The following is a 57,671-nucleotide window of genomic DNA, read 5'->3' on the forward strand; positions in this document are numbered from 1 at the left end:
GGGCGGGAATGCCCGTTTTTTTATTAAATAGTAGTGTAACAAAAAATCTGTTATCAGTAATAGATAAAATCTATTACCAACAACAGATATTGTAGAACCCCTTTTTCTTCGGAAAATTTACCTTAGAGACCACTTCTAACGTTTTCATAATTTTTCTCATCACATTCTAACTAAATATGAACACTTTCTGAATAGTTCAATCTAGCCCTGCTAGGCAAAGTCGGCTATAATAGGACAGTATGATTTTTGAAAGCTATTGGAGGATGAGTTAGGTGTCAGTCAGTTACTACATCATATTAAATGAGTATGCCGGCGGTGGCAGCGTCAAAAATCTTTGGCCTGAAATTAAAGCAGCTCTAGATGAACGACAAATTGATTATAAAATTGTTCGTTCCACTTATTCTGGTCACACTCAGCTCCTAGCGAATCAGTTCGCTAAGGCTCATGCCGACGATGCGGTGACTGACCAACACCAGAATGTTGTGTTAGCAATTGGCGGTGATGGCACTTTGCATCAAGCTATTTCTGGCTTAATTGAGGCCAAATTAGAACACCCAATTCCCGTGGCATACTTACCGGTAGGATCCGGCAATGATTTTGCCCGTGGCATCAAGATGGCGACCAACTGGCATAAAGCTCTCAACCAAATTTTAAACTGTACCGCTGAAAATTGGCTCACAGTGGGTTCTTTCTTTGACACCAATAAACAGACCAGCGGTGTCTTTACAAACAATTTAGGCATTGGTTTTGACGCTGCAGTGGTGACTTCAGCCAACGGGACACAAACTAAAAGCCTGCTTAATCGATTCCATATTGGCGCATTGAGCTATTTGGCGGCCTTGGTAGGCGTCTTTTACAATCAGGAAGCTTTTCCACTGACTGTCCATATCGGACAACACAGAGATATCTATTCGCGGGCTTACTTGGTGACTGTCACTAATCACCCTTACTTTGGTGGTGGCTTTAAAATCGTACCACCGGCTTCTGCCAAAGACCCCAACCTTGATTTAGTTGTTATTGAGCGAGCTAATATTTTTAAGCTGCTCTTTATACTATTAATGATATCAATGGGGAAACACTTAAAGTTAAAATCTGTGCATCATTACCATGAAAACAAAATTCATCTGATTGTTCCTTCCATTGAATATGGCCAAATAGATGGTGAAGAGATGGGCGGTCGATATTGGGACACCTACTTTGAAACAAAACAATATCCCTTTTGGATTGATCCAACTATCTAATAGGTATCACACAAAAAAGCTGAGCTAACAGTAAGTTACTGTTAACTCAGCTTTTGCTCTTGTTTCTTTAGTGTCACATTTAGGGAGACTAAAAGGCAATCCTAGTCTTCAGATGCAGCCATAGCTTCCAAAATCATATTTAAATAATCACACTTGGCTGAAAGTTCTTGCATTTGCCGACCGTACTTTGGCTCAATCGTAATCGTCTCATGATGACACGGTTCAACCTGTCGAGCTTCAGTTACCTTCAATTCAGTCAATTGTTCATTTGCTTTCCGATATTCGGTGAGGATCTCTGAACGATTACTCATCAGTTATACGCCTTCTTAATTGCAGAATAAATGTTTAAGTAATTTTTAAACAAGAATGACTATAACACCAAAACCCAACTTTGTGAACCAGATTTTGTAAGAAATTTTAAAATAACGGCAAAATAAAAAGACCCGAAAACAAAGACGTCCGGATCTAATAAAATACAATTTTATTGACTAGAAACTACTTAACCGTCCCAGCGAAACTTGGCTTAAAGTAGGCGCTCATAGATTGAATCTGAACGTTTTCGCCAGGTTCTGGTGCAGCAACGTACTGGTTATTACCAATGTAAATTGCAACATGATAACTAGCTCCTTTAGGTCCCCAGAATAAGAGATCACCAGGAACCGCTTGACTGACAGCATGCATCGAAACATGTGCTTCTTGAGCAACCGTGTTATGTGGCAAAGCTGTCCCAACTGTGTGCGCATATACGTAACTGGTGAAGCCTGAACAATCCATTCCTCTTAATGAAGACCCACCCCAAACGTATGGGATCTTTTGAGAGGCTAACTTAACAGCATAGCTCGTTACAGACGTTACAGGAGCGCCAGCAGCATCTGCTTTGACTGTCTTCTTAGCCTTAGGCGTCTTAACAGCCGACTGTTTAGTCGAGGTTGATGTAGTAGCCTTAGCAGCAGACGTTGTGGTAGCTGCTGTTCGTTTGGCCGTTGTTGTCTTTTTCACGGTGCTAGTAACCGGCGAGGTTGCTTTTACCTTAGAAGCTGTCCCTTTTACAGTTAACTTTTGGCCAGTAAAAATCGTGTCACCCTTTAAATGGTTTAACGATTGCAGCTGACTAACAGTAATCCCATATTTGGCACTAATCTTACTCAGCGTGTCCCCCGACTTAACTTTGTATGTAGAGGCTGTGGCTGTTGTCTTGGTTGAAGACGATTGACTTGAAACAGCAGTTTTCTTAGTTGTTACTTGTGTGTTTGAACTAGCCTTTACCTGCTTGGCTGAAGCATTAGCCTTCACAGTATGATTGGTTGCAGAAGAACCTAACACAATCTTTTGACCAGCAAAAATCGTATCCTTACTTAAGTGGTTCGCCTTTTCAATTGAACCAACTGATACCCCATACTTGTTAGCGAGCTTCCAAACAGTGTCCCCAGACTTAACAGTAATCGTTTTAGCACTAGCCTGCAACGAACCGGCAAACATAAAACCGGCCGCTCCAATAAAACTAGCGGTGATAACTTTGGTCGTTGTATGTTGTTTTCCCAAATCAGATCACCCCTCCTGATTAATCTTTAATGAATACGCTTTACAGAAATTACATGTTCATAGTAACACACTTTCTAAATAATCAGCAAAAAAGTTTAAGATTTTCTTGCGATAGCCAATTAACGAAATTCAATTGAGTTGGAGATATCCGCGTCACAGCACGTTGCAGAAGACTTTGTAGCATACAAAAAAACTAGTTGCCATTCTCATCGATTATGGCAACTAGTTAATATTTTAATCATTATTCGATTACTTTTTGCTTAAAAGGCTTCGCATAATTAGAACAAATTGTTAAAGAAAGCGACAATTGACTGCCAAATTCTGCTCAAAGCACCCATAATTCCGCTAGTATCAGCATTGCTGGCAAAATCCTTTAACTGCGCCATTTTGTTACCTACCGAATTACCAATGTTACTAGCAACTTGTTTAGCATTGTTGACGTAACTGGAAGTGCCAGAAACGGGCGCTTTTTGAACGTTGCTCAAAGCGATGACAATGTTATTAATAACGGTAGTTGAAGTTTGAGATTGAATCCCTTGTTTTGCTAAAGCGTCATTTAACATTTGTCGAATGTCATCTTTGGTTGCGTATTGATTATCTTGCTGTCGTTGCTTGGCCAACTGAGATGAAACGTTCCCAACAGCAGCCATCAATTTCCCTGGGTATTTTTTATCACTTTTATTCTGATTGATTGCCGGCTGAGTGGCATCCATAACACCATTAGCGGCTTGCGTATTTTGCTGATTCAGGGTTAGTCCGTCCGCTGCTAAGGCTTTGTAAACCCCAGTTAGAGCTGACTCGCCGGAAACCGTCTTATCAGCTGTTACCGTAATGATAACATCCTTCACTCCAGCCATGGTGGCAACCATAGCGTATTGCTGAGAAGTGACCTGAGTAATATTATTCTGCCCGTTGTAATCAGCAATATTGACCTTAACACCCGTTCCTGGATCAGCGGGGGCTAGTGAGACTGAACTGATCATACTAGCATCACTGGTTCCTGCAGAATTAATATACGTCCCATAATCAGTTCCAGTCACTGTCAAGCTTTGATAATTAGATTGCACGCCCAAAGCCTTTGAAACAGCATCCTTATCTTCAGAAGCTAAACCGGAACCATAAACGACGTAAGGCTTCGACAAGGCTTTTGTCTGGACTGCTTGACCAGAGGAGGTATTAGTTGAATCCGAACTTGAGGTCACGTCACTGCCAGTATCTGCCAACGCGTGAACCGAGCCAGTTGCACCTAACATTAATAACAATGCAGCGCTAATTAAACTGATTCGAACTGCTTTTTTCATCATGAAATCCTCATTTCATATAGGTTAATCCCAGTGTATCACGACAATTAAAAGGGCTGAATACTTGTTCAGCCCTTTTAATAAATTCATAAGGAGGTATAAACCAACCTGCCAATTTTAGCCAGGACAGAAATGGCAGCTAACCTGTCAGCAGAGTTCCAAGTCAACACAGCTACGTCGATGTCATGTTGATGCTTTGAAAAACGAGCAACATCATGGTCAATCAACGGGCCCTCACCAGTCTTATTGTAAATTTTCACATCGGTAGCAGTTTCATCCATCGCTAAAGGCAATTTACCACGAAACTGTTGATTTAAAAACCACTTTTGCGGTAATAAATACCGGTTCATCAACTCTCTAAATAGGCGTACCGCCTCAAAGGCTGACGTTAAATTTTCCTGACCGTGGTCACGTGCATTAGTATCCATTAGGCGACGTTGAAGTGACGTTTCTTTATAACCATTTTGCTCCAACCACAAGTTAACTGAAGCCATCGTTAAATGATCAATCATCACGTTGGCTGCATAATTGTCGGAATCAGCAATCATCAGTCCAAGTAAATCACTCATCGACCATTCGCTCTGATTCAATAGCTTAAGCACACCTGCACCATCAACTTGAGGTGTCTGAGAAATTTGAATCACTTGGTTCAAATCCTCATCACGATTCAGCTGGGTCGCTAGAATGGCCAATTTGATTAAGGATGCAGCTGGTACCTGAGTATGCTCCTGATGACTGTAAATAAGCTTATTTGTATCATACATGCAAATTGCAATTTGCCCATTGTAAGATGCAATCAGCTCGTCAATGTCTGTTTTCAAGCTCATTGCCAGTACCTTCTTGCAGCAACAAATTCAGGTGCGTAACGCATCTCGGTCAACTTGGCTATGTCCACTTGCTTACCTGGTGTTCGTGATTGAATCATCTGGCCATCACCAATATACATCCCAACATGATGGACAAAACCTTTGCCATGTTCGTAGGCAAAGAATAGGAGATCGCCAGGCTGCATGTTTTCTGGTTCAACTGATTTGCCACCCTTTCTCTGGTCATCAGCGTCTCGTGGAATCTGGATTCCCATCACGCGATGCAAAGTGTACATTAACCCAGAACAATCAAAACCATAAGGAGAAATTCCTGCCCATAAGTATCTTAAACCCAAGAATTGACGAGCTAGCGCAATCATTTGTCGGCCTAAAGTCGTCCCGGTCACGCTAACAACTGTACTGTCAGTTGCAATATATCCCTCGCCTAATGGTGTATCAACCTGCATTAACTGCCCTTCAACACCTAATTTAGATAGTTCCGTTCCCATCACAAGTGTAAACAGTGGTTGGTGTTGCCGATCATACAAGGTTGTAAAGGGAACAACTACATGAACTATATCAGCCTTTTGATCGTACGTAACGGACTCACTGGAGAGCAATTTGGTTGGCAGCCAACCACTATATCCCCGCTGATCGGCATCATCTGGTTGACTCACTAAATAGACCTTCGCCCAGTCATCCTGGATTGTTTCAATGATCACTTCATCATTAAAAACGGCTTGCGTTTCCAAACGCTTAGAGTCACACAAATCAATAGTTTCAGCGGTAGTCATGTTGGCTACCCATTGTTTTGTATCGCCGTCCAAAGCGAGTTGATCGCTTTCTCGTGGCGCTTTGGGACTAGTCCATAGTGTTGCAACCGGAACGCTAATTCGTCTTTTTTCCATTCACTCACCCCCACTTAATTTGCTTTAAAATCGACTCCTAGGCCAATCCCATCCGGAATCGTAATTACTGGTCCTGCATGGGTGATCCCACCAGTTGATGGCTGTGTCTTGAACATCATGGCAGCGTCTAGATCATAGTATTGGATATTGGCTTTTGCAGCAGCCATTTCGGCTGCTGCTGTAACGGATACTTGAGATTCAATCATACTGCCTACCATGCATGGCACGCCAAAGGCTTCCGCAATTGAATTGATCTGTAAGGCATTATCAATTCCGCCTGCCTTCATTAGTTTGAGATTAATAATATCACAACCGTCTAGTTTTAGTAGTCTTAACGCATCCTTCACTGAAAAAATGCTCTCATCTGCCATAATTGGTGTTTCGGTGTTGGCCGTTACATAAGCCATGCCCTCAAAATCATCTGCTGGAACGGGTTGCTCCACTAGTTCAATTTCGAGCCCTTCCTCGGCCATTTGATTAATCATTTTAGCCGCCTGCTTTTTATGCCAGCCTTGATTAGCATCCAATCGAATCTTGATATCTGTCCCAACAGCACTTCGGATGGCTCGAACTTGCTTCAGATCTTCAAATGGCGACTGACTCCCAACTTTAACCTTAAGGGTGTCAAATCCTTCACTCACCAGTTGTTTAGCGTGACTGACCATTTCTGTAGCCGTTCCCACACTAACGGTATAATCCGTTGAAACGGTTTGCTGATAGCCGCCCAGAAACTCAGATAGGGAAATACCATAGTGCTTGGCCAACAAATCATTTACAGCAATGTTGACCGCCGCCTTTGGACTATGATTGCCAACTAGGGCCGTGTCAATGATCTTTTTAATTCGTTCAGGCTGATTTAAAGATTGTCCAATTAATTTCGGGGCAATGATTTGTTCCACAGCATACTGAATACTTGCTGACGTGTCACCCGTGATTGGAGCGGTAGGTGCGGCTTCTCCAAGCCCAGTAACACCATCCGAATCAGTCAGCCGAACAATCAAACTACTAGCAGTGGTCACCGTCCTTAGCGCCGTTTTAAATGGTGATTTTAACGGGACAGCAATCGGAAACGTTTCAATTTTTTTAATGGTTAATGGCATTGTAAACCCCAGCTTTCAGTAATTAATCTTCTTATTGATACTCGATTCAAAGTTTGTACTTATCCGGTTAGCCCACTGGGATCAAACCGGAATCTTTTTTTATTATAGATTAACTTACCTGCAACCTCTAATTTCGTGACAACTTGCCCGGCGGTTTCACGAGTGGTCCCACTCAGTCGCGCTAATTCAATCAAAGTAATGGGGTAAGGAATTAACACATCACCATCGGGAGTCTTCTCACCCATATCGGAACCAAAAATACTGAGCGCTTGAATCACCCTATTAGTTGCACTTGAAGTGACCAACTTCTGCAATCGATTTTCCATTCGGTCAAGCAAGTGACTCATCTGACTGATCACTTGTCGGGTAACCAGCGGGTTAAGCGAAACAATTGCCTCAAAAGTCGTCATTGGTACCGAAGCAATCGTAATATCCGTGAGCGCAGTTGCCGTATAGGGGTAATCCGCGTCGGTATATAACCCACGATAAGGGAAACCCTTGATTGCTTTCACGTAGTTAATGAACGTGAAATTTCCTGTTTCATCGTGCCGTTCCAGACGGACAACCCCTTTTATGACGTAATAAAAACGTTGTCGCAGATCGCCATGGTCGAACAAGATCTGCCCTTTAGGATAAGTCTTTACACTTAAATCATGGGTTAATTTTGAAAACTCAGCCTCAGTAAAATCACAGAACTCAGGTAGTTGACGTAAATAATGTCGATATGTATCGTCCGATTGCAGCATGAAACAAGCTCCCTTCTTATCTGGCTATTATTATACGCCAATTGATTTCAAATTTAAGTTTGATCTGTGTGCGAAACGAGAAAACACTACCCCGACTAGAAAAGTCAAAGTAGTGCTTTCTCATTACATTCTGGAATCAACCGAGCATTGTCACAGTCACACTAGACTTGACATCATCTAAACGTTCGCATCCGCACTCACCATTGAAACCACCGTTCCCGAACCCGATTCAATAAACTGCCCCAGATTACTTAACGATGTAATCACCGCCTGGCCCTCTGGTCGGTGCGTCACAAATTCAATGGCTGCTTCAACCTTGGGCAGCATACTACCGGCCGCAAATTGGCCATCAGCAATATGCTGTCGCAATTCGTTGACAGAAACTGTCGTCAGTTGCCGCTGTTGAGGCTGATTAAAGTTCACGTAGACGTGATCCACGGCCGTCAAAATAATCAACTGATCGGCACCAACCCGTTCTGCCAATTTTTCTGAAGCAAAATCTTTGTCGATGACCGCTTCACGGCCAATCAGTTGATTCCCCTGTCGAACTACCGGAATACCGCCACCGCCAGCAGCAATTGGTATCACACCCGCTTTGGCCAGCTGATTGACTGCTCCAGCTTCAACCACGTCGACTGGTCGTGGAGATGCCACTACCCGCCGATAACCGCGACCGGCATCTTCAACGAAGTGAAAACCAGGATTGGCTGATTTTAGCACACTCACCGCTTCACGAGAGTAAAACGGACCAATTGGTTTGGTCGGTGTGTCAAAGGCTGGATCATGTTCATCGACAACCACCTGTGTCACCACCGTTGCAACGTCCATTTCAAGCCCTAACGCTGCCAGTTCGGCCGCCATTGCGTTTTGCAACCAGTAGCCGATACTCCCCTGAGTCATAGCGACCGCGGTATCCAATGGCATTTCAGGGTTATCAGGTGTACTCCCTGCAGCTTGCTGTAACAAAATATTGCCAACTTGTGGGCCATTTCCATGAGAAATGATCAACGAATCACCTTGCTGAATAAATTTAACGAGGTATTTAGCAGTTTCTCTTAAAGCGCGTTGTTGCGCTGCCGCACTAGCATCATTAGCTAAAATAGCATTGCCACCAAGTGCGACCACAATTTTGCGTGCTGTCATAGGAATCATCCTTTCCGCTGAGTGCCATCAACAAACAAAAAGGGTGCTCAGCAAAACACCTAGTGGTGTTTTGCCTAAGCCCCCTAAATACGCTGTAGTGATTTACTAAACAGTTGGAATAAATAAGTTACCCAACGTTGCAGCCATCATTGCTTTGATAGAGTGCATCCGGTTTTCAGCTTCTTCAAACTGACGGGCGTACTTGCTACGGAAGACCTCATCAGTAATTTCCATTTCAGTCAAACCGTACTTTTCTTCAATCTCTTTACCGTAATCAGTGGTCGTATCATGGAACGCTGGCAGACAGTGCATCACGATTAATTGATCATCAGGTGTGCCCGTCTTCTTCAAAGCCGCCATGTTCACTTGATAAGGCTTCAACAGATTGATTCGTTCTTGCCAGTTATTCTCACCCATTGATACCCAAACGTCAGTGTAAACAATATTTGAGCCCTTCAAACCTTTATCAAGGTCATCAGTGATCAATAACTTAGCACCTGAATCCTTGGCAAAGCCATTAGCAATGTCTTGAATCTCCTGCTCTGGATGTAATTCATTCGGTGCCACGATGTGAACATTTACTCCGAGGATCGCTCCGGTAACGAGTAAGGAATTAGCCATGTTGTTACGGCCGTCACCCATATAAGTCAACGTTAAGCCCTTCAGATGGCCAAAGTTTTCCTTTACCGTCATGAAGTCAGCCAGCATCTGAGTTGGGTGCCATTCATCGGTTAAACCGTTCCAAACGGGAACCCCAGAAAATTCAGCTAACTGTTCAACAACGTGTTGGCTGAAACCACGGAATTCGATCCCGTCAAACATGCTACCAAGCACCTTAGCTGTGTCCTCAACCGATTCTTTTTTACCTAACTGGATGTCGTTGGCCCCTAAAAATTCTGGGTGGGCACCAAGATCGATTGCTGCGGTAGTAAAAGCTGAACGAGTCCGGGTCGAATTCTTTTCAAATAGTAAAGCAATGTTCTTACCTTCTAGGTAATGATGCGGAATGCCCGCTTTTTTAAGGGCTTTCAAATGCAGTCCAAAATCAACTAAATAATTTAATTCAGCGGCACTAAAATCTTTTTCGGCCAGCACTGACCGTCCTTGAAAAACGCTATTTTTAAAGTCTGTCATAGTAATAGCTCCTTTTGTTAGGTTATAGATCTTCTCGTACCAGCGGCATACTCATGCATCTTGGACCGCCACGTCCCCGTGAAAGTTCGCTGGAGAGAACTTCTAGAACTTTGAGTCCATGGTCACGAAGTACCTGATTTGATACGTAGTTTCTATTATAGGTGACTACAACGCCTGGTGCAATTGCCAGTGTGTTAGAACCATCATTCCACTGTTCACGGTCAGCAATCAACGGATCACCGCCACCAGTAGGAATGAGATCAATATCATCAAGAGAAAGCACATCTTTTAATACCTGTTTTAAGTCTAAATGATGATCCACATGCAGTTCGCCGTCATTATCTTCAGTAATGGTCCAGGTATCAATTTGACCGCCCTCACCCAGGATCCCTGGATGAACTGTAAACTGATCGTGATTGATCATTGTGAAAACCGTGTCCAAATGCATCATCGCGTGGTTATGTGGAATCCGAATCGCCAGCACCTTTTCAAAGCCGCTCTTGTGTTCAAACAATCTGCGGGCAATATCTTCAATCGCGTGAGCTGACGTCCGTTCCGATACCCCAATGGCAATTACAGTATCGCTAAGCACCAACTCATCGCCACCTTCGATTCGGCCTGGCTGATCACGATCACGCCAAACGTGCAGACCCTGGTTAGCAAATCTTGGATGATAGTTGATAATCGTTTCCATAAAGAACGATTCACGTTGCCTAGCTGGGAAAGTCATGTTGTTAATACTCAGACCATCGCCTAACGAAGCAGCTGGATCTCGGGTAAAATACAAGTTAGGCATCGGATCCATGAAGAATGGGTAATCCTTTTCTTCAGCAGCGCTCACTAAATCTCGCGGCACGAAGTCTAACTCATTTTTCCGCACACCAGCCATGATTTTAACCACCATTTCAGTAGTTGTCATGCTAGTTAAATAATCCTCTAATACGTGATGAATCATACCGGCTGCATAACCGGACTCAACTAACATTTTGTCTAGGAAAGCGGCCTTTACATCTGATCCGCCAGCATCTAAAGCTTCTACAACTAACTTTTCAAGATATAGCACCTCTACGCCGTTATCCCTGAGTGTATCAGCAAAATTATCGTGTTCTTTTTGAGCAATGGGTAGGTAAGGAATGTCATCAAATAAAAGTCTTGGCATCATTTCTGGCGTGAAGTTTTCAACTTCGGCTCCTGGTCTCTTTAACATGACAACGTCAAGCTTACCAATTTCTGATGTCACATGAATGGGTTTGATCATAATAGTTACCTCCTATCTCTTTTGGACACTTTAATCATAAGATTTATGGCAATCGCTTTCATCGGCTATTTCACAGTTCGAATGCCAAGAATTTCGCATTTTTAAGTGGACTTGAAAATTTACAAAAAAATATACAAAAAAGACGCCATTTAAGTCTCTATGACTTAAATATACATCTATTTTTGCATATTATTAGATTATTAAAATTAGATTAAATATTTTAAATTGTTTAAATCACTGTTTTGTAGATGATATTCGCAATATCATCATCATTAATTCATATTTGTTTCACATTTTTATTGTATATATTACTGAATTAATTTGACACTATCCCGGATGATCAATTCTAACGGCAATTGCTTATCTTGATGTGCCAATCGCGGATTATTCAGCCGTTCGATCAGCAGTTCCGTGGCCACTTGTCCCATTTCAAACGCCGGTTGGTGAATTGACGTCAGCTTAGGGGTGACAAAATTGGCGAGGTCAATATCATCATATCCCATAATTGATAGGTCATTAGGGATGCTTAATCCTCGCTCTTGGACACCACGATACAACCCGATTGCAGTTTCATCATTGATACAGAAAACTGCTGATGGCTTTTTTGCCAACAAAGCTGCGGTAGCTTGATAACCACCCAACTTAGTCATTGGTGTCTGTACCACCATGTCATCCGGTAAAGTAGCACGGTACTTGGCCATTCCAGCACGAAAACCACTGATTCGTTGCTGCATATTATGGGTGATCTCCTCACCCGCTAACAATGCAATTCGTCTGTGTCCTTGCGACAGTAAGTAATTCGCTGCCATCTGCCCCCCCTTATAATCATCCACCCAGACCCGGTCACCAACTTGGGCATCGTTTTGATCGAACAGCAAATAAGGAATCCCATTGCGGGTTAAAATTCGGTCAATATCATTAGCATTCAACGTCGCACTAGCAATGATCAGGCCATTAGCAGCGCGTTTGATCAATTCCTCCAAATACATTGTTTGCAATTTTTGATTTTGATTGGCATCAAAAATAATTGGGATGAAGTGGCGTAATTGCGCAGTTTGTTGAATGCCCTTAATAAACATGCTAAAAAAGGGATTCGCTAAGTTCGGAACCAGCACACCGATTGTCTGGGTGGACCCCATGATTAAATTACGAGCGTTATAGTCAGGCACATATCCGAGCTTTTTTTGTAACTTTAAGACCCGGTCTCTTGTATCACTACTAAATCGTTCGCCCTTACCGTTTAAGACTTGTGAAACCGTTGTTACTGATACCCCAGCTGCTTCGGCTAAGTCCCTAATTGTCACTTTCTGTGCCACGATGCCCTCCTTTCTGCAACCTGGTTAAATTAAAGCAGTTGCTCAGCTTACTCAGGTTGTCCAAAAACGCTATGTACTAAATCCCCCATTCCAAGCAGACTTGAAATGGGGGTCGAACTATTTAATTAACCTTTGATGATTGAATCAATTTTTTCTAGTTCATCAGCTGAGAAGCGAATGTTTTGAACGGCCTTCAAATTATCTTCCAAGTGTGACGCCTTCGAAGCACCGGTAACAACGCTCACAACTACTGGATCCTTTAGTAGCCAGGCCAGTGACATTTGTGCCATGGTTTGGCCACGGTTCATTGCAATGTCATTAAGTTGATTAAGCTTTTCCGTTAGTTTTGCACGACCCTGATCCATCACGTCCGTGCTGCTCCAATGAATCTGGAAATCTTCAGGAATACCACCTAAGTAACGGTTGGTCAATAATCCTTCAGCTAAGGGACCGTACGCAATCATCCCGAGATTATTGGCTTTGAGCGTGTCTAAAACGCCGTCATTCTCGACTTCTCGATTCAACATATTGTAGGACAGTTGGTTAACAACAAACGGGGTGTGTAAGTCCTTAAAGATTTTGATAATGGCCTTTGTTTGGGCGTTGTTGTAATTTGAGATACCAACGTACAATGCTTTTCCTGACCGGACAATATCATCCAGCGCAACAGCGGTTTCTTCTAAATCTGTATTCGGATCAAAACGATGGCTATAGAAAATGTCAACGTAGTTTAAACCCATTCGCTTTAAGCTGCCATCCAGCGCATTAATCAGCGTCTTTCGAGAACTCATTTCACCGTATGGTCCCGGCCACATGTGAAAACCAGCCTTCGTTGTAATCACCAATTCATCACGGTAGGCCTTCAAGTTGGCCTGATAGATCTGGCCAAATAACCGTTCTGCCGCACCGGAACCAGGGCCATAGTTATAGGCAAGATCAAAACTAAAAATACCGCTATCAAACGCTTTTAAAATAATTTTTTCACTGTCAGCATAGTTGGCTTCATTTCCAAAACTGTGCCACAAGCCAAAGGATACTCCAGGTAACTGCAGACCCTTGTTGCCTGCACGACGAACGGGCATCCGGCCGTCGTAACGATTTTCATCCGCTGCATACATATTTAGTGATTCTCCTTCTCTTATGATTGGTACATATCAATTTTAAGAGGAGAATGACACCCGGTCAAGGGGAAAACCATGTGAATGTTGCAACAGTTCTAAACTGAGCGAGCTGAGGACTTCAAACTTAATTTGACAGCATCACTCACATGACCACCCGCTTGCTTCAATAATGCTTTTGCTTCAGCAATAGTTCCCTTAGTTTCAATCAATAGAATTGCCAGTGGCACATTATTATCAGCACGTTCCAGGGCTCTCTCAGCAGCCAGCGTTGATGTCTGTGTAGCTGCCGCAATAATCCTTTTTGCCCGCCGATTCGTCTTTTCATTAGTCGGCACAACGTTGATCATCAGATTTTGATAAACCTTTCCGGAGCGAATCATGATGCCACTAGAAACCATGTTAAGGACCATCTTTTGAGAAGTCCCAGCCTTCATCAAGGTAGCGCCAGTAATCACTTCCGGGCCCACAATTGGACAGATCGCCACATCAGCGTTCTTTTCTAGTGGACTGTCGGTGACACAAGCTACGGCAATGGCGAGCGCCCCAACTTGTTTAGCATAGTGTAAAGCCGCTACTGTATATGGAGTGGCACCACTGGCAGCAATCCCAATCACGATATCTTTATCATTTAAATTCACTTTTTTGAGGTCATTCTCTGCCAATTCAGCTGAATCTTCCACTCCTTCTAGGGTATGAAACATGGCTTCAGGCCCGCCTGCAATGATGCCAAAGGTTTGTGATTCCTCTAGCCCATACGTCGGCCTTAACTCGGTGGCATCTAGGACGCCTAGCCGACCAGAAGTTCCGGCACCGATATAAATCAGCCGACCACCAGCATCAAAACGCTTAGTGGCCAAGTTAATGGCTTGCGAAACTTGTGGCAACTGCTTTTGAACCGATCGTGCAACCCGTTGGTCTTCACGATTGATAATTTCAACCATATCTGCTGTGCCAACTTGGTCGATACGAGTGGAATGCCGGTTTCGTTGCTCGGTTAATAGATCCTCGAAGTTCATGTTAAATCCTCCATTTTCACAAAATGTTCTCAGAATGCAAACAGAACACTTTAATTTGTTATCGCTTTCATTACCTACTCTTCAGGTATATCATGTTTCAATGAAAATTTCAAACTAATTCAACATAAACACGGCGTTTTTCATGTTTTTTTGAAAATCATATATTTTATAAGTAAACTCAATTGAAATCCATAACATTTTCATTAGGTTTTGAAATCAATTTGAAATCCAGTTAAAAAAACTTCCTGATTAGCCTTATTCGACTAACCAGGAAGCTTTCGATCCAGTAAATGATTATTTGGTGATATAGATATTCTTTAAACCTCGACTCATACCAGCTGGATTCCAGACGTAGCCATGGACGCTTGGCCGCCAAAGTTCGGTGGTTGACGGCTGGTACAGTGGAATAATCCCTTGATCCTTCATCAATACCTTTTCAGCATTAACCAAGTCCTCATAACGGCGCTGTTGATTATTAGCATCCGTCGTTTGGGAAGCCTTAATCAGCTTATCATAGTCGCTATTCGACCATTTGCCATTGTTAGTTGGGTTGTTCGATTCTTGCAGGCTTAAGAAGTTGATTGGGTCGGCAAAATCAGCACCCCACATCGACACAACCAAATCAAAATTTCCGTTGGATGAACGTGCCAGACGGTTCTTGTACGGCACGTTATCAATATTAACTTTCAGCCCAGGTAATTTCTGGAATTGATCCTGCAAATATTGTGTAGTGGTCTTAGCTTGGTCAGTATCATCACTCAGCAAGGTCAACGTGAGCTTCTTCTGGCCAACTTGTTTCATGCCTTCAGCCCAAAGCTTCTTGGCATTGGCAGAATCGTATGTCACACCAGACTTAACGTAGGCATCTGTTGCGAAATCAGCCTTAGTCTTGGGATTACGGCTAAGATTGGTTGAAACGAACCCCTTAGGCGCGGTTGAACCATCTCGTAACACCTTGGTGGCTAAGGTCTGCTTATTCACAATTTGGGCAAGAGCTTGACGAACTTTAACGTTTTTCAACGCTTTGTTCCGCTTTTGGTTCATTTGTAGATACATCATTGAACCACCTTCAAACTTCTTGAAGCCCTTATTACTTTGATAATTAGCCACTTGAGTTCCCGATAATGGTGTCACGTCAAGCTTATTTTGGTTATACAGATTCAAGCCGGTACTTGGACTCTTAACGACTTGATAATTGATTTGGCTCAAGTGGACGTGCTTCTTATCCCAATAATTTGGGTTTTTCTTCAAAGTCCAAGTGTTATTCGTCCCGTTCCAATCAGCGACTTTAAACGGTCCGTTATTAGTCACATTCTGTGCGTTGTTACCATACTGTTTACCGTACTTTGTGACGGCTGACTGTTCTTCGGGGAAGAAAGTTGGAAATGCGAGTAAGAGTTTGAAATAAGGCACTGGCTGACTCAATGTTACAACCAATTTATCCTTGCTGGGTGCGGCAACGCCCAATTGATCAGGACTAAGCTTACCCTTTTGGATAGCGCTAAAGTTCTTAATACCATCGAACAAGTAGGCATAGTTAGCAGCCGTTTTAGGATTGGCGGTTCTTCGCCATGAATAAACAAAATCCTGAGCCGTTACTGGTTTACCATCACTCCACTTATCATCTTGACGAATATTAAACGTGTAAGTGAGTCCATCTTTTGAAACTTGAGTTTTAGTTGCCAGGGCATTTTCAATCTTTGAGTGCTCACCTAACCGGTACAAGCCTTCGTTGGTTGCATACAGAGCTGTCAGACTCACAGATTCAGAAGCTGCTGAATTATCCAACGTCGAAATTGTATCAGTTGTGCTGAGATTAAGTACTTGCTTAGTAGCCATCTGCTGACCACTGCTACTGGACTTGGATGAACCGCAAGCTGTCAGCGTTAAGACTAAAGCAATGCTGCCAATTCCAAGCAAGATTTTTTTGAAAGTCATGATGTATTCTCCGTCCTCATTTAAAATTTGCTAAACAACAAAAAATCTATCTGAATAATCATTATTTAAGTCTCAGATAGATTAACTTAATCGCCGTTTTCTTATTTTACTACGTTGTTATTGGATAAATAATTGTCCGACACTCTGTTCGGAATAGATTCGCCGAATTGCCTGCCCGATTAAATGGCCAACTGAAATAATTTCCAGTTTATCAAACTGTTTTGAATCAGGCATTTGAATGGAATCGGTGACGATCACTTTTTTCAATGGTGAATTTGTCATTTGTGAGACTGCGTTTTTACTAAATACCGGGTGAGTTGCAACGGCATAGATATCGTTTGCCCCGGCATTTTTTAAAGTTTGAGCTGAAATTGAGATTCGTACGGCAGTATCAATAATATCATCCACTAAAATTGCGTTCATACCCTTCACAGACCCAATCACGGCATCCGCAGAAGTCGTTGATTTATCAGGATCACGATTATCAATAATGGCGAGTGGTGCTTGCAGCAGGTCCGCCATCCGCCGAGCCTTAGAAACGCCAGCATGATCGGGCGATACCACAACTAAATTATCGGTTAATCCGTGGTCAATGAAATACCCTGCCAACAGCGGTGTTGCTTCTAGGTGATCCATTGGAATATCAAAGAATCCTTGAAGTTGAGCCGCATGTAAATCAAGGGTCACCACCCGGTTCACACCATCATCTTCAAGCAACGAGGCAATTAATTTGGCCGTAATGGGTTCACGAGAACGTGCTTTCCGGTCTGCACGGGAATAACCATAATAAGGGATCACCACGGTAATCGAATGTGCACTGGCCCGACGAACTGCATCCACCATGATCATTAACTCCATCAGGTTAGTATTCACGGGATCCGAAACAGATTGGATCAAGAAAATATCATCACCACGAATACTTTCATCCACTGTGATTGAAATTTCACCATCACTAAAATGCTTAATTGTTGCCTTCCCCAGTTCAACACCAGCTGCGGCAGCAATTTTGTCTGCCAATGGCCGATTTGAATTTAACGCAAACATCTTCAACGGATGCTTAGTTTCACTCTGATTTGGCATGTTTTTCCTCCAGGATTGATATTATCGATTAAACTACTTACACCAAATATTACACTATCACTATTTGTTAGTAAACGATTTAGGCGTGACTTTTCCCATTCCAATCATCGGATCAATTTGACCGCCACTCACTAACGACATGGTTAAAATACCATTATTTAAAATAACCGGTTGTGCTTCAGATTGTTGCTTGCTTGCATCATCAGTTAATGGTTGTTTTACGGACTGTGGCTCAGCCGGATTTTCACCTGATTTTTCGGCTTCCTGCTGTTCGACAAGGGACTCTTGAGTCTCACTGATCGTAGCAGTTAATCGATCAACTAACGCTGTATGACGGTTCACAGACTGGCGCTTAACGCTTTGTTCAAAGGCCGCTTGTTCGCCCAGTAAAATTAGGGTCGACTTGGCCCTGGTAATCGCCGTATACAGTAGATTTCGCTGCAACATCCGCGAGTACTGCATCACCATGGGTAAAATGACCATCTTAAACTGACTCCCTTGCGCCTTATGGATCGTCGTGCAATAGGCAAGTGTCAATTTGTCCCATTCATTTCTCGGGTAAGTCACTTCGGTTTGGTCAAAAGCCACCGTGAGTTTGTCCACCTTATCCGAATTACCACGGGCCTTCGCAAATGTAATCCCCACGATTGAGCCAATGTCGCCATTAAAGACGTTATTTTCCGGACTATTGACTAAGTGAAGTACTTTGTCACCAATCCGAAATTTTTCACCCCGAAATTCGACTTCTTTTTTTCGGGTTTCACTCAGTGGGTTCATAATATCTTGAATGAGTGTGTTCAGCCGAGTAACGCCAGCCGGCCCACGGTACATTGGCGCCAGGACTTGAAAATCATCAGCAGAAAACCCACGTTCTTTGGCCTTACCAACAATTTGTTCAATCACGGAGGGCATCTGATAGGCGTTACAACGAATGAACGATTTGTCAGACTTATTTTGCGTAAAATCTGCTGGCAGCCGCCCCATCTTGACGTCATGCGCCAATGGAATGATGGATGAATCATCATCTTGACGATAAATTGTGTTGAGCTCCATTGCCTTAATTCGGTGACTACTTAATAGGTCAAAGAAAACTTGCCCAGGTCCAACGGATGGCAGCTGGTCCTTATCACCCACTAAAACGACCTGCATCGAGTCTGGAATTGCACGAAGCAACGTCCGGAACAAGTAAATATCAACCATCGACATTTCATCCACGATCAATAAGGAACCTTCCAAGTCTTTGGCTGTAACGTCATCGTTGTTTTCTCGACCCGTAAGGCCTAACAACCGGTGAATCGTACTAGCAGGAAGACCCGTTGTTTCACTCATCCGTTTGGCAGCTCGTCCAGTTGGCGCTGCTAACAATATCGGAAAGGGTTTATCCTTATACTGGTTAATATCCAGGGATAATTCATGTAATTTAGCATATAAGTTAACAATTCCGTTGATAATCGTTGTTTTCCCTGTACCTGGACCGCCAGTTAACAGGAATACATGCGACTGAATGGCCGATAAAATGGCCGATTCTTGTGAGTCATCGTAAGTGATTCCTAAGTTTCGCTCAACGACGCGTATTTGCTTTTCAAGCTTATCGTCATCAAAGTCTTTTAGATCAGAAGCCTGCAAAATTCGGTTAAGATGTTCAGCAGCTTGCCATTCGGCATCATAGAGGCTCTTCAGAAAGATTCGGTTATCTTCACCCACAACTTTTTGTTGCTTGCCCAACTCCACTAGTTGATCCGCAATCAGTTGGGGATCAACCGATTCGTTGCGACTTTCCTGAAGTAACCGAATAGTGCCGTTAAGTAACGGCTCAGCACTAGTAAAGGTGTTGCCATCTGACATTGCAAGTTCACCTAAGGTTTGCAAAAGGCCGGCTTGAATTCGCTGTGGTGATTGGGTACCGATGCCCAACTGTTCAGCAATCTGATCGGCCCTTTTGAAACTGACACCGTTAATATCTTCGACGAGTTGATAAGGATTCTCCTGAATCACTTGTAACGTCTTTTCCTTATAGCGTTCAAAAATAGCACTAGCTAACCGGCTACCAAAACCGTAGCCGTTCAACCCAATGATGATTTGTTCAACGCCATTATTACTGGTTAAATTATCGACCAACGTCTGCTTAACTTCAGTTTTCAAATTAAGCGGATCCAGAACTGAAGGGTCCTGATTAATTTGATCAATGGCGGTCAATCCCAGCAAAGCAACGATTTTTTCGGCCGTCTTCTTACCTAACCCCGGAAAATCATCCCCAGAAAGATACTGAACGATGCCTTCTTTAGTCGTTGGCACCTCGTTTTGATAATTATCAGCCTGAAATTGCTGACCATATTTAGGATGGTCAACCAGTTTGCCAAAGAAACGGTATGGCATATCCTCAGCGACATCCGCAAAGTTACCGGTAACAACGATCTCGTCACCGTGCCAATTAAGGTTGGTAGCAGAAACTTTCACCAGTAATACCTTGTAGAAACTATCGGGGCTTTCAAAAAAAGTTGCCGCCACCGTACCAACAATGTAGGACTGCTGAGGCTGTTGTTCCTCACCAAATAAATTTATATTTTCACTGGCCATTCAGTCCATCCCACTTTCAGCTTAAGCCTTTGATTGATTATCTTTCTTCTGAGTCAGTGCGGCTTGAATATCCGCCAAGCGTTTCTGACCGTTTTCATAATACTTTGAGTCTAACCGTTTGGCTTGCTCGAAATATTCACTGGCGTCTTCTTCCAACACAACGGCAGCAATTCCGCGGTCAAACTGTGCCCGACCGTTCTTCGGGTCACTAGCCAAAGTCTTGTCGTAATACTTCGCCGCGTCCTTAAAACTACCAACCGCCAGTAGATTATCAGCAATCAACTGATTGACTTGTGGATCTTGTTGATGATTTTCCGCCGCAGTCAACGCAAAAGCCAAAGCCGTTTTGTGGTCATTATTCCCCATATAGCTTTGAGCCAGCATCATGTACGCATCACTTTTCAGCTTGGTGTCTTTAACTTGATTAAACTGTTCAATTGCCTTTTGATACTCACCAGCTTCGTAGTAGACGTTGCCCAAGCCGTAAGTTAACGTGTCCTTAGCTGTACGAGATTTATCAGCAAATAGCCCAAGTGCTTTCACCATCAACTCTTCAGCTTGCGTGTAGCTCTTAAGGTTGACCAATAGCGCGCCAAGATCATAGTAGGTATGATAATTATCAGGGTCGTCATCAATTTCTTGAATCAGCCGGTGCATCAGCTGTTCTGATTCTCGCTGTTTTGCCTCTCGTTCAGCCTTTTTCTTGGCAGTTTCTTCTGGGTTATCTGACTTATTCATGTTGTCGCCTCTCTAAATGGTATCTGTTGCATCAAGTTTACGTTTTAAATAATCGGTTTTATTCCATGCGACGAGGTCATAGTGCGCACCTCTATCAAGGGTCTCTAATATTGTGGTAGACGTGTTACTCAACCCGCCTCGATCCCGTAAATGAGCCAACGGTGTGCCTAGCAACGCGTTAATTTCGGCGTTCAAAGCTGCACCATGGCTGACGATGAGGATGTTTTGATCAGCCTCCGGATAGTTATTGACGATCATTGAAATCGCGGGTGTCATTCGATTGATCAGTTCCTGGAAACTTTCCCCACCGATCTCCACCGGTCGATAGTCGGCTGGTGCATTACGGAAAGCGTCAAATTCTTCTGGAAAACGAGTCTGAGCCTCTTTGAACAACATGCCCTCCATTTTACCCAGATGGAATTCTTCCAAACGACTTAATAGACTAAGTTTCGGTCGACCAGGTAAATATTGACGGACTGTCCTAGCGGTATCGCGGGCTCGCTTAATTGGACTAGCATAGATATGGTCAAATTTGAATTGCTTCAAATAAGCCCCCGCCTGTTTAATTTCATCATAACTTTCCGGCAAGAGCGGTGAATCGCCACCAGCTCCCTGGTAGCGTGATTCAAGGTTCCATTCGGTTTTACCGTGCCGCAAAAAAAATAATCTCACTGTACTTCCCTCTTCACTACCAATGGTTTTAAAAAAATAAATCAGTACTATTATGACAGGTTAACATCAAAAAACCAACCCAAGTTCACGAGGAACCTGAGTTGGCTTTTGTCAAAATTTAAACGTATTGAAGCTGACGTTCCTTACTATAAGCAGCGTCAATAATGGCACTCCCTAAGCACTCCTGACCATCGTAGAAAACAACGGCCTGACCCGGCGTAATTGCACGGACAGGATCATCAAATTCTACCGTTACTTTTTGGCCGTCATCTGAAAGATGAACGGTAACGCCAGTGTCAACTTGACGATAACGGAACTTGGCAGTTGCCCGGAAGTCCTGACCGCGGTCAATGTTATTGACCCAGTGAATATCTGAGGCATCTAAATGAGTTGCGTAAAGATGTGGGTTATGATAACCCTTACCAACATAAAGAACGTTCTTCTTTAAATCCTTGCCAATAACGAACCAAGGCTCGTTATCCTCACCGTCACCACCGATACCAAGACCGCGCCGTTGGCCAATTGTATAGTACATTAGGCCAGCGTGTTCGCCCTTAACTTCACCGTCAATCGTCATCATCTTACCGGGTTTAGCTGGTAAGTACTGACCAAGGAAACCCTTGAAGTTCTTCTCACCAATAAAACAGATCCCAACGGAATCCTTCTTGTGAGCAGTTGCCAAGCCAGCTTCTTCAGCGATTCGACGAACTTCTGGCTTAGTGATGTCGCCAATTGGAAACATGACCCGATCCAGCTGTTCCGTGGAAAGCTGACTAAGGAAGTACGTCTGATCCTTGTTTGTATCAACCGAACGCATTAGGTGCATATGACCATCTGCATCGCGGTTTAACTGGGCGTAATGACCAGTTGCAATATAGTCGGCGCCAAGATCCAACGCGTAGTCTAAAAACGCCTTAAACTTGATTTCCTTATTACAGATCACATCAGGATTAGGGGTCCGGCCCTTCTTGTACTCATCTAAGAAATAAGTAAAGACCCGGTCCCAGTACTCCTTTTCGAAATTAACTGAGTAATACGGAATTCCAATTTTAGCAGCAACTTTAGCCACGTCTTTGTAGTCTTCAGTAGCTGTGCAGACGCCGTTTTCATCAGTGTCGTCCCAATTCTTCATGAACACACCGACAACGTCATAGCCCTGCTGCTTTAGGCGCAGTGCAACAACCGACGAGTCAACCCCGCCGCTCATGCCGACAACCACACGTGTTTGGCTGTTGTCTTGCATAAAATCACCATCACTTCATAACAGATTCTGGAGAATCCACGAGTTGAAGGTCGCAAAAATCCAGTATAAATGATAATACACGCCAATGCCTGCTATTGCAAGCGTTTAGTGCTCTGCAGGCACAATGATTTCCCGTTCTGCTAGGTTTTCCATAATGTAATGGAATTGTTCGAGAAAGGCATCCGTCCGTTCCATTTTAAAAATGTTGACTTCACGTAACCCGTTACCAGCCACTGCGGCCATCTTAAAACCGCTTAAGTCTGGGTTGACGGTGACCTTCAGCTCCACGCTGGCGCTGTACGGCGAAGTTGGATCCAGTGAACGTTTCAGTGTAAAGCTGCCGTTTTTACTTTCAGTAAAGCCGACATCTCTGAGTGAAAATTTTTTGATTCCCTTACTGATTGTATAATCTTGGTCATCACCCTGTAGTTTAGCTGTTTGATTAAATGCCATCTTACTTCACCTCACTGCGTGTCTTCACACGAGACACAATTTTTGAAATATTGGTTACCAAAGCCGCGATGTCGTTTTCAGTTGTGTATCGACCGAAACTGATTCGAATCGATTCTGAAATTCGTGGACTATCTTCACCAAACATTGCCGTTAACACGTGCGAAGGTTCGATTGAACCCGCCGTGCAAGCAGAACCACCAGATACCGCGATCCCAGCCAAATCAAGATTAGTCTGCATGACGTATGTTGAAATGCCCTTGACCCAAATATTTAAAACGTGCTGCAAGTTGTCTTTATCCAATGAGCCGTTAACGTCAAAATCAACACCGGCATCGGTTAACCCTTGAACAATTTCTTGCTTAAATTGATAATACTTCGCTTGCCGATGGGCCTTTTCCTCGGTAGTGATCGTCTTTACAGCTGCTGCCATTCCAGCGATTCCTGGCACGTTTTCCGTTCCAGCACGCCGTTTTTCTTCCTGGTCGCCACCCTTAATAAAACTGGGAAAGTTAATTCCGGTCTTACGGTATAGGAAGCCCACCATTTTAGGACCATTGATCTTATGGGCTGACGTCGACAACATATCGATATGGTCGCGTTTAACGTCAATATCAAGCAACCCATATGCTTGAACAGCATCCGTATGGAACCAAGCCTGATGATCCTTCAACAACTCACCAATTTCGTGAATTGGCATGTGGGTACCAACTTCATTATTGCCCATCATAATCGTCACTAGGATGGTATCGTCTCGTAACGCCTGTTTAAAATCTGTCATACTGATTTGACCATTTTCATCAACGGGCAGATACGTTACTTCAAACCCCTGCTCTTCCAGAAAATGCAATGGCTTTAAAACAGCCTCATGCTCAACCGCCGTGGTAATGATGTGTTTTCCTAGTGACTGCCGAGCATAAGCCGTCTGCATAATAGCTGTATTATCGCTTTCGGTCCCGCCACTAGTAAAAATAATATCATCTTCATCCGCATTGATACTCCGGGCAATAATCTGGCGACTGTTTTCCAGCACCGTATGTGCCTGACGACCTAAACCATACAGCGTCGACGCGTTACCATAGACGTTTTGCAGCTTATCCGTCATTTCAGTGAGAACTTCTTCTGAAATGGGGGTTGTCGCTGCGTTATCTAAATAAATTTCTTTCACTTTAAAAACTCCTTTTACACGTTAAGCAGCAAACAACGCTAATAACATTTGAGCTGAACGTTTCCCAGCCTCAATAATAAAGTCATCAAAGCTGACGCCAGCATTCTCATCACCCACGTCAGACATAGCGCGAACCACCACGTATGGCGTGTTGAATTGGTGGGCAACTTGACCAACTGCAGCACCTTCCATTTCGCTGGATAACGCATCCGGGAAATGCTTTAGAATCTCTTCAACTGCTTCGTGACTCGCAATAAACTGATCACCAGAGACGATCAATCCCGTTTTAACGTTCAGACCAGTTGCTTCAGCAGCCTTTTCCAACTTGGCAACCCAAGTGCTGTCAGCATCGAACCGTGCTGGCTGGCCTGGTAGTTGTCCGTAAACGTAATCAAAAGCGCGAGCATCCGCATCATGGTAGGCCGTTTGAGTCGATAACACAACGTCACCAACGTGTAATCCTTCACCGATACCACCTGCAGAACCAGAATTAATCACCACGTCCACGTGGAACTGAGTAATCAGCAATGCCGTCGTCAAACCAGCTTGAACTTTACCAATACCAGAACGGACCAATACCACATCCTGATCACTAATGGTGCCTTCGTAAAACGAAACGCCAGAAATATCGACCACCTTTTCATTCTTCAATGCATTTTTCAGCGTCTCAATTTCTTCATCCATGGCACATAAAATACCATATTTCATATTATTGTCCTCACTTTATTAGGTTAAAATTCAACAAAAAATAGGATCAAAAAGACCGCGATAATTCCCAGAACCAGCCAGAGAATTGCCCAATCCAATCGGTGCTTAAGCCGATTAACTTTGTCCGTGGCTACCGCTTGTTCCTGTTGCTGACCATATTCTGGGTCACTATGCTCTTTAGCGTAACGCTTTTCCGCTTTCAACCGTTCCCGGTCACGGCGATCAAATTCTTCTTGTTTGCGTCGCTGTGCTTCTCGATATGCACTACGGCTCAACGCTTGTTGCTCATCATCAGACCGATGATCATCATTTTGATATGCGATATGCGCCACCTACTTTTTTAATGCCATTATTTCAAAGCGCCATACGGCCATGACCGTTTTAGCATCTTCTATTTCGCCGTTTGCTACCATCGTTTTGAGTTCGTCCAAGGAGTAGGCTTGAACGTTCAAATTCTCACCCTTATCACGAGGCAACTCAGACTTAACCGGCTGCAAATCCGTTGCAAGGTATAACGTCATGTATTCATCAGAAAAGCCGACGGAAGAATAAAAGCCTGCCAGCCGTTCCAAATGATTTGGATGTAGCCGGATTTCTTCGTTCAATTCCCGAATAGCAGCGTGTCTTGGGTCTGCACTGTCACGATCATCCAGTTTACCAGCAGGAATTTCCAGCGTGCTACGACCAATTGGTGACCGCCATTGGCGAACTAAAATCATTTTATTTTCTTTCGTAATCGCCATGACAGCAACTGCACCTGAGTGGTGCACAATTTCACGGTAGGCCTCTTCACCATTGGGAAGTTCAACGGTTTGGCGTTCGACATTAATAATGGCGCCATCGTAAATAGCGTCATGTGCCACAACTTTTTCTTCTAAATTCATCCCATCATCCCTCAACATTATCGCTGGTCTTCAGAATCTGCTTTACTTTCTTCTTGAATTGGGCGCACCCGCGCTGCCTGTGGTCCTTTTTGACCCTCAACAATCACGAATTCAACTTCTTGACCCGGCGTTAACTTTTTGAAACCACCCATTTCAATGCCCGTGTAGTGGACGAAAACCGATTCGCCAGCTTCACTTTTAATAAAGCCAAAACCGCTTTGTTCATTATAGCGTTCTACTTTTCCTTTTATCATCCTGCCACTCCATTCATATTGTCAATTGATTGTTGAATATCTTCATCTCACAGTGGCACTTTTCATTCGTCGCCGGCTAAGCCATCGTGAAGCATCTCCGGTGGATTTAAATGATTTCATCAATGAAATAACTCGCTTTTTATTTTAAACTACCCTGTCACACTAAATCAAGGCAACGGCATGGTGAAAGCTAAACAATTAGAAAAAATTGTAAAATTAATTTTTCCCGTTTGTAGAAAATAAGAACGGGAATGAGACTGCATCGTCTCACTCTCGCTCTTATATGGCACTACATCTTATTTTTCTTCGAAAGCAACCCCAACCGTTTCTGGGAACTCTTTGCGCACAATTTTTGCACAACGATCACAGAAGTGTGGGTAGTCTTTGTCGTCACCCACAGTTTCGCGGGTCATCCGGCAACGTTCGCAAACTTCACCATCAGCTTCGGCAACAACAATGGCAACGCCATCATTGAAGTTTTCAGCATTGGCTGGTGCATCTGCCATTGAGGCAACCGTTAAACCTGATACCAACAGCACCTGACGGACATCGGTATCTAGATCATCTAACAACTTAGTCTGCTTGTCATCGAGGTACAAGGTCAATTTTGCTTCGGAAGCTTTCCCAATCAATTTCTGATCACGAGCTTCTTCCAAGGATTTCAAAACATCGGACCGTAATTCCATGAAGGCGTCCCAATTGGCAACTAGCTGATCTTCATTATTAAAGTGTTGAACAGTTGGCATTTCAGCTAATTGTGCGTAATCTTCAGATTCCTTCAAGAATGGCCAAACTTCTTCTGCCGTATGTGGCAAAATCGGTGTTAACAACTTCGTCATCCCTGCAGCGATGTCATAAAGTACGGTTTGCATCGAACGACGCGAACGGCTGTCCTTAGCATCAATGTACAAGATGTCCTTAGCAAAGTCCAAGTAGAAAGCAGATAGGTCAGAAATCACAAAATTCATTAATTCCTTATAGATATCCAAGAAATCGTATTGATCGTAGTGACCTTTGACACTTTCCACGAACTGGTTAAATTGCGCCAACATGTACTTGTCAGCGGAAGCTAACTCTTCAACTGGCACTGCGTCAGTCTCGGGATCAAAGTCACTGGTGTTGGCCAGCATGTAACGCATGGTGTTTCTGATCTTCTTATAAGCATCAGAAATCTTTGTGAAGGCGTCCATTGAGACCCGGACGTCAGCACTACTATCAACAGAAGCAACCCAAAGCCGAACAATTTCAGCCCCCATCTTTTTAATGACTTCAGCTGGTGCAATCGTGTTGCCCAACGACTTACTCATCTTGTGACCTTCGCCATCAAGAGTAAATCCTTGAGAAAGAATTGCCTTATAAGGCGCATGACCAGAAACCGCAACACTGGTAATCAAGCTTGAGTTGAACCAGCCGCGATATTGATCGGAACCTTCAAGATAGAGATCAGCCGGGTATTCGAGTTCTGGCCGTTCAACTAACACCCCTTGGTGAGATGAACCGGAGTCGAACCAAACATCCATAATATCGGTTTCCTTAGTAAACTGACCGTTTGGCGAGTGTGGTGAAGTAAAGCCTTCAGGAAGCAAGTCCTTCGCATCACGATCGAACCAAACGTCTGAACCGTACTTCTCAAATAATTGCGCCACGTGTTCAGTGGTTTCTGGCGTGATGATGGCCTCACCATCTTCACCATAGAAAATTGGAAGCGGAACGCCCCATACACGTTGACGTGAAATGACCCAGTCGCCACGATCACGAATCATATTGTGCAGGCGCTTCTTGCCCCAATCTGGGAAGAATTGAACGTCGTCAATGGCAGCCAAAATTTCGTCACGCATCTTATCCACCGAAGCAAACCATTGTGGTGTTGCCCGGAAGATAACCGGCTTCTTAGTCCGCCAATCAAATGGATAACTATGTTCATAAGGCATGTAGTCTAACAGAAGATTAGCAGCTTTTAATTTATCCAACGAAATCTTGTTAGCATCATCGTAGAAGACACCTTCAAAATCTGGACCAGCTTCACTCGTCATGTACCCTTTGTCATCAACTGGTACTAAAATTGGTAGATCATATTTTTGACCGACGTAGAAGTCATCTTCACCAAAACCAGGAGCAGTATGGACAAGACCAGTACCTGCATCCAACGTAACGAAGTCGCCAAGCATCGTGACTAACTTTCGGTCAGGATAGAATGGATGTTGCGTCAGAACACGGTCAAGTTCTTTACCCTTGACGGTCTTCAGTGTTTTAACATCTTCCCAACCAAATCGTTCGGCACAATCGTCAACTAATTCAGTAGCTAAAACAAACTTACGATCCTCGCCCTTAGGTTGAACAACGGAATAATCAAAGTTAGCATCCACTGTGATTCCTTCTGAAGCTGGAATCGTCCATGGTGTCGTCGTCCAGACAACCATGTATGTATTGCCGTTTTCTAGGACACCCTTACCATCGACGACTTGTTCGCCGTAGAAAGCGGAAGGTGATGTCACATCGTGGTATTCAACTTCGGCTTCGGCCATTGCTGATTCAGACGACCATGACCAAAAGACTGGTTTCTTACCTTTAAAGATTAAGCCCCGTTTTGCGAAGGCCCCAAAAACACGAACTTCTTGCGCTTCGAATTCTGGTTTTAAGGTCAAGTATGGATCGTCCCAATCACCAGCAACGCCTAAACGCTTGAACTCTTCACGTTGACGATCAACTTGTTCCAAGGCGTACTGACGACATAATTTTCGGAATTCAACCGTCGACATCTTCTTACGATCGTATCCTTGTTGCGTCAGCTTCTGTTCGATTGGCAGACCATGAGTGTCCCAGCCAGGAACATAGGGTGCTCGAAAACCATTCATTGATTTGTAACGCACGATAAAGTCCTTAGAAATCTTGTTCAATGCATGACCCATATGAATATCACCGTTAGCATATGGTGGGCCATCATGTAAGATAAAGGTTGGTTTACCCTCGTTTAATTTTTGTCTCAATTGATACACTTTGTTATCAGCCCAAGCCTTTTGACGTTCAGCTTCTTTGACTGGTAAATTACCGCGCATTTTGAACTTGGTCTTGCCCAAATTCAGTGTGTCTTTTACCCGCAATTAGGGTCCCTCCTCAAATTATCAGATAGTACAAAAAAAGACCTCACCCAAGGGACGAAGTCTTCGTGGTACCACCCAATTTTAGAATCAATAACTCTCTTATCTTAGCCATTAACGGAGCCGACCCGTTCTGACTTACGTTTCAGTCAGACAGCTAGAAGATGATCTGCATATCAGTAGAGGTTACCGGATTTCCATCATCACACCGGCTCGCTGAAACTTACTACTATGCTTTCTGTTCTCCATACCGCTTTAAAGTTTAACTGCAGACTACTGGTTAGAACTGTCATTAGCTTCATCGTCTGGGAAAATAACAACTGTCTCAGTCTGTTGATCGTTGTTGGGATCAACTGGCTGATCAGCATCATAAATCTCTTCTGATGAATCTGACTTATCATTAGCCTGTGATGACGAGTTTACGCCATCATCATTCCCGTTGTCAAGCTTGTTCTGCTTAATGGCTTCTTGAATCTCATCATAGGTTGACGAACCGTCGTCTTTAAGCAAATTATCCCAACTGTCGCTCTTGATTTCTGCTAACTGACTTTCAAGCATCACTTGCAAGCGTTGGCGGAAAACCCGGGTACTCTTCTTTAAGTCATCAGTTTCAACGGCTAAGCTTTGAGCCCGCTTAGAAGCTTCAGACATCAGTTGGTTCGCTTTTTCAGTTGCTTCGCTTACCGTATCAGTAGCCTGTTTCTGTGCTTCCTGATTAATGATTTCAGCTTCTTTTTGCGAGTTAGACTTCACCTTGTCGGCGGCTTCCTGAGCCACAATGATCGATTGATTCAAAGAATCTTTCAAATCATTAAAGTACTTCAACTTCTCTTCAGCAGAAGCCACCTGTTCAGACAGCTTCTTATTTTGATCCAAAGTAATTTGATAGTCCTTAATGATTTGCTCTAAGAAATCATTAACTTCATCAACGTTATATCCCCGTAACTTTGTTGAAAATTCTTTATTGTGAATGTCCAATGGGCTAAGTACCATAGTGTGTTCCTCCCCAATTGCAATTATTTATGCAGCACTGCCAGTGTGACCTTCAGTTTATCCTTTTTAGTCACGCCGTTAACACTGGTTAACCTAACACGGCCGAAGCCACGAACTGAAATGATGTCTTGATGCTCTAATTGGTAATCAGGCCGGTCGAAGTCATTCCAGTTCAGTTGGATTCGACCCGCTTCAATTAACTCTTTAGCGTGGTGCCTGGATAAGTGAAAGCCGGTTGCCACAACATTATCGAGTCGCGTCGAAGAAAGTGTCGTACTTTCCTCCTCCCAAGCATCGATTGGAACCAAATGATTAGCTAAATCCAATTGATTCAGCCGTACTTTGATCTTGCCCATACGGTCAACTTGAGAAACCACGTAGCGACTCATATCCGCAGTGATGAAGAACTGCCAACTATCACCATCAGTGATGATGTCCCCCAGCACGTCCCGGTCAATTCCAGCACCCAATACAGAACCTAGAATCTGTCCGTGCTGCAGCTGTGTAAATTTTCTTGGGTAATCCACTTCAAACAGTTTGATTTCAAAATCAAGGTCTGTGGATTCAACGTAATCGGGATAGATCATGGCACGTTGCATCTCCGCTTGAGGGTAACCTCCCTGAAACTTAAGCTTCAGTTCGGCATCACTATTAACTAGCGTGGATAAAATATACTGCTGCCTCGGATTTAAAAAATGGGTCAAAATTGGCCGATACTCATCACTGGCCTGTTGAATCCAACCCGTGGCACTTTCAATAAAGGGTGCTTCTTCTACTCGAAAATGCTGCGCGATGCGATCAGCCAAAGTCAACTCCTCCTAATTACATTGCCATAAGTCTGAAAATAATCTGTTCGAGATACACTAATCCGCTGCGAACAATGCCGAGAACGAAAATCGCTACTAGCGGTGCAAAACCGATCATACCGATTGTCGCAAAATTGAACCAGCGTTGAAAGGGTTCAACAATTGCTCCCAATAATTGTCCCAATTTGGTTTGATAAGCTCCTGGAAACCAGCTCAATAACGCGTAAACAACAATGGCCATCATGTAAATATCAATTGCTTTACCTAACAACCAAAAAACAAAAGAGACAAATGCGAACAAATCCTCACTCCTTACTTCAATTTCTGGCCTAGAGTGGCCGAGAGATCTCCAGTGATCTCAAAGTTCTTGGGCGTGCACAAAAAGATGGCATCACCAATTCGTTCGATATCACCATCTATAGCAAACACAGTACCCGTCAAAAAATCAACGATCCGGCGAGCATCAGCATCATTAATTCGACTAAAATTCACGATTACAGCTTGCTGATTGAGCAACTGTTTTGCAATTTCTTGAACATCCGCATACAACCTTGGTTCAAACAAGGAAATCTTGCTTGCTGGATTCGCAGTGTTGCGTGAAGCGTTTAACGACACAATTTTATTGTCATCATGCCGCTGGTGCAAATTGTGTGCGAGTGACTGATCAGCTAGCTGTTGCCGAGTGTCTTGGGAGACGTCAGCATCATCTTCGTAATTATCATCCATCCCGAAAAAGCGACTCATACTAAACTTTCCCATAAAAAACGCTCCTTTCGCTATTTATCAAGGCTAATCATTCTTACGACGGTGTTTGAAAAATGGCGGGGTATCAAGACCAGAATCGTCATCCGATGCAGTTGAAGAATCATCGTTGTTAAAGACACTAAAATCGGGTTTTGAAACACCATCGAATTCATTAGAATCTGGTCGACGGGATTCTGTAGACCCTTGGGTTTGACCACTTTGGCCAGCGTTAAAGCTGTCCATCTGGCCTTCCGTGTTTCCACGATGTGCATCGTTGACTGGCGTTGAATCGTCAGCTAAACGACGAGCTGTGCGGCTTTTTGCACCGTTTTTCTTCTTATCAATTCCGGTGGCAATCACCGTAACTCTGACTTCGTCACCTAAATTCTCATCGATGGATGTCCCAAAGATGATGTTGACATCACTAGTCGCTGATTGAGAAACAATTTCTGATGCAGCTTGGGCTTCAAAGAGAGATAAGTCTGGGCCACCAGTAATGTTCAGCAGAACTTGTTCTGCACCATCAATAGAAACCTCAAGCAATGGTGAAGAAATGGCTTTCTTGGTCGCGTCTTCCGTCCGGTTCTCACCGTTAGCAGAACCAACGCCCATTAAAGCAGCACCTTGATCTTGCATCACCGTTTTAACATCGGCAAAATCCAAGTTCACGTAACCAGGGCTTGTAATCAAGTCCGAAATTCCTTGGACACCTTGACGAAGAACGTTATCGGCTTCTTGGAAGGCTTCCATCATTGGTGTCTTCTTGTCAACAATCTCTAATAACCGGTTGTTGGCAATAACAATCAATGTGTCGACGTTTTCCTTCATGGCAGCAACGCCTTCCGCAGCAAAACGAGAACGCTTAGGGCCTTCAAAAGTGAATGGACGAGTAACAACCCCCACCGTCAAGGCACCCTGTTCCTTAGCTAACTTTGCCACTACTGGAGCAGCACCGTTACCGGTTCCACCACCCATACCAGCTGTTACGAATACCATATCAGCACCGGCTAATGCTTCGCTGATTTGATCTTCACTTTCCTGAGCAGCTTTGGCACCAATTTCTGGATTAGATCCGGCACCTAATCCGCGCGTCAATTTAGGTCCTAATTGGATTTTAGTCTCTGCCTTGGAAGCCTCCAAAGCTTGAACATCAGTGTTAGCGACAATAAACTCGACACCCTTAACGTCTTCTGTAATCATTCGGTTAACGGCATTACCGCCACCGCCACCAACGCCAATGACTTTAATATCGGCGCCTCGATTTTGTGTTGAATCTAACGAAAATTCCATTTTTAAATCCCTCCAGTAATCGGGTTATTCAAAGAAATCTGTGAAGAATTTCTTAATTCCCTGTCCACGTTGTTTCTTCGGCTTATTTGTTTTGCTTGCACGACTTTGTACAGTTTGAGTATGGCGAGTATCGCTCACCTCGACAGACTGCTGTGGTTCTGGCCGTTGTTCAACTTGCGAAGCCAATTGATCATTGCCAGCTAATGCCGACTGTACCAGTAAGGCAACTTCGCTCATCTGACCACGGTAATTGACCAATGACAAGGCCTGAGTGAATGACGGGTGTCGAAGTCCCATTTGATCAGGAATGGAAACTCTGACCGGAACATCAAAAACATCCTGAGCTAAATCAGTAATCCCTGGTAAGGCTGCAACACCACCGGTGAGTACGATCCCCCCCGGCAATGATAAGGCGTTAGTGGCATCCAGTTGAGTTTTCAACTTTCCAAGAATCTGCATTAAGCGGGCTTCAATGATCTCAGCTAAATACTTTTCTGAAATATCACTGGGTCTGCTCTGTCCGACAACATCCACCGGAAATTGATTATCTTCCGAAGCACGAGATGAATCAGCAAAGCCGTAATTACGTTTTAACTTCTCTGCATTTTCAATCGAGGTGTTCAAAACCACTGAAATGTCCTTGGTGATGTAGTCGCCGCCCTCAGGATCAACCTCCGCAAACTTCAGACGATGATCATGAATGACAGCAGCGGTACTTTGACCACCGCCCAAATCTAGCAAAACCGTTCCAAAATCCTGTTCGCCATCACTGAGAATGCTTAAGCCTTGGGCGATTGGACTAACCACTGCCAATTGCGCATTCAATCCAGCCTGTTCAACCGCTTTTCTAGTGTTATGTACGATTGTTTTTGGCCCAGTAAAGAGCATCCCGTTCATTTCGAGTCGAACGCCAACCATCGATCTCGGATCTTTAATGCCATCAAAACCATCGACAATAAATTCGTCGGGCACCAGATTAATAATTTCACGCTCTGGTGGCAGATTTTGAATAATTGCCGCAGCAGCGACATCCCTAACATCCTGATCAGTAATTTCACGAGCTTGATCGCCAATGGCAACCATCCCAGTTACTGGTTCGATTTTTAACATATTTGCCGAAATACCCACAATCACATCGTGGATCTGAATGCTGGCCTTTTCTTCAGCAGCCTTTACTGCGCGTTTGATTGCTTCACTTGCCTTATCAATATCCACAATCACGCCACGGCTCAGACCGGCTGCGCGTTCGTTGCCGACGCCCAGCACGTTCAGTTGTCCCTCTAAATACTCTGCCACGATGACTTTAATTGAGGTTGTTCCGATATCAAGTCCTACATACATGCCTGAAGTATCCATAGTAGCAGGAACCTCCTCTGATTTCGATTTAATGAATTCTCATGAAAAAGTCTTAATTTACTTTCCAGTTTACCACAAACACCACTCGTTAAAAAAGGCATTATTGCCCTTATATGGCGCAATAATGCGCAATTTATAAAACCGTTTTCACCAACACTGGAATCGTCTGGTTATTTTTTACCCCTTAAAACGAATACGAATAGGCGCCAATTTCCAAATTAACAATTCCCTTATGCGACATTTTCGCCGCAATACTAGGATAATAAGCCATTTTACTAGCAAAAGTCGAAATCGAAGCATATACCTCGTTGCCATCGTTCATATACAAGTGAACACGTTCCGGATTGGCTTTCGTTGGTGAAAATTGAATTTCCGAAATACCATTTTGAATCTTTTTTGATAATTTAGCATACTGCCGAATCATTTGTGAAAGCTGCTTGGACGACTTGAACTTATCGTAAACCGGGTAACTACCAGAGGGTTGCTTTTGCCGCTCCTTTGAAATTACCCCGCTCGTCAGTGCAACTCGATAATAGCCATTAGCAGGAACGAAACCAGCTGTGGGATATTCCTTGACCCGAATCGTCAATCGGTTGAAATGAGCCACCGAAAATGAAATTTGGTCGACCCGGGGGTGACTCTTTCTCACTTGCTTTGCTAACTGCTGCTCTTTGCCAATCACTCGATAAATAGAATCACCGTGACTGACACCGCTCATTTTGACTACCTGCTGATCAGACAACGCGTGGTTGCCTGAAACGTTAATACGGCCAATATGACTCAGTGGCGACACATAGTAACCCGACACAATCAAGATTAGTCCAAAAATACCTAATAAGATACCCATTCGTTGTGCAAGACGACGGTGTTTTTGCTGTTTCAGCCGGGGCAGTTTAGCGCCGATTCGCTGAACCCGGTTAGTCTTTTTTGCAGCACGTTGCCGCTCCTCAGACTGGTATTTCTCCCAGGGTGTGATTGCAACGCGGCGCTTTGATTTGTCTCGGTTGATTTTAAAACTCATCTTGCACTCACTCCTAAATTACGACTGGCTGACCGCTTTTAAAAGTGCCAGCATCTCCGTTGCGGCTTGGGGTTTTCCCAGTTTCTTCGCAGCAGCTGCCATCGCAGCACGTTTCGAGTCGTCGGTCATCAATTCATCCATAGCTGAAATTAAGGTTTTACTGGATAAATCAGTTTCCTTGATCATTAACGCAGCGTTGGCGTTGACCAAACTCATCGCATTCTTGGTCTGATGGTCCGCGGTGACATACGGACTTGGAATCAAAATGGACGGCACGCCCAATGCGGTCAATTCAGCTAACGTTGTGGCACCTGAACGACCAACTACCCCGGCCAATTTTGGTAAAACTTCCGGCATATTGCTAATGTACGATTGAATTGAAATATTATCAGCAGCGGAGATTTGGGTCACTTGTTTCATAACGTCATCATATCGCTTAGGACCCGTAACAAAGACCACTTGATAGTCCTTTTTTGCTAATTCTGGTAATGACTCAACCATCACTTTATTGAGTTTCAGGGCACCTTGGCTACCACCCACAACCATAATCGTGGGGACGTCATCCTTCAAGTTAAACGTCGTCAAACTAAAATGACTGTCGATATTGGCCACTTCCTGTGCCCGTGGATTCCCAGTCATGACAACTTTGTCAGCTGGGAATTGACTCCGAGCGTCTTCAAAATTGATGGCAATTTTGTCCACGTAGCGACTAAGAAACTTATTGGTCATCCCAACCACACTATTTTGTTCATGAATCACCGTTGGAATGTGTTGCTTAGCTGCCGCATATAACACGGCCCCAGAAACGTAGCCGCCAGTTCCGAGGACAACGTCTGGTTTGAAGTTACGAACCAGTCTTTTCGCTCGGTGGACACTCTTCAGAAACAGGTAAATGGTTTTAAAGTTTTCCAGCGATAATGACCGTTTAAAGCCCTGAATTGTCATAGCTTCAAAGGGAATCCCCAAATCAGGCACAATGGTGCTTTCGATACCACGGTGGGAACCAACGTAGAGAACTTCTGCGTTTGGATCCTGTCGTTTCAGTTCATTAATGACGGCTAGTGCAGGATAAATATGTCCACCTGTACCGCCACCGGAAACCATCAGTCGCATTAGTTCTCCTCCTTTTTCCCGGTTAACGTTTCGACGGCCTCAATAAATCGGTCACCCCGAACTTCAAAATTAGGGTATTGATCCCAACTAGCATTGGCTGGTGACAGTAAAATAATATCCCCTGGTTCACTGAAACTATAGGCAACTGGTACCCCTGTCTCAGCATTCTCAACGAATTTAATGTTTTTGATTCCGGCTTTCTTTGCTGCATCAGCTAATAGATCCTTCGTTTCACCGAATAAAACCACTGCTTTCACGTGTTCCTTAAAGAAAGGCACCAACCGTTCAAAGGTATAGCCGCGGTCCAAACCACCGGCCAACAGAACAACCGGAGCCTTAAACCCTTTCAAAGCCATTTCAGTCGCTTCGATATCGGTGGCTTTTGAGTCGTTATAGAATTCTCGGCCTTCACTGGTCAGCACGTACTGGGTTCGGTGCCGAACACCACTGAAAGTCGTCAAAACGTGTTTAATCGCTTTGCTTGAACGGCCTTCGATTTTAGCGACGGCAATGGCTGCCAACGCATTTTCAATATTATGGTCCCCAGGCACTTTAACATCCGCAGCGGCCATAATTGGTTCGTCTTGATAATAAAGCGTGCCATCTAACTCATAGGCACCAGCCTTACTTTTGGCTAAACGCGAAAAAGGCACGACCCGCGCCATACTTTGCTGACTTAAATCAACCAATTCATCAGAATCGAAATTGACCACAAAATAGTCATCAGCCGTTTGGTTTTGGGTAATGCGCATCTTGGCCCGAACGTAATTTTCGCGGGTCTTATGGTAATCAAGATGGTTAGCAAAAATATTGGTTAAAACGGCGATATGCGGGTGAAATTGAGTGGTTCCTAACAGCATAAAGCTGGATACTTCCATCACTAACGTATCTTCATCAGTCAGCTGCTGGGCCACTTGGGAAGCTGGCACGCCAATGTTGCCCGCGTATGCACTCTTACCCGCTGGCCGTTCTTGATTCATCATCTTCGTAATCATCGTAGTTGTGGTCGTTTTACCGTTGCTTCCGGTAACCGCAATCAATTCTGCATCTGCAATTTCACTTGCTAATTCTATTTCGGTAATAATTGGTAAATTGGCCTTCGTTGCTGCCTTTATCAGCGGAACATCATAAGGTATTCCCGGATTTTTAACCATTAAGTCAAAACCAGCATCAAGTTGAGAGGGCTTTTGCTCACCCGTCAAAATGGTGTAGCCGCCCTCTGTCTGTAATTCCTGTGCTTCCGAGTTTTTTTCTAAGGGCTGCTGATCGCTAACCGTCACATCAGCACCTAATTTTTTAAGCAGTCGAGCAGCGTTTAAACCACTTTTCGCTAACCCTACAACAATGACTCGTTTACCTTCATACGTCTTGATACGCTTCATACCTTGTCGCCCACCTATTTAAGTTTTATGACCCACTGAAAGAAAATTACCACATTACCCAAATACCAGTTATAGCTGTAATCACACTAATGCACCAGAACGTGATGTCAATTCGCCATTCACTCCAGCCCTTCATCTCAAAATGATGATGAATCGGCGACATCAAAAAGATCCGCTTACCAGTCGTCTTAAATGACAGTACTTGTAAAATAACACTGGCAGTTTCAACCACATAGATTAAACCAATCCATAACAATGATACTTCGTGATGAACTAAAATTGAAACGGCGGCTAAAGCACCACCTAACGCCAAAGAACCCATATCACCCATGAAAATCTTGGCAGGTTTATGGTTAAAAATTAAGAACGCCAGCAAACCACCAACCACTGCAAGACAGAACATCGCCACATCAGGTTGGTGCTGGTGTAGTGCAATCACACCGTAGGCAATGAATGAAATGGAAGCCACCCCAGCGACTAGACCATCTAATCCATCGGTCAGGTTGACTGCGTTAGAAAAGCCTACCAGCCAGAACAGGATAAACAAGAAGTAGCCAAATAAGCCTAAATTAACGGCGCCTAGACCAGGTAATTTGAGCAATAAGGGTAAGCCTTCGTGCAGATAAACTGCAAAGAAAACAACGCCACCCACAATTTGACCGAGTAATTTTTGCCAGGCTTTTAAACCTTCATTTTGACGTCGGAAAAGTTTGATGGAATCATCCCACATCCCCAATAAACCGTACAAAATCAAAATAAACAGCAAAATAATGACAACCGGGCTTAATTGACCAAATGCTAAACCAGCAACGAGTGTGGCCACGATAATTGCCAGGATAAACATTAAACCACCCATCGTTGGTGTCCCGGATTTTTTTTCGTGCCACGAAGGTCCTTCTTCACGAATCATCTGTCCCTCATGCTTCGCCCGAAAATAACGAATCAATGCTGGCATAAAGGCTATAGTGATTATCAAACTAATAAAAAACGATAAAACCGAACTCATGACTTTCTCCTCTTATACCCACTAGGTGAGTTACTTTAAATGAACTGTCAGCTTGTCAGATTGACCAACCTGCTTACCCACAGCAATACTTTGTTTGGTAACAAATCCATTACCCGTCGTTTTAACGTTTAATCCAAGCATTTGTCCCAGTCGCAAGACATCACTGGATGACCAGCCCGTTAAATCTGGCATTCTTTGTGTCCCACTGGTGATCAATATGACGCGTTGATGAGACATCAGTACCTGACCCGAGATTGGTGATTGCTTCAATACTCGATTACCATTACCAATAGTGGTTACTTTATACCCTCTAGCAGTTAGATCACTCTTTGCACCAGACACTGACCGGTTGACATAGGACAGCATTTTATCCGAAGCACCATTATTTCCAGCGGAACTATCTTCCTGCAAAGCCCGCTTCATGACGGGCTTGAAGACGTCTGCCATTAACTGTGTAGCCGTCTCAGTACCAGGCAAAGTTGGCTGTTTCATCGTAATATACATAATATACTTTGGATTTTTAGCCGGTGCCATACCAGCAACTGAATAAAGGTAACTATCATCACCACTTAAATAACCTGACTTCCCATCACTCACTTGGGCGGTCCCAGTTTTGGCAGCAATCCGAATGCCCTTCATCTTGTAATCGGATCCGATCCCATACTTTTTATAGACAACGTCTTCCATGTGACCACGAACTGCTTTCGCCGTAGTCGCTGAGATCGGTTGGCCAACCACTTTAGGTCCATATGATTTAACCACTTTACCAGTGTTTGGATCAACGACTTTACGAACCAGGTATGGCTTTAACATTTTACCATTATTCGCGATTGCAGATAACCCCTGCATCATTTGGATTGCGGTAACCTGAATCCCTTGTCCAAACGCTGTGTTCGCCTGCTCAATCGTATGACTAAAGGCAATATTACCAGCCTGTTCGCCAGGTAGCCCAAAGTTAGTTGACTGCAAGAACTTAAATCTTTTAATGTATTTTTTCCAAGTTGTGGCACCCATCTGTTGTTCCAAGTGGGCCATGGCAACGTTACTTGAAAGGGCAAACCCTTTATTGTAAGTAATTGTGCCCCAACCACCTGGATTCCAGTCTGGCACCGTTCGCCCACCAATTTCATAGCGACCAGATTGATAAGTCGCGTTGCCATTATAATTGCCGCTATCAATCGAAGCTGCCATGGTAAAAATCTTCATCGTGGAGCCCGGTTCGTACGCATCTTGAATGAGCGTATTGCGCCAAACTGAATTAAGGCCTTCACCCGTTTGCGGATCGAAGGTTGGTCGTTGTGTTGCGGCCACGATTGCGCCAGTTTTAGCATTCATCAGCACTGCGTTCATCGTTTTAGAATGTGTCTTACTTTGTAAAGCCGACATCTGAGTTTCCAATAGTGTTTGCAATCTACCATCAAGAGTAGTGTACACGTTATCACCATTGCGAGGCTTTTTAGCTTTCTGATTGGACCCAGGAATTTGATAGCCATTGTTGTCCTGACTAATCTTCTTAAACCCATCCGTCCCCTTCAATAAGTCATTATCGGCCCCTTCAATCCCCATTGTGCCAACTAATTGTCCCTTAGAAGTGGCAGTCACATTCCCAATCAAATGGGAAGCAAACACACCGTTAGGATACAATCTTGCTTGACGTTGAACGAAGGTCAGACCGGTGACGTGTGCACGGTCAATTTTGTGTTTGGTTGTCAGTGAAATATTTTGACCAGCTGCACCAAATTCGACTTGAAATACTTTTTTATCGCTGGGGTTAAGATAGGCTAATGCCTTCTTTTTACTGAGTGGCAAATACTTAGACAGTACCTTGGCAGTTTTGGCTTTATTCGTCACGTACATCGGTTTACCCGACACGGTATGCTGATTCTTATCTAGAACCGCATAAATTGAATAAGTGCTGGTATCCTGTGCGATTGGCTGATTATCAGCATCATAAATTGTCCCACGCTGCGCCTTCAAGGTACGATTGGCAGTATATAATTTTTTGGCCTGAGTGCCCAAATTAACGTTTTGGACGTTCTTGCCAATTGCAATATAAGAAAAACGACCAATGAATAGCACAAGTGCGAAAGCGAAAATGACCAAGAGGCTTCTGCCAAAAACCCGCTGATTACGTCGCACTTGTTTGCTAGTCACCGTTCGTTTAGGTGATTGTTTCATTTATTCACATTCCTTACTTTACTGTTTGAAAGTGTCATGCCGTTCTGTTTAGCAACTTTTTCTAGTCTGGAACGGTTCATCAACTCGTTAATTGTTTGCCGATCACTGGTATTTTGGTTCTCCAGCTTGGTAATCTTTGTTTCCACATCCTGTAAGTGTTGCTGAGTAGTGGAAACCCCGATTTTGGTGCTAACCAGCATTAACATCATGCCAAGCAGAATTAACCCGCCCAACGTGCATAAGCACTTTTCAAATTTTGATACGGGTAAGGCTTTGGGTTTTGTCACAACCTGCGTCGAAGGACTATGTAATGGAACTGTCGGTTGTTCTGGGAACGCCTGCGGTTGAAATTGAGTTGCTAAATTATTTTGAGCCATACTTAATCATCATCCTATCCCTTTTATTATTAAACCATAAATTCGTTATTTTTGCTCAATTACACGAAGTTTTGCGCTGTGCGCACGATGATTTTCTTCTAATTCATCTTCGGCAGGTATAATGGGCTTACGAGTTACGAGTTTAAAATCTGGTTGCATGTCGTCCGGAATGACTGGTAAACCTGCTGGTAAATCAGGTAAACTACTCTTTTCCTTGAACATCGTTTTAACCAGCCGATCCTCCAAAGACTGAAACGTGATCACACAAATCCGGCCCCCTGGATTTAATAGTGTGAGTGCTTGTTCTAAAGATGCTTCAAGAGCTGAAAGCTCATCATTCACTGCAATTCGAATGGCTTGAAAAACCTTTTTTGCAGGATGGCCACCATGGCGACGAGCTGCCGCCGGAATGGCTTCCTTAATCAATTCCACCAGTTCGCCAGTGGTTTCGATTGGATGTTCCTCCCGAGTGGCTTCAATTCTTCTGGCAATTGACTTGGCAAATTTTTCTTCACCATATCGATAAAAGATTCGAACCAAATCTTGATATGACCATTCATTGACTACCGTTCGGGCGGTTAGCGGTGCACTTTGGTCCATCCTCATATCAAGCGGTGCATCGTAACGATAGCTAAATCCCCGATCAGCGTCGTCAAATTGCGGTGAAGAGACGCCTAAGTCGTAAAGAATGCCATCCACTCGATCCACTTGCTGGTCTGCCAAGGATTTTTTCAAGTCCCTGAAGTTTGCGTGAATCAAAGTTAACTGATTAGCCTGAATTTCACTGGCCAACTGTTCCTCGTTATAGGCGATTGCGGTTTGGTCCTGATCAAACGAATATAAATGACCAGTCGTTAATTCGGTGAGGATCTTGTGCGTATGACCGCCACCACCAAGCGTACAGTCTACATATGTACCGTCTGGCTGAACATTAAGTTCACGGACGGCTTCATTTAATAATACTGTTCGATGATGAAACTCTGCCATAGTCTTCTCCTTCACCTAAATATCAAAATCAATCAAATTCTCAGCAATGTCATCAAAATTTTCCTCTGCTTTATCCGCAAAGTTTTGCCAGCGCTCTTGACTCCAGATTTCAAATCGTTCTGCAACGCCAACGATGACACATTGTTTATCCAGTTCCGCATGTTTGATCAATGCTTGGGGGAGATTTACCCGCCCCTGTTTGTCAAACGAACACGTCGTTGCAGCTGAGTAGAAGAACCGGACAAAAGCTCGGGCATCCCGTTTGTTTAACGGTAAAGCGCTCAACCGCTTCTGTAAAACCTCCCATTGGGACATTGGATAGCCAAACAGGCAGCCATCCATGCCTCGGGTGATTACAAATTCTTCTCCCAGCTGGTCACGAAACTTGGCTGGAATAATTAGTCGCCCCTTAGTATCGATCGAATGCTCAAATTCACCCATGAACATTCGAATCGCCTCCTAAATATCAACTAACTTTAACTAAATAAAGTTTACCACACGTCCCCACTTTCTACCACAACTCCCCAAAGATTAATTCTATAAATTTAAAAAAAAATCCGCCCAAACAATGTTTGAGCGGGGAAAGGTTTGGATGCTATTCACTTCTGACGTGCAGGACTACCTAATCAGTACCCTCACAACTGTCATTAAATACGCTAAAAATAATATAATATCGGTCAGGCGCCAGTAAAATAACAAAAATTTATTCCACAGCAACTCACCTTTTGATAACCCCCACCAGAGGGTCAACCCAATCGAAATAATCATCCAGATAAATACAATGGCAGCAAACCATGGATCTGCCCAGAGATGAGACAACTGCCAGATAAACCACAGACTAAGTGGTGGCAGACAGTCTATCGGATGTAATTTTGGTCTGCTGTCTTTTGGTGTCAAGCTTCTAAACAACCTTAAGATGAACAGGACTGCTATCAAGATAATAATTTGAATAATAATTTGATTCAACGTAGTCCGCCCTTTCGCAAATCCATCTTGTTTTCATCGTTAACACACAACCGAAATTTTACCGCATTCTATCCTTTAAAATCAAGAAAGTTTCGTAACTTGATTGCATTTCTCAATCGTCCACGTTAAACTATTTGAAGTAAACCTATGAAAAGTGGTGCGAATATGCAGAAAAAACAAAAATCAACCTTCCAGAAAATCACAATGGTCCTCGTTTGGATTATGATCGTTGCAACCCTGGGTTCACTAGTTGCTAGTGCTTTACAGGCCCTTGGCATGTTTGGCTAATTTAATCGGTGGGGACTCAGCCCATAATAAAAAAACTAAAAGCTCCTGAAGTGGTCATTACCATTTCAGGAGCTTTTAGTTTTTATCATTACTTGCAATCAAGCGTCCGAGTCCGGCTGTTTATAAACTTGGCGTGGCTTACTGCCATCCTGTGGTCCAATAAAACCGCCTTGCTCCAAATCATCGATTAGCCTGGCCGCACGGTTATAGCCAATACGAAAGTGACGTTGCAACAGTGACGTACTGGCCTTTTGCTGTTCAACAACAAATTCCAGCGCTTCATTGAATAGGTCGTCATCAGACTGAGTGGCATCTTCAGCAATTTCTTCATCACTGACGATCATACTTTCGTCATATTCAGCGGTTTGCTGGTCGCGGATAAAATCAGTTACCCGTTGAACATCCTTGTCAGGGATAAAGGCCCCTTGGATTCTAATTGGTGAGTTTTGATCGACTGGCATATAAAGCATGTCGCCTCGACCTAACAATTTTTCAGCCCCGTTAGAATCCAGAATGGTTCGCGAGTCAACGCCGCTAGAAACAGCAAACGCCATTCTTGATGGCACGTTGGCCTTAATTAAACCAGTAATGACATCAACTGAAGGCCGCTGAGTTGCCAGAATCATGTGAATACCCGCGGCCCGTCCCATTTGTGCCAGCCGGATAATGGCATCTTCAACCTCGTTAGAAACGGTCATCATCAAATCAGCCAATTCATCCACGATAACAACAATATATGGCAGGGTCGGCAATGGTTTGTCAGTCGTTTGATTCTGGGTCTGAACAAATTGATTATAACCAGAGATCTTACGTTGACCAACCTTGGCGAACAGATCATACCGCTGTTCCATTTCATGAACGACCTTATGCAATGCCTTTGCAGCCTTCTTTGGCTCCGAAACCACCGGCGTTAATAAGTGCGGAATACCATTATAGACACTCAGTTCTACCTTTTTGGGATCAATCAGCATTAATTTAACTTGACTGGGTTTAGCGTTCATCAAAATACTGGTAATGATGCCGTTAATGGCAACTGATTTACCGCTACCAGTTGACCCAGCAATTAGCAAGTGAGGCATCTTGGTAAGATCCATCGTAATGACTTTCCCGGTAACGTCTCTACCAAGCGGTACTTCCAAGAGGTGAGCGGGACCATGTGTAACGGCCTCACTGACATCCCGAAATGAAACCGTTGAGATTTCCTTATTTGGCACTTCAATACCAATCAACGATTTCCCGGGTATCGGTGCTTCAATTCGAATTTCTTTTGCTGCCAAGGCAAGGGCGAGATCATCCGCTAAATTGACAATACGTGACACCTTTACCCCAATGGCAGGGTGCAGTTCATACTCAGTAACAGATGGGCCTAAATTAACGTGCTTAATTTCAGCATCAACCCCAAAACTATCAAGTGTCTTTTTAAGGATCTTCGTATTCTTCTCAATCGTTTTGTAATCGTCCTGCTGATCTTTTTGTGGAATTGGCGTCAATAGATCATTGCCCGGAAGCTGATAATTGGGATCGTCCCCCACCGTCGAAATCATTGTTGATTCTGAATCTTCCTCTTGCTTCTCAGGCGTTTTTTTAGTGACCCGCTCTGGTGCGTTCTCACGAGTAGCAACGCTGATGGGAATTGCCGGCGACGAAGAGTCTTCTGGTTGTTCTGGCGTTGAATGACGCTCAGCAACAGGTGTCGGCAGATCCTTTTCCTCAGCTGGCGCAACTTTGACAGGCTTTGGCTTAACTACTCGTTTAGCTGATTGTGACCTATTCTGTTTAAACTTAGCAGCAACCGTAACCAACGTATGACTTATCCGACTAGCGATTCGCCCCAGCCAGTGGGCACAAATCTGAGTCCACTTTAAAATCTGCGTACCCGATACGTTAAACGCAATCATCACACCGATTAATACCAGCAATACGGCAATGACCTTTGCGCCACCGAACGCGACTAAAAACTGTGTGATTGCCAATAACACAGCCCCGATTGTCCCGCCACCGACCGCTGTGCTCACACTGTTATTTAACAAATCTCCGCTAAGCAGCTGCCAGGTGTAACTCAAAAAACCAGTGTGCTGATTTTCAGACAGAAATAAATCAACGTGCAGCCAGAGCAAAACGCCCAGATACATCGTCCCGATACTCCAGAACCATTTGGCCGAAATCTTTGGCAGTTGCCCCGTAATCAATAACGCCAACCCAACAGCAACACCGAACAAGCTCATTAGTGGATATGTATCACCCACCACAAAGCGAATTAAATTAGCCATTAGGCTGCCAACAAATCCAGCCTTGAAAAACGCTAAGAGGCACAAAGTTAACAGGATGAGGCCAATCGCATTGGCAGTATATGACGCGCTGCTTTGACGCCCTTTTTTTCGTCGATTGGTTGTCTTGGCTTTCCGGCGTCGCGTGGTCTTTCGTTTTTGTGCCAAAATCTCCCCTCCTACTAAATCAAATTTGCTTATTTAAGTTTATCATTTTCATAGCGATGACTGAGCTCTAATTTTGGAAAACTTTGCTGACGAAGAACTTCGTAAATCACAATTGCCGCTGAATTGGAGAGGTTCAACGCCCGGATATGAGTGTCATCTTGAGGAATTCGGATAGCTTGTTCACTGTGTTTTCTCATGAAGGGCTCTGGCAAACCAGTGGTTTCCTTACCAAACATGAAGTAGTAATCACCGTTTTTTACATCGGTATAGTCGTGTTGAGTATACGCAAACTCAGCAAACTTAGAAACCAAAAACAGCCGCTTAATGTCTGGGACAGTGGTCATAAATTCCTGTAGGTTTTTGTGATAGCGAATATCCACTTTATCCCAGTAATCTAAGCCGGCCCGTTTCAAATGGGCATCATCAACGGAAAATCCCAGCGGTTCAATTAAGTCTAAAACCGTATCCGTACCCGCACAGGTTCTAGCAATGTTACCAGTATTAGCTGGCATTAAAGGTTCAAATAAGACAATATGATTGGACATAATCAGGCTCCTCGTTATTAAATATTATAAAGCTCGCCGCATAAAAAAACGCAACCCCTCGGTGTCAGCACGGCGAGGAACTGCGTTAATGAAGTGCAAATTCGACAGAGGCTGACGATTTCTCGACATCCACTCCCGAACGATTTCTCAACAGTTAATATAACGCGAATTAGTAAAGAATGCAAGCGGATTACCGATTCAAGGCTCGTCGCAGATAAATGCCGTGATCACAAGAATTCTCAGAAACATGATACTGGATTTTATGGCTTGCAGTTTTGCTCTAACCATAATTTTTATAAATCACAACTCACCGCACGCATTAAGGTCCAAAAATTGCTATAATGACTGTTGATTATAAACTGCGTCAAAAAGGAGACCGACTTTGAAATTTATCGAACCATTAATCAACAATTACGCCCAACTCACACAAGCAATTAGCCCCCACACTACCCGTGTCACGATTGAAAACAATGGTACAACACCTAGCAAAGGAACAATTGCTGAAGCCGTACTGTATGCGCATGAGCACGATTTATCCCTAACCGTTTTGATTCGACCACGCACAGGCACAGCGAGTTATAGTGATCCTGAATTAAAAATTATGGAAGCCGATATTTTGGAAGCTCAGCAACTCGGTGCAGACGGTGTGATTATCGGTGCGCTCACCGCCAACCAACAGTTGGATGTTGAAGCCATGAACAATTTGATTGCTGCTGCGGGTGGCATGTCAGTCACCTTTAGTACTGCTGTCGACAAGCTCTCTGATAATGATCAGGCGACATCACTAAAGTGGCTTGCTGATAACGGTGTTGACAAAGTACTCACGGACTTAACTGACAGTAACGAAATTGCACAATTGTCAAAGCTCAATAATGTCGCGCAAGCTGCGGGGCTTCAACTGACAGTCCTCAGCGAAAGTGATAGTGTCAGTAATCAACTCAACGAACAGCTCAACCTCACATCCTTCCTTCAGAGAGTCTAACTGTTTTCCCAAAAATCCTGCCGCATCGAACTCATTCGATGCGGCAGGATTTTTGCTCGTTAAAGCTGATTTTCGTGTTCAATCAAAGTGGCAAAGTCGGCCGGAATCGGTGCATAGCACGTAATTTGCTGCTGTGCAAACGGATTGTAAAAACTGACAGAAGCACAGTGCAATGCCTGCCGGTGAATCCACGGATTCGTTTGCTGGCCGTACAAAAAATCTCCTACTAATGGGTGACCGAGACTGGCCATATGCACACGAATCTGATGCGTCCGACCAGTATGCAACCGAACTCGTAAAAGCGTTGTTGCTTGCATCCGTTTAACAACCCAATATTCCGTTTGCGCAGAACGGCCATCTGAGCGAACCATCCGCTTGATAAAGGAACCTGGCTGCCTGCCGATTGGTGCATCAATAACAGCGTGTTGCTGTGACATAACGCCCGATACAACACATAAATACGTTTTTTTCAAGCTGTGTTGTTTAAGTTGAGTATCTAACACTGTATGTGCAAAATGGTGTTTAGCAAAAATGACGATGCCGCTGGTCTCACGGTCGAGTCGAGTCACAATGTGCGTCACCTGACTAGCGGCATGGGTCCGTGTTAAGTAACCCTTCACACGATTGACCATGGAATCATCCGCATAGATATGTGATGGCACCGAAGCAACTTCTGCTGGTTTATTCACCACCAAAAAATGATCATCCTCATAGAGAATATCTAGTGGTGTATCCGATACTTGTAGATGATCGCTGGGAATTTCTGGTGGCAACGTCACTTTCAATCGCTGTCCTGACCGCATTTTATAGGTTACCCGAACTTGTGTGCCATCCACACAGATACTGCCACCTGAAAACTTGATTTGTTTTAACAGTGTTCTACTGATTCCTTGTTGTCGCATGAAAGTACGAACGTAAATCGGCGAATCACCAGTATACTGCCATTCAAACTCAATCAATCGGTTTCACCCCAATAAAGGATTCGGATACACGTTTCCAGAACTGAGTATGACGATACTGTGCAAAAGCGATGCGTTGCTTAGAGATTCGGTAGGTCACCGATTTAATCTGTCGGTTCTCAACCATTTTTTGGTCACAAGTCATCAAATTTTCATCTAACTGCACCGGCTCTACACGCACCCATTCATTTGGTGAAATGATGATTGGCGAACCCAACGTTCGAAAGACCCGATTATTGATCGAAGCAATTTCAGAAACCTGGACCACGTTTAGCTCTGAACTGATTACCGCACCACCAGCCGACTTATTATAGGCCGTCGAACCAGTTGGGGTGGAAACGCATAGGCCGTCACCCCGAAAAAGTTCAAAGAGCTGGTCTTTAATATAGACGTTTGCCAGCATGGTCCCAGTAACCTTTTTTAAAGTTGATTCGTTCAACGCTAGCATGGTTTCATGATTGCCATTGCTGTATTCAATCATAATATCTAGTAACGGATAACTCACACTTTGACCGTTATCGTGAACCAGACTATCAATCAACTCATCTACTTCATAGTCGCGCCAGTCGGTATAAAATCCCAAATGCCCAGTATGAATCCCTACAAACCGAACGTTGTCCAGCTGGTCTTCGTAATGATGAAAAGCCGACAGTAAGGTGCCATCGCCGCCAACAGTAATTAAAATATCCGGGTGTGCGTTATCTAACGTTAAATGTTCACTTTTAATTTTCATCTTCAACGCATTTGAAACCCGTGTTGATTCTGGACCTGTATTACTAAATATCCCGATTTTCATTACTGATCATCCCTCTTATTTGGTGGCTGCGGATCAGAGCCCTTGCCATATGAAAATAAGTGCTGTGCTTCTTGAATTTCTTCTCGTATTTCGGACATTTCCGTATCTAGCTTAAAGGCTGCCTCACCCGCCCGCTGGAGTCTCGCACTTAATTCTTCCGGAAATTCTCCCTGATATTTGTAATTCAATGAATGCTCGATTGTCGCCCAAAAGTTCATAGCAAGCGTCCTGACTTGCACTTCAGCCAAAATCTTCTTTTCTCCCGTGACCATTTGAACGGGATACTCGATCACAATATGATAAGAGCGATAACCGCTGGGCTTTTCATTGTGAATATAATCACGTTCTTCCAGAATAGTCATGTCTGAACGCTTTCTAAGTAAATCAACGACCTGATAAATATCTTCGACGAATTGACACATAATTCGCAGTCCCGCAATATCTTGCATATCCTGCTCAAGCCGCTCTTCTGAAACGTGTCGCCGGTTCATTTTTTCTTTAATACTGTCTACTGGCTTTACCCTGCCGGTAACAAATTCAATGGGTGAACGCTGATTTTTGTTTTGAAATTGCTTACGCATCCCCCGTAATTTAACTTTTAGCTCATCCACTGCCTGGTTATATGGCAGCAAAAAGTGATTCCAATTTTCAATCAAGCTGTTCACCTCGAGTTGGTTTCAAATGATTGTGGTTTGTTATACAAACAGACTTTATTTTAGCATATTTTTGGCACAGTTGGGTTAGTTGGGCAAAGAAGAATTTGTTTACTTAAATAATCGGTCCGTCAGCCAGTGCAATTATTTGTATAATAGTGGAAAACAGTTTTACCCATTCTAACGGTGTTTGAAACCGGTTTAGCCTTTCCTAGCAGTATTTACATAGCCTAAATCCTTGCATTTCGCTCAAAATGCTTTATGATTATTTTTGAACTGAAGGTCGTTTACAAGTTAACGGCTAATTAATGGAGGAAATTACTTTGCTAGAAGTATATCTGTTTATCAACCCATTAGGCAGTCGCTGTATGAAGTCGGAAAAGTATATTCTACGTCTCGCCGATCAAATTTTCGGCGATATCTCCTATCAATTTATTCCGTTACTTAATCCGCAAATGATTGATCAGCATTTAAAGGCGACCAATCAAGACTGTCATAATTTGGAATTACGAAATGAACAATTTGACTTACACTATCGAATTATTTTAGACTACAAGGCTGCCCTGTTTCAGGGAAAGAAAAAAGGCCGACTGTTTTTGTTGAACCTGCAAAATCAACTGGTAGAACAAGGTCAACCCTACTCAGAACGACTGGTGATGGAAATCGCCAAACATGTCCGCCTAGATCTTGAAATGTTCAAGGAGGATCGTCAGTCTGAATTAGCCCGGCGTGCTTTTCAAGCGGATCAACGTTTAGCATCAGAGATGAACGTTGCCAAACCTTCTACTGCGATTCTATATAATGCTGATGTTTCTGAATGTGGTTTGATGCTGACGGACGTCACCTACCAAGCACTGTATGATATTTGTGAGAATAATGGTTTGCTCGCTGAAAAGGCGTTAGAACAGAAGAAATCAACCCCTAACTTACATATTCTTTAATACGTGTAAGTGGTCATAAAAAGCGATCTGTATAAAATACAGGTCGCTCTTTTTTTGCATCAAAACTCACATCGTTTCAGCTAAGGTCTCAAATTGATCCAACCGTTTTTCAAATTCGGCAAACGCCTGATCAAGATACGTTGTTTGCGTCATATCAACGCCAGCTTTTTGCATCACGTTAATCGGATAATCAGAACTACCGGATTTTAAATAATCAAGGTACGCATCCCGCTTAGCAGTATCGCCACTAGTAATCCGCTGTGCCAATGTGTTAGCAGCAGCAAAGCCAGTAGCGTACTGATAAACGTAATAGTTGTAATAGAAATGAGGAATCCGAGCCCATTCATCTGCAATCTCAGGATCAGAGATTACCGCTTCACCGTAGTATTTCTTGTTCAGATCCAAATAGAATTTGCTCAAGAATTCAGCCGTTAAGGGTTGACCAGCAGCATCTTGTTCATGAATAAAGTGCTCAAACTCCGCAAACTGTGTCTGACGGAAGACCGTCCCCTTAAAGCCATCCAAATAATGATTTAATATGAACGCCTGAATCTGTTTATCAGAATATTGGTTCAGCAAGTAATCTGTCAGCAGTGTCTCGTTAGTGGTCGACGCAATTTCAGCAACAAAAATTGAATAATCACCATACTGGTAAGGTTGATTATGGGTTGTGTAATAGCTATGCATACTGTGACCCATTTCATGGACCAGCGTGAACAAGCTTTCAAGATTGTCCTGCCAATTCAGCAAAATATAAGGTGCCGTATCATACATGCCAGACGAGTATGCACCAGACCGCTTACCCTTGTTCTCGACCACATCGATCCAGCGAGAATCAAATGCTTCTTGAACGTGACTGAGATAATCCGATCCTAAAACCGCCAATGCTTTGAGTGCCTCAGCCTTAGCTTCCTCAAAAGTATACGACAATTTTGGTTCACCCGTGATCGGTGTGTACAAGTCGTACATGTGTAGTTCCTTTAGTTTCAAAATCCGCTTACGTAACGCGACATAGCGATGCAACAATGGCAAATGATCGTTGACACTTGTCACCAGTGAGTCAAACACGCTAACTGGTATATGATTACTGCTCATCGCTGCTTGCCTGGCATTCTGATAGTGGTGAACGGACGCTTCAAAATTATGGGTTTTAACATTGCCTGAAAGCGTTGCGGCCAAGGTATGGCGGAACTGATGGTAGACCGCATACAGTTGCTTAAACGCCATTTTACGAACCTCTGGCTGAGTTGACTGAATCAATTGGTCATAAACACCTTGCGTCAACTGTACCGTGACCCCATCATCATCCTCAACGACTGGAAATTCCAAGTCAGCATCGTTTAAGACACCGAATGTATTACTAGAAGCACCCAGTGCGTCTCCTGCCTGAGCCAATAATTTTTCTGCAGCGGGGGTCAAGACGTGTTCGCGGCCGTCAGTAATTGTCCGCAGATAGTGTTCATAAGGTTTTAGAGATGGCTCTGTTTCGATCCATTGGTCAAGAGTGCTTGGTTTTACGGCTAGCAATTCAGGCTCAAACCAAGCAATGTTACTTTCTAACTTCGTCAACATACTCTGAGTCCGGCCGCTTAACGCCTGATTCTCCGAATTTGCAGTATCCTGGTCATGTTTTAAAGACGCGAAGACATACAATTTTTCTGCTGGCCGAATGGTTGTCATGATTGATTCAATCACACTAACCAGTTTTTTAGCGCTCTCAGCCAATTTGCCTTCAAGTTTTGGCAGCGCATCGATCTCTTTTGATACTCGATCAAAGGCCGCATTAAAAGCCTCATCGTCTTTAAAAATTGGTGTCAGGTCCCAAGTTAGCTTTGAATCTACCTGATCACGAGTGGGTAATTGTTTAATATCTGACAAAGACAGCACATCCTTTTCACAGAAATTTATTACTGCCAATAGCTTACCACACGACTACTGAGGTAATGCAACCAATTGCCACGACTTTTCGTCCAGTGTTTTTAAAATGCCATGCCGTTTCAGCAAATCGACATACTGTCTTAGCTGTCGCCCCCAGCTATCAACGACCTGCTGGGTGGTACATTGAAGAAGCTGTGCACCCTCAAAATGAATACTGATTTTTGCGGCCCATTTTTCTAAATCAAGCTGACTAATTAGGGAACCAATATGTCTTTGATGCAATAAGATAGTCATTAACGTCGCCCAGATGATTGGACATTCACAGATCAACGGTTCCGAATCAGTAAACTCATAACACAAAGCAGGAATATCTTGCAGCAATGCCTGGTGCTCATAGCAAAATTGCTGCCACTTCCGCCACTTCGGCGTCTTATAGTACAATCCCATCTGAATTTGGCGCTGTAACTGTTTTTGGATTAATTTAACAGCTAGTGGTGCTCTCTTCGCATACTGAGTACCATGACTCGTTTTAGCCCAGCCTTGGAGCAGACCCATACCGTCAATTGTTAAATGGTGCCAAATAATTAGGCACTGCTGTTGTGTCTCCCAAAAAATGATGTACCACCCTAATTTTTCAGAATACTGCAGCCATTTTTCAGCATGCCGAACTGACGCCGTTTTTCGCAGATAATCTGCCCCTAAAATCCAAATGACTTCCAAACCATAGCCGCTGTAACCTTGATTACGCTGCTGCAGTTTTGTCACCGAAATTGGTGAGCATTGATACTCGATGGCAAGTTTACGATCCGCTCTCGTCATCAGCAAATCGGGGCGCTGTGCCAGCGACTGAATGTACGGCTCTAATTCTATCCTGTCCGTGCCAAAATAATCTGCCAGCTGCCACTTCCCAGTCAAATGCGCCTGCGTTTCAGATTCACTAAAGGGTCGACAGCGAGAATTAGCGCGGTGTGCGAAGTGGGCCACCATCCGTGTTCCACGCTTCAAAATAACCTGTTCGCGACAGCTGGGGCAAAAATAAGTGGCTTGCCGATGGGCATCGTTAGCACATATCCGATTGTTGCGTTCATTTTGCGCGGTTAGCATCTGTACACCCGCTTTCTGGTATATTTACAGATAACTACGCAAACTAACAGGAAAATTGTTTAGCGCGATAATACGAGAACCCAAAAAAGTGCGTTAAGCTTAACAAATCAAAGCTTAACGCACTTTTTATTTTAACAATGACTACTTGACAGAAAAGTAACGGCGGGTCAGTTCTAATGCACTCTGCGCCATAATCTTTTTGCCATGCTCGTCAAGAACATCAGCAGTAATCTTTGTTTTCTCTGCATACTCGTAAGCAACAGCCAATTCATCTTTAATTGATTCCGGTGAGGTTTCGTTCACTCTAAAAATCAGTTCCAAATAGTAGTCGGTTTTATAATGATATAAATTAGAAGCAGCATCGGATAACTTCAATGCTCCAGCAATCGCAATCATATCATCAAAGTTGTGCAACTTTAAAACCGTCGTGTGAAGTGGCGAAGTCTTGGTAACGGGTGATGTCTGCTGATCTGACGTTGACTCTTGTTTGTCTTCAGTCGTATCACCGTCTGTTTGCATCAACTGTTTCTTTAAGAAGTCAGGTACTTCATCTTCGTTAACCATTTCAATGTCGGGAGAGTCCGTTTCATCTTCAGTATCGGTTGGAATATCGTCCGCACCACCCTTGCTAATAAACAGCTCAAGTCCGTTACGATTAGGTAAGACTTGAAAAGTGACAGCATCCGTCTCCTGAAATTGATGATCCACATCAACTTCCTCTAGAATACTGTAGAAGAAACTTTCAATTTGCTTGTGGTTACCAAGCAGATCAAGGACGGTAATGCCCCGTTGGGTTAAATCATCGTTTCCAATTACAACTCGAATCGTATTTTCATTAATTCTTTCCATTTCCATGACCCAACACCTCTTTCTGCCCGTACCAAGATTTACCTATCTCCATAGTATAGAATTTTCGCAGTTTGTAAAGTATCTGGCTTAATTTTTTTGAAATTATCACGCATTCAGCCACTTAAAAAGCGCAATCTGCCATTCGTTGATAACCAATCTTCAAGACCATTAAATTACCCGGCATCCGCGGCTTTAATCGCTTTTTCCAGTTCAAGAACCCGAATGTGCCTTGGTAAAAAACGACGGATCTCGTCCTCATTGAACCCCACTTGCAAACGCTTTTCGTCAAAGAGAATCGGCCGTCTTAATAAACCGGGATGTTGGGTGATTAAGTTGATCAATTCGCTCACTGGAAGATTATCTATTTCCACTGTCAGTCGCTTATAATCTTTAGACCGTTTCGAGATAATATCTTCCGTACCGTTCTCAGTCAGCTGTAGGATCAACCTAAGTTGTTTGGCATTTGGCGCTTGCACAAAAATATTTTGCTCAACAAAGTCAACATCGTGTGCCTTGAGCCACTTTTTGGCTTTTCGACAGGACGTGCAACTGGGTGAAGTAAATAATGTGACCGTCATAGGAATTGCCTCCAAACTATGGGAACTAGAGGGATGCTTACCATCAAATCATTTGCTATCTCCACTATAACAAACTCCCTGTTCACTGAAAATGGAATTCACTAAAAGGTCACGAACATCTCAGGCATTCGTCACAATTTGACTGGAAATGACTTTCTTACTTCGGGTAATTTAACTGGAATTCTGCCGGCCGCATCCTGAGCTTGCTGCTTTAAAGCTGTTAAATCACCAACTTGGGGAAGGTGTGTCAGCAGCAATTGACCAACCTTGGCATCCGCTGCCAACTGGCCAGACTCACCAGCCGTCATATGCCATTTGGTACCAACTTTATCATTAAAGAAGTTAGTATCAGTCATCAGCAAATCAGCTGAGCTTGCAAACGGCACCAACTCGGGAATATAAGCCGTATCAGCAGTGAAAACAAGCGTTTCTCCATTATCATTTTCAACTATTCTCATGCCAAATGCTGGAACAGGATGTTTCATCGGTAGAAACGAAATTGTCAGCGGTCCAAGGTGCAAAGTATCGGTGGGCGCATAACCCATTCCCTGTGAAGCATGATCCCAGGTTAAACTGCCAAACATCAATGGGTCTGCTGTGGCACCGTAAATTGGCAGAATTCTTCGATTTGGTCGTTCCTCATGCAGTTGCCAGTAATACTGCAACACGCCAACGTCAGCCACGTGATCATGATGGTAATGGGACAGAATTACTGCATCCAGCTGTAGCGGATCCAAAACCTTCTCTAAACTCAGTAAAGCCCCACTACCGCAATCCATCAACAAATGATACCCATTTGACTCGATTAAATAACTGCTAGTACCCACACCGTTGGCTGGGTACCCGCCATAATATCCTAGAACTGTTATTTTCAATCTATTACGCCCTTTCAAAATTACTATTTTAGATGACGCTAAGCTCAAGTCTAGGCAACGCCTTTAATTACCATTTTAGAGTGGCTAATTGTATAATAATGGTGATAAGTCAGGAGGAATGAATTATGATTACTCGAATAAGCATCACTTATGGTACCAAGCAAGTCTTATCAAAGCTTCAAACCCGTTATCCAGATCGAAAACTGTTATTACTAGATTCTTCAACTTCTGGTGAACAACTTGCATTATTAGACGTCTCAGGACAAGAATCGGTGTTTAGCTCACCCATTCATTATGACATCAAAGGCCACCGTGGGACAACCGACTGGCAGGGATTTATCAATTTTATTTACATTGATAATTTATCCCCTGACGACCAAAAGGTTTTCAACTCGAAAGCTAATCATTTTTTGACCACTGACCCAATGCCCGAAGGAATGCGGTCAATTTATTTTATGAAAGACGAAAAGAATCGTTCCAATAACATTTTATTGACTACTTGGGAAAAATCGGATGACTTCACCTACTGGAAAAAGAATGATTCCTTCACACCTTTTAACTATTTCTTATCCAGCCAGAATAATTATCACGAAGCTAGTTACCATTTTTTCAAACCTGAAGACAAGTAATTCTTACTGTGTTAATCCATACGGTCATCGGCTGTATGGATTATTTACTGTTTTCATAAAAGGAGAATTATCTTGCAAAATAAAGCATCACAAAAATTATCGCCATTTAAAAAACCAACTCAGGAACAGGCAAGCCTAATTAACGATGCACAGAGATTCATCAGTCAACACATTCATGATAAGACACCCGCAGTATACGTCATAACCGGTGATGCGGGTACGGGTAAAAGTGTGGTATTAAGCCAACTCTTCTACCGCCTTCAACAGGCATCTCATGACGAAAAGAATGTTTTATGGCAAACTCAAAACTATTTTATGGTCAATCACCCGGAGCTGTTGAAGGTTTATCGACAGATTGCTGGTGAACTTCCTGGGGTTCTAAAGAAGAGTTTTCAGCGACCGACCTCGCTGATTAATCGCATGCGTAAAGACCACAAGACATTTGATGTGGGCGTGATAGATGAGTCACACCTTCTTCTATCCCAGCCAGACCATTAT

General features: G+C 43.6%; 57 protein-coding genes (1 of these 57 running past the window's edge). 6 read left to right on the plus strand and 51 right to left on the minus strand.

Annotated features, from left to right (window positions below; genetic code table 11):
• The first annotated feature begins 272 nt into the window (after nt 1-272).
• Complete coding sequence (locus HC026_RS08440; protein ID WP_168925556.1) at nt 273-1,241, plus strand: diacylglycerol/lipid kinase family protein; 969 nt, start codon at nt 273-275, stop codon at nt 1,239-1,241.
• A gap of 101 nt (nt 1,242-1,342) precedes the next feature.
• Here HC026_RS08440 and HC026_RS08445 read toward each other — a convergent pair whose 3' ends face one another.
• The 41 genes from HC026_RS08445 to HC026_RS08645 all read right to left on the minus strand — a co-directional run bounded on the left by HC026_RS08445 (nt 1,343) and on the right by HC026_RS08645 (nt 43,661).
• Nucleotides 1,343-1,552 (minus strand): hypothetical protein, encoded by a 210-nt coding sequence (locus tag HC026_RS08445; protein WP_168925557.1) that lies wholly within the window; start codon nt 1,550-1,552, stop codon nt 1,343-1,345.
• 184 nt (nt 1,553-1,736) lie between these two features.
• On the minus strand, nt 1,737-2,783 hold the full coding sequence (locus HC026_RS08450) for a C40 family peptidase (protein ID WP_168925558.1): 1,047 nt from the start codon (nt 2,781-2,783) through the stop codon (nt 1,737-1,739).
• Nucleotides 2,784-3,061: 278 nt separating this feature from the next.
• Nucleotides 3,062-4,084 carry a DUF1002 domain-containing protein gene (locus tag HC026_RS08455; RefSeq protein ID WP_168925611.1) on the minus strand — a complete coding sequence of 341 codons (1,023 nt, stop codon included), beginning with the start codon at nt 4,082-4,084 and terminating at the stop codon, nt 3,062-3,064.
• 86 nt (nt 4,085-4,170) lie between these two features.
• Entirely contained in the window at nt 4,171-4,911 is a 741-nt protein-coding gene (locus HC026_RS08460; protein WP_168925559.1) for a serine hydrolase, read from the minus strand.
• Nucleotides 4,908-5,798 (minus strand): C40 family peptidase, encoded by an 891-nt coding sequence (locus HC026_RS08465; protein ID WP_168925560.1) that lies wholly within the window; start codon nt 5,796-5,798, stop codon nt 4,908-4,910. Before HC026_RS08465 ends, HC026_RS08460 begins: the two co-directional genes overlap by 4 nt.
• Before the next feature lie 14 nt (nt 5,799-5,812).
• On the minus strand, nt 5,813-6,898 hold the full coding sequence (locus HC026_RS08470) for a mandelate racemase/muconate lactonizing enzyme family protein (protein ID WP_168925561.1): 1,086 nt from the start codon (nt 6,896-6,898) through the stop codon (nt 5,813-5,815).
• Nucleotides 6,899-6,957: 59 nt separating this feature from the next.
• Entirely contained in the window at nt 6,958-7,644 is a 687-nt protein-coding gene (locus tag HC026_RS08475; RefSeq protein ID WP_168925562.1) for a Crp/Fnr family transcriptional regulator, read from the minus strand.
• A 177-nt stretch (nt 7,645-7,821) separates the two neighbouring features.
• Nucleotides 7,822-8,787, minus strand: coding sequence for a carbamate kinase (gene arcC, locus HC026_RS08480; RefSeq protein ID WP_168925563.1), 966 nt, complete (start codon nt 8,785-8,787; stop codon nt 7,822-7,824).
• A 105-nt stretch (nt 8,788-8,892) separates the two neighbouring features.
• On the minus strand, nt 8,893-9,921 hold the full coding sequence (argF, locus tag HC026_RS08485) for an ornithine carbamoyltransferase (RefSeq protein ID WP_168925564.1): 1,029 nt from the start codon (nt 9,919-9,921) through the stop codon (nt 8,893-8,895).
• A 22-nt stretch (nt 9,922-9,943) separates the two neighbouring features.
• Nucleotides 9,944-11,179 carry an arginine deiminase gene (arcA, locus tag HC026_RS08490; protein WP_168925565.1) on the minus strand — a complete coding sequence of 412 codons (1,236 nt, stop codon included), beginning with the start codon at nt 11,177-11,179 and terminating at the stop codon, nt 9,944-9,946.
• A gap of 308 nt (nt 11,180-11,487) precedes the next feature.
• On the minus strand, nt 11,488-12,495 hold the full coding sequence (gene rbsR, locus HC026_RS08495) for a ribose utilization transcriptional repressor RbsR (protein ID WP_168925566.1): 1,008 nt from the start codon (nt 12,493-12,495) through the stop codon (nt 11,488-11,490).
• Between the two features lie 125 nt (nt 12,496-12,620).
• On the minus strand, nt 12,621-13,613 hold the full coding sequence (locus tag HC026_RS08500; protein WP_168925567.1) for an aldo/keto reductase: 993 nt from the start codon (nt 13,611-13,613) through the stop codon (nt 12,621-12,623).
• 98 nt (nt 13,614-13,711) lie between these two features.
• Complete coding sequence (murQ, locus tag HC026_RS08505) at nt 13,712-14,632, minus strand: N-acetylmuramic acid 6-phosphate etherase (RefSeq protein WP_168925568.1); 921 nt, start codon at nt 14,630-14,632, stop codon at nt 13,712-13,714.
• 294 nt (nt 14,633-14,926) lie between these two features.
• The gene (locus tag HC026_RS08510) at nt 14,927-16,570 is read right to left on the minus strand and encodes a peptide ABC transporter substrate-binding protein (protein WP_168925569.1); all 1,644 of its coding nucleotides are present in this window, start codon (nt 16,568-16,570) and stop codon (nt 14,927-14,929) included.
• A gap of 117 nt (nt 16,571-16,687) precedes the next feature.
• Nucleotides 16,688-17,650: a ribose-phosphate diphosphokinase gene (locus HC026_RS08515; RefSeq protein ID WP_168925570.1), complete on the minus strand. Its 963-nt coding sequence runs from the start codon at nt 17,648-17,650 to the stop codon at nt 16,688-16,690.
• 60 nt (nt 17,651-17,710) lie between these two features.
• On the minus strand, nt 17,711-20,227 hold the full coding sequence (gene recD2 / locus HC026_RS08520; protein WP_168925571.1) for an SF1B family DNA helicase RecD2: 2,517 nt from the start codon (nt 20,225-20,227) through the stop codon (nt 17,711-17,713).
• A gap of 21 nt (nt 20,228-20,248) precedes the next feature.
• On the minus strand, nt 20,249-20,965 hold the full coding sequence (locus HC026_RS08525; RefSeq protein ID WP_168925572.1) for a tetratricopeptide repeat protein: 717 nt from the start codon (nt 20,963-20,965) through the stop codon (nt 20,249-20,251).
• Nucleotides 20,966-20,977: 12 nt separating this feature from the next.
• Nucleotides 20,978-21,637: a histidine phosphatase family protein gene (locus tag HC026_RS08530; protein WP_168925573.1), complete on the minus strand. Its 660-nt coding sequence runs from the start codon at nt 21,635-21,637 to the stop codon at nt 20,978-20,980.
• Nucleotides 21,638-21,755: 118 nt separating this feature from the next.
• On the minus strand, nt 21,756-22,880 hold the full coding sequence (gene mnmA, locus HC026_RS08535) for a tRNA 2-thiouridine(34) synthase MnmA (RefSeq protein ID WP_168925574.1): 1,125 nt from the start codon (nt 22,878-22,880) through the stop codon (nt 21,756-21,758).
• 105 nt (nt 22,881-22,985) lie between these two features.
• The gene (locus HC026_RS08540; protein WP_168925575.1) at nt 22,986-23,333 is read right to left on the minus strand and encodes a DUF1831 domain-containing protein; all 348 of its coding nucleotides are present in this window, start codon (nt 23,331-23,333) and stop codon (nt 22,986-22,988) included.
• 1 nt (nt 23,334) lies between these two features.
• Nucleotides 23,335-24,498, minus strand: a complete 1,164-nt coding sequence (locus HC026_RS08545) for a cysteine desulfurase family protein (RefSeq protein WP_168925576.1) — start codon at nt 24,496-24,498, stop codon at nt 23,335-23,337.
• 21 nt (nt 24,499-24,519) lie between these two features.
• Nucleotides 24,520-25,206: a 5'-methylthioadenosine/adenosylhomocysteine nucleosidase gene (locus tag HC026_RS08550; protein WP_168925577.1), complete on the minus strand. Its 687-nt coding sequence runs from the start codon at nt 25,204-25,206 to the stop codon at nt 24,520-24,522.
• Between the two features lie 23 nt (nt 25,207-25,229).
• The gene (locus tag HC026_RS08555) at nt 25,230-25,538 is read right to left on the minus strand and encodes a hypothetical protein (protein ID WP_168925578.1); all 309 of its coding nucleotides are present in this window, start codon (nt 25,536-25,538) and stop codon (nt 25,230-25,232) included.
• Nucleotides 25,539-26,090, minus strand: a complete 552-nt coding sequence (locus tag HC026_RS08560; protein WP_168925579.1) for an NUDIX hydrolase — start codon at nt 26,088-26,090, stop codon at nt 25,539-25,541. It lies immediately after the preceding gene.
• Nucleotides 26,091-26,107: 17 nt separating this feature from the next.
• Entirely contained in the window at nt 26,108-26,344 is a 237-nt protein-coding gene (locus tag HC026_RS08565; RefSeq protein ID WP_168925580.1) for a cold-shock protein, read from the minus strand.
• A gap of 296 nt (nt 26,345-26,640) precedes the next feature.
• The gene (gene ileS / locus HC026_RS08570; RefSeq protein WP_168925581.1) at nt 26,641-29,445 is read right to left on the minus strand and encodes an isoleucine--tRNA ligase; all 2,805 of its coding nucleotides are present in this window, start codon (nt 29,443-29,445) and stop codon (nt 26,641-26,643) included.
• Between the two features lie 270 nt (nt 29,446-29,715).
• Nucleotides 29,716-30,435 carry a DivIVA domain-containing protein gene (locus HC026_RS08575; protein ID WP_168925582.1) on the minus strand — a complete coding sequence of 240 codons (720 nt, stop codon included), beginning with the start codon at nt 30,433-30,435 and terminating at the stop codon, nt 29,716-29,718.
• A gap of 23 nt (nt 30,436-30,458) precedes the next feature.
• Entirely contained in the window at nt 30,459-31,241 is a 783-nt protein-coding gene (locus HC026_RS08580) for a YlmH family RNA-binding protein (RefSeq protein WP_168925583.1), read from the minus strand.
• Nucleotides 31,242-31,257: 16 nt separating this feature from the next.
• A complete protein-coding gene (locus HC026_RS08585) occupies nt 31,258-31,542 on the minus strand; it encodes a YggT family protein (protein ID WP_269814116.1) in 285 nt (94 codons plus the stop codon).
• An 11-nt stretch (nt 31,543-31,553) separates the two neighbouring features.
• Nucleotides 31,554-32,000, minus strand: coding sequence for a cell division protein SepF (locus HC026_RS08590; protein WP_168925584.1), 447 nt, complete (start codon nt 31,998-32,000; stop codon nt 31,554-31,556).
• 30 nt (nt 32,001-32,030) lie between these two features.
• A complete protein-coding gene (gene ftsZ / locus HC026_RS08595; protein WP_168925585.1) occupies nt 32,031-33,275 on the minus strand; it encodes a cell division protein FtsZ in 1,245 nt (414 codons plus the stop codon).
• A gap of 24 nt (nt 33,276-33,299) precedes the next feature.
• Nucleotides 33,300-34,631 carry a cell division protein FtsA gene (gene ftsA, locus HC026_RS08600; protein ID WP_168925586.1) on the minus strand — a complete coding sequence of 444 codons (1,332 nt, stop codon included), beginning with the start codon at nt 34,629-34,631 and terminating at the stop codon, nt 33,300-33,302.
• A gap of 184 nt (nt 34,632-34,815) precedes the next feature.
• Nucleotides 34,816-35,652 (minus strand): cell division protein FtsQ/DivIB, encoded by an 837-nt coding sequence (locus tag HC026_RS08605; RefSeq protein ID WP_168925587.1) that lies wholly within the window; start codon nt 35,650-35,652, stop codon nt 34,816-34,818.
• Between the two features lie 18 nt (nt 35,653-35,670).
• A complete protein-coding gene (gene murG, locus HC026_RS08610) occupies nt 35,671-36,765 on the minus strand; it encodes an undecaprenyldiphospho-muramoylpentapeptide beta-N-acetylglucosaminyltransferase (protein ID WP_168925588.1) in 1,095 nt (364 codons plus the stop codon).
• Nucleotides 36,765-38,147: a UDP-N-acetylmuramoyl-L-alanine--D-glutamate ligase gene (murD, locus tag HC026_RS08615; RefSeq protein WP_168925589.1), complete on the minus strand. Its 1,383-nt coding sequence runs from the start codon at nt 38,145-38,147 to the stop codon at nt 36,765-36,767. Before murD ends, murG begins: the two co-directional genes overlap by 1 nt.
• Before the next feature lie 46 nt (nt 38,148-38,193).
• On the minus strand, nt 38,194-39,153 hold the full coding sequence (gene mraY / locus HC026_RS08620; protein ID WP_168925590.1) for a phospho-N-acetylmuramoyl-pentapeptide-transferase: 960 nt from the start codon (nt 39,151-39,153) through the stop codon (nt 38,194-38,196).
• Nucleotides 39,154-39,183: 30 nt separating this feature from the next.
• Nucleotides 39,184-41,331 (minus strand): penicillin-binding transpeptidase domain-containing protein, encoded by a 2,148-nt coding sequence (locus tag HC026_RS08625; protein ID WP_168925591.1) that lies wholly within the window; start codon nt 41,329-41,331, stop codon nt 39,184-39,186.
• Complete coding sequence (ftsL, locus tag HC026_RS08630) at nt 41,328-41,708, minus strand: cell division protein FtsL (RefSeq protein WP_168925592.1); 381 nt, start codon at nt 41,706-41,708, stop codon at nt 41,328-41,330. The genes HC026_RS08625 and ftsL overlap by 4 nt, the downstream gene beginning before the upstream one ends.
• Nucleotides 41,709-41,753: 45 nt before the next feature.
• On the minus strand, nt 41,754-42,695 hold the full coding sequence (gene rsmH / locus HC026_RS08635; protein ID WP_168925593.1) for a 16S rRNA (cytosine(1402)-N(4))-methyltransferase RsmH: 942 nt from the start codon (nt 42,693-42,695) through the stop codon (nt 41,754-41,756).
• Nucleotides 42,696-42,710: 15 nt separating this feature from the next.
• On the minus strand, nt 42,711-43,142 hold the full coding sequence (gene mraZ / locus HC026_RS08640) for a division/cell wall cluster transcriptional repressor MraZ (RefSeq protein ID WP_168925594.1): 432 nt from the start codon (nt 43,140-43,142) through the stop codon (nt 42,711-42,713).
• 171 nt (nt 43,143-43,313) lie between these two features.
• The gene (locus HC026_RS08645; protein WP_168925595.1) at nt 43,314-43,661 is read right to left on the minus strand and encodes a DUF3397 family protein; all 348 of its coding nucleotides are present in this window, start codon (nt 43,659-43,661) and stop codon (nt 43,314-43,316) included.
• Nucleotides 43,662-43,826: 165 nt separating this feature from the next.
• Here HC026_RS08645 and HC026_RS08650 point away from each other — a divergent pair, with 165 nt between their 5' ends.
• Entirely contained in the window at nt 43,827-43,949 is a 123-nt protein-coding gene (locus tag HC026_RS08650; protein WP_168925596.1) for a DUF4044 domain-containing protein, read from the plus strand.
• A 98-nt stretch (nt 43,950-44,047) separates the two neighbouring features.
• On the opposite strand, the gene HC026_RS08655 is transcribed toward HC026_RS08650, so the two are convergent.
• Both HC026_RS08655 and HC026_RS08660 read right to left on the minus strand, forming a co-directional pair.
• Nucleotides 44,048-46,384: an FtsK/SpoIIIE family DNA translocase gene (locus HC026_RS08655; RefSeq protein ID WP_168925597.1), complete on the minus strand. Its 2,337-nt coding sequence runs from the start codon at nt 46,382-46,384 to the stop codon at nt 44,048-44,050.
• Between the two features lie 29 nt (nt 46,385-46,413).
• Nucleotides 46,414-46,929 carry a tRNA (cytidine(34)-2'-O)-methyltransferase gene (locus tag HC026_RS08660; RefSeq protein WP_168925598.1) on the minus strand — a complete coding sequence of 172 codons (516 nt, stop codon included), beginning with the start codon at nt 46,927-46,929 and terminating at the stop codon, nt 46,414-46,416.
• Between the two features lie 382 nt (nt 46,930-47,311).
• Here HC026_RS08660 and HC026_RS08665 point away from each other — a divergent pair, with 382 nt between their 5' ends.
• Nucleotides 47,312-47,911 carry a copper homeostasis protein CutC gene (locus HC026_RS08665; protein ID WP_168925599.1) on the plus strand — a complete coding sequence of 200 codons (600 nt, stop codon included), beginning with the start codon at nt 47,312-47,314 and terminating at the stop codon, nt 47,909-47,911.
• 59 nt (nt 47,912-47,970) lie between these two features.
• Here HC026_RS08665 and HC026_RS08670 read toward each other — a convergent pair whose 3' ends face one another.
• From HC026_RS08670 to HC026_RS08680, 3 genes are read right to left on the minus strand one after another with little or no spacing between them, the layout of a single operon-like run.
• Nucleotides 47,971-48,870, minus strand: a complete 900-nt coding sequence (locus HC026_RS08670) for an RluA family pseudouridine synthase (RefSeq protein ID WP_168925600.1) — start codon at nt 48,868-48,870, stop codon at nt 47,971-47,973.
• A complete protein-coding gene (locus HC026_RS08675) occupies nt 48,863-49,666 on the minus strand; it encodes an NAD kinase (RefSeq protein ID WP_168925601.1) in 804 nt (267 codons plus the stop codon). The genes HC026_RS08670 and HC026_RS08675 overlap by 8 nt, the downstream gene beginning before the upstream one ends.
• Complete coding sequence (locus tag HC026_RS08680) at nt 49,666-50,322, minus strand: GTP pyrophosphokinase (protein WP_168925602.1); 657 nt, start codon at nt 50,320-50,322, stop codon at nt 49,666-49,668. The genes HC026_RS08675 and HC026_RS08680 overlap by 1 nt, the downstream gene beginning before the upstream one ends.
• A 320-nt stretch (nt 50,323-50,642) precedes the next feature.
• On the opposite strand from HC026_RS08680, the gene HC026_RS08685 reads away from it, so the two are divergent.
• Nucleotides 50,643-51,260, plus strand: coding sequence for a DsbA family protein (locus tag HC026_RS08685; protein ID WP_168925603.1), 618 nt, complete (start codon nt 50,643-50,645; stop codon nt 51,258-51,260).
• A 66-nt stretch (nt 51,261-51,326) separates the two neighbouring features.
• On the opposite strand, the gene pepF is transcribed toward HC026_RS08685, so the two are convergent.
• The 5 genes from pepF to HC026_RS08710 form a co-directional block, all read right to left on the minus strand.
• On the minus strand, nt 51,327-53,138 hold the full coding sequence (gene pepF / locus HC026_RS08690) for an oligoendopeptidase F (RefSeq protein WP_168925604.1): 1,812 nt from the start codon (nt 53,136-53,138) through the stop codon (nt 51,327-51,329).
• A gap of 54 nt (nt 53,139-53,192) precedes the next feature.
• On the minus strand, nt 53,193-54,242 hold the full coding sequence (locus tag HC026_RS08695; RefSeq protein WP_168925605.1) for a competence protein CoiA: 1,050 nt from the start codon (nt 54,240-54,242) through the stop codon (nt 53,193-53,195).
• Nucleotides 54,243-54,383: 141 nt separating this feature from the next.
• Nucleotides 54,384-55,097 (minus strand): adaptor protein MecA, encoded by a 714-nt coding sequence (locus HC026_RS08700; protein WP_168925606.1) that lies wholly within the window; start codon nt 55,095-55,097, stop codon nt 54,384-54,386.
• A 167-nt stretch (nt 55,098-55,264) separates the two neighbouring features.
• Complete coding sequence (gene spx, locus HC026_RS08705; RefSeq protein ID WP_168925607.1) at nt 55,265-55,669, minus strand: transcriptional regulator Spx; 405 nt, start codon at nt 55,667-55,669, stop codon at nt 55,265-55,267.
• Nucleotides 55,670-55,800: 131 nt separating this feature from the next.
• Nucleotides 55,801-56,544, minus strand: coding sequence for an MBL fold metallo-hydrolase (locus HC026_RS08710; RefSeq protein ID WP_168925608.1), 744 nt, complete (start codon nt 56,542-56,544; stop codon nt 55,801-55,803).
• Between the two features lie 125 nt (nt 56,545-56,669).
• Between HC026_RS08710 and HC026_RS08715 the strand changes: the two genes are divergently transcribed.
• Together HC026_RS08715 and HC026_RS08720 are read left to right on the plus strand one after the other, a co-directional pair.
• Complete coding sequence (locus HC026_RS08715) at nt 56,670-57,173, plus strand: monooxygenase (protein ID WP_168925609.1); 504 nt, start codon at nt 56,670-56,672, stop codon at nt 57,171-57,173.
• A gap of 72 nt (nt 57,174-57,245) precedes the next feature.
• A protein-coding gene (locus HC026_RS08720) for a DUF2075 domain-containing protein (RefSeq protein WP_168925610.1) crosses the window boundary here: on the plus strand, nt 57,246-57,671 show its start. 789 nt of this gene lie beyond the right edge of the window; the window shows 426 of its 1,215 coding nt (coding positions 1-426); the start codon lies at nt 57,246-57,248; the stop codon falls past the right edge of the window.

Origin of the sequence: Secundilactobacillus angelensis (assembly GCF_012641075.1) — a bacterium.
Taxonomy (GTDB): Bacteria; Bacillota; Bacilli; order Lactobacillales; family Lactobacillaceae; genus Secundilactobacillus; species Secundilactobacillus angelensis.

Coding starts and splice junctions, on each gene's coding strand:
- HC026_RS08500 (WP_168925567.1), bottom strand. CDS start 13,613: ATGTATGCAGCGGATGAAAATCGTTACGACGGCCGGATGCCCGTTCGT.
- mnmA (WP_168925574.1), bottom strand. CDS start 22,880: ATGCAAGACAACAGCCAAACACGTGTGGTTGTCGGCATGAGCGGCGGG.
- HC026_RS08525 (WP_168925572.1), bottom strand. CDS start 20,965: ATGAATAAGTCAGATAACCCAGAAGAAACTGCCAAGAAAAAGGCTGAA.
- HC026_RS08565 (WP_168925580.1), bottom strand. CDS start 26,344: ATGATAAAAGGAAAAGTAGAACGCTATAATGAACAAAGCGGTTTTGGC.
- HC026_RS08675 (WP_168925601.1), bottom strand. CDS start 49,666: ATGAAAATCGGGATATTTAGTAATACAGGTCCAGAATCAACACGGGTT.
- recD2 (WP_168925571.1), bottom strand. CDS start 20,227: ATGGCCAGTGAAAATATAAATTTATTTGGTGAGGAACAACAGCCTCAG.
- ftsA (WP_168925586.1), bottom strand. CDS start 34,631: ATGGATACTTCAGGCATGTATGTAGGACTTGATATCGGAACAACCTCA.
- HC026_RS08560 (WP_168925579.1), bottom strand. CDS start 26,090: ATGAATTTAGAAGAAAAAGTTGTGGCACATGACGCTATTTACGATGGC.
- arcC (WP_168925563.1), bottom strand. CDS start 8,787: ATGACAGCACGCAAAATTGTGGTCGCACTTGGTGGCAATGCTATTTTA.
- HC026_RS08460 (WP_168925559.1), bottom strand. CDS start 4,911: ATGAGCTTGAAAACAGACATTGACGAGCTGATTGCATCTTACAATGGG.
- HC026_RS08445 (WP_168925557.1), bottom strand. CDS start 1,552: ATGAGTAATCGTTCAGAGATCCTCACCGAATATCGGAAAGCAAATGAA.
- HC026_RS08715 (WP_168925609.1), top strand. CDS start 56,670: ATGATTACTCGAATAAGCATCACTTATGGTACCAAGCAAGTCTTATCA.
- HC026_RS08660 (WP_168925598.1), bottom strand. CDS start 46,929: ATGTCCAATCATATTGTCTTATTTGAACCTTTAATGCCAGCTAATACT.
- HC026_RS08575 (WP_168925582.1), bottom strand. CDS start 30,435: ATGGTACTTAGCCCATTGGACATTCACAATAAAGAATTTTCAACAAAG.
- HC026_RS08550 (WP_168925577.1), bottom strand. CDS start 25,206: ATGAAATATGGTATTTTATGTGCCATGGATGAAGAAATTGAGACGCTG.
- HC026_RS08650 (WP_168925596.1), top strand. CDS start 43,827: ATGCAGAAAAAACAAAAATCAACCTTCCAGAAAATCACAATGGTCCTC.
- HC026_RS08515 (WP_168925570.1), bottom strand. CDS start 17,650: ATGCCAAATCAGAGTGAAACTAAGCATCCGTTGAAGATGTTTGCGTTA.
- mraY (WP_168925590.1), bottom strand. CDS start 39,153: ATGAGTTCGGTTTTATCGTTTTTTATTAGTTTGATAATCACTATAGCC.
- HC026_RS08465 (WP_168925560.1), bottom strand. CDS start 5,798: ATGGAAAAAAGACGAATTAGCGTTCCGGTTGCAACACTATGGACTAGT.
- murQ (WP_168925568.1), bottom strand. CDS start 14,632: ATGAACTTCGAGGATCTATTAACCGAGCAACGAAACCGGCATTCCACT.
- HC026_RS08510 (WP_168925569.1), bottom strand. CDS start 16,570: ATGACTTTCAAAAAAATCTTGCTTGGAATTGGCAGCATTGCTTTAGTC.
- rsmH (WP_168925593.1), bottom strand. CDS start 42,695: ATGGCAGAGTTTCATCATCGAACAGTATTATTAAATGAAGCCGTCCGT.
- HC026_RS08590 (WP_168925584.1), bottom strand. CDS start 32,000: ATGGGAAAGTTTAGTATGAGTCGCTTTTTCGGGATGGATGATAATTAC.
- HC026_RS08695 (WP_168925605.1), bottom strand. CDS start 54,242: ATGCTAACCGCGCAAAATGAACGCAACAATCGGATATGTGCTAACGAT.
- murD (WP_168925589.1), bottom strand. CDS start 38,147: ATGAAGCGTATCAAGACGTATGAAGGTAAACGAGTCATTGTTGTAGGG.
- ftsZ (WP_168925585.1), bottom strand. CDS start 33,275: ATGGAATTTTCGTTAGATTCAACACAAAATCGAGGCGCCGATATTAAA.
- mraZ (WP_168925594.1), bottom strand. CDS start 43,142: ATGTTCATGGGTGAATTTGAGCATTCGATCGATACTAAGGGGCGACTA.
- HC026_RS08455 (WP_168925611.1), bottom strand. CDS start 4,084: ATGAAAAAAGCAGTTCGAATCAGTTTAATTAGCGCTGCATTGTTATTA.
- HC026_RS08540 (WP_168925575.1), bottom strand. CDS start 23,333: ATGGCATTTAATCAAACAGCTAAACTACAGGGTGATGACCAAGATTAT.
- spx (WP_168925607.1), bottom strand. CDS start 55,669: ATGACGGTCACATTATTTACTTCACCCAGTTGCACGTCCTGTCGAAAA.
- HC026_RS08475 (WP_168925562.1), bottom strand. CDS start 7,644: ATGCTGCAATCGGACGATACATATCGACATTATTTACGTCAACTACCT.
- ftsL (WP_168925592.1), bottom strand. CDS start 41,708: ATGGCTCAAAATAATTTAGCAACTCAATTTCAACCGCAGGCGTTCCCA.
- murG (WP_168925588.1), bottom strand. CDS start 36,765: ATGCGACTGATGGTTTCCGGTGGCGGTACAGGTGGACATATTTATCCT.
- HC026_RS08605 (WP_168925587.1), bottom strand. CDS start 35,652: ATGAGTTTTAAAATCAACCGAGACAAATCAAAGCGCCGCGTTGCAATC.
- HC026_RS08700 (WP_168925606.1), bottom strand. CDS start 55,097: ATGGAAATGGAAAGAATTAATGAAAATACGATTCGAGTTGTAATTGGA.
- argF (WP_168925564.1), bottom strand. CDS start 9,921: ATGACAGACTTTAAAAATAGCGTTTTTCAAGGACGGTCAGTGCTGGCC.
- arcA (WP_168925565.1), bottom strand. CDS start 11,179: ATGATCAAACCCATTCATGTGACATCAGAAATTGGTAAGCTTGACGTT.
- HC026_RS08625 (WP_168925591.1), bottom strand. CDS start 41,331: ATGAAACAATCACCTAAACGAACGGTGACTAGCAAACAAGTGCGACGT.
- HC026_RS08470 (WP_168925561.1), bottom strand. CDS start 6,898: ATGCCATTAACCATTAAAAAAATTGAAACGTTTCCGATTGCTGTCCCG.